Here is a 57,428-nt window from a genome sequence, read left to right as displayed (position 1 = left end):
GGGCAGGGTCGCCTGACGCACCCGATGCGCTACGACCAGGCGAGCGATACGTACCAGCCGGTCTCGTGGGCGGATGCCTTCGGTCAGATCGGCGCCGCCCTCGACGGGTTGGATGACCCCAACGAGGCGGTCTTCTACACGTCAGGTCGCACGAGCAACGAGGCCGCCTTCCTCTATCAACTTCTCGGTCGGCGGCTCGGCACCAACAATTTCCCGGACTGCTCGAACATGTGTCACGAGTCGAGCGGCGTCGGGCTGTCGGAGTCGATTGGCATCGGGAAGGGGACCGTCACACTCGAGGATTTCCAGAAGGCCGATGCGATCTTCGTGATCGGTCAAAACCCCGGCACGAATCATCCGCGTATGCTGACGGAGCTCCAAGCGGCACGCCGTCGCGGCGCTCGCATCGTGAGTCTGAATCCCCTGCGGGAGCGCGCACTGGTCGAGTTCGCCCATCCGAAGGATCCCTGGGAGCTCCTGAGCGGTCGCGGCACGTCGATCAGCACGCACTATTTGCAGGTTCAGATCGGCGGCGATCTCGCAGCGCTCACCGGAATCGGCAAGGCGGTGCTCGCTGCCGAGAAGGCCGCTCCCGGCGCGGTGCTCGATCGCGAGTTCATCGATCGCCACACGAGCGGGCTCGAGGAGTACGTGCAGGCCCTCGGCGCTGTCTCGTGGGAACACATCGAGAAGGAATCCGGCCTGACGCGCGCCGAGCTCGAAGAAGCGGCGACGGTCTACGTCGAGGCCGACGCGGTGATCGCCTGCTGGGCGATGGGCCTCACGCAGCAGCGGCATGCGGTCGCCACCATTCAGCAGGTCACCAATCTTCTGCTTCTACGCGGTAATCTCGGTCGCGAAGGTGCGGGCGCGTGTCCGGTGCGCGGCCACAGCAACGTCCAGGGCGACCGGACCATGGGGATCACCGAGAAGCCGGCCGCGGCGTTCCTCGAGCGGCTCGGTGTGGAGTTCCAGTTCTCGCCGCCGTCCGCTCATGGCTATGATACCGTCGGAGCCATCGAGGCGATGGCTGAGGGCCGGGCCCGGGTGTTCCTCGGCATGGGAGGCAACTTCGTCGCGGCGACGCCGGACACGGCTTACACGTCCGAGGCGCTTGCCCGGTGTGAGCTGACCGTGCACGTGAGTACAAAACTGAATCGCAGCCACACGGTGCTCGGAAAGGACGCGCTGATCTTGCCGTGCCTGGGCCGCACCGAGCGAGACGTCCAGGCTGCCGGTTTGCAGAAGGTCACCGTCGAGGACTCGATGAGCGTGGTGCACGCCTCACACGGGCGCAACGAGCCGGCGTCGCCTCTGCTTCGATCGGAGCCCGCCATCGTCGCTGGGATCGGGCGTGCGAGTCGCAAGACTCGCGGCATCGACTGGGATGATCTCGTCGCCGATTACGGACGGATTCGGGACCGCATCGAGCGCGTCTTGCCGAACCTGTTCGACGACTTCAATCGACGTATCGAACGACCCGGCGGCTTCTATCTCGGCAACTCGGCACGGGACCGGGATTGGAAGACGTCCACCGGGCGGGCGCGCTTCATGCCGTCCATCGTTCCGGACTCGAGCCTCCCCGAGGGGCAGCTTCGTCTCATGACGATGCGCTCCCACGACCAGTTCAACACGACGATCTACGAGCTCGACGATCGCTACCGCGGTGTCTACGGAACCCGGCAGGTGATCTTCCTGTCCGAGGGTGACCTGACGGACCGAGGCTTGTCGGATGGGGATCTCCTCGAGGTCGAGAGCCACTTCGAGGATGGCCGCCGGCGCGTGGTCGTTGGCTTTCGAGCGGTCGCGTACGACATCCCGCGGGGCTGTGCGGCCGGGTACTTCCCGGAGTTGAATCCGCTGGTCGCCGTCACGAGCTTCGCGAAACGGAGCCGGACCCCGACGTCGAAGTTCATCCCGGTGACGATCCGCGTCTCCGGCAACGACGAGAGCCGGTGAGCGCGGTGGCGGACCGGTCGGGAGTCGCCCGGCGCGGGGTAGTTCGGTGGACGGGTGACCGGGCCGACGCGACCGAAGATCGTGTCGCCGTCGAGGAGCCGCTCGAGATCCGGATCGGGGACGCGCCGCTCGCCGTCACGATGCGCACGCCCGGGGAGGACCAGGAGCTCGCCGCGGGGTTCTGTCTGACGGAAGGCATCGTCGGGTCCGCCGACGATCTCGCAAGCCTTCGGCCGTGCGATCTCGCCGAGTACGGCAACGTGGTCGAGGTCACGCTGTCCGACCGGGCCGCGACTGCCAATGCCGACCGGGTCCAGCGCGCACGCCGCGAGTTCTACGTGTCGAGTTCGTGCGGTCTCTGCGGCAAACAGACGATCGATCGCTTGGAACAGTCGGTGGACCGGCTCGCGCCCGGCCCAGAGGTCACCGTCGATTGGCTTTCCGAGCTGCCCGGTCGGATGCGGGCCTCGCAGGATGTCTTCGCGGAGACCGGTGGCTTGCATGCCGCGGCCATCTTCGAAGCGCAGGGGGACCTACGGGTCCTGCGAGAAGACGTCGGCCGTCACAATGCGGTCGACAAGGCGATCGGCCACGAGCTTCTCCTCGGGCGAACGCCGGCCTCGCGTGCGGTGCTTCTGGTCTCGGGCCGCGCGAGCTTCGAGATCGTTCAGAAGGCCGCGATGGCTGGTCTTCCGGTGCTTTGCGCGGTGAGTGCGCCCAGCAGCCTCGCCATCGACCTAGCGGCGCGCCTCGACCTCACGCTCGTTGGCTTCCTGCGATCCGGTCGGATGAACGTCTACCACGACCCCGGCAGGATTCGCGCGGCGGCCGCTTAGGACGACTGCGTCTCGAGGTGGATCACGCGGTGCGGAACAGGGGCGGCGAAGCCGGCCTCTCGCAGTGCGTTATCGACGAGCACGGCGACCTCACTCCGCGTGCCGAACCCGACCTCGAAGTTGACCCAGAAGCGCAGGGAGAACTCGAGCGCATTCTCGCCGAAGGCCATGAAGTAGACCTTGGGGCCAGGGTCTTCGAACGTGTTCTCGTGGATGGCGGCCGTCTCGATCAGGAGCTTCATGATCTTTTCTGCTTCGTTGCCGTACGCGGCACGGACCGGCAGTTCCATGCACCGGTGGTTGTCGGTCAACGTCCAGTTGGTGACCGTTTGCGAGATCAGGTCGGCGTTGGGGACGATGACCTCAGATCCCTGCCAGGTGCGGATCGTGCTCGAGCGGAAGCCGATCCGTTTCACCTCGCCGAATGTCGTCCCGGCTTCGACGAAGTCGCCGTCACGGACGGGGCGTTCGAACAGGAGAATCAGCCCGGACACGAAATTGTTCACGACGTTCTGGAGGCCGAAGCCGATACCGACGCCCAAACCGCCGGCGACGAGAGCGAGGCTCCCAAGGTCGACTCCGGCGACGGCCAGGGAGATCACGAAGCCGAGGGAGAGAGTCACGTACTGCGTCGCTGAGGCAATCGCGCCGGGGACGCCGCGGGGCAGGTTGAGTTTAGGCAGGACGTCGTGGCGCAAGATGAACTGAAGGGAGCGAGCGGATGCGATCGTGATCATGATCGCCACGATGAATACGATGATGTTGCCGGCGGAGATCTCGAGCGACCCGAGCTGCCAACTCGCTGTCATGGTTTCCTGGAAGCCGGCTGCGAACTCGTCGCGGATCTGGAAGAACCGTAGGGTGAACCCGAACCACACGCACCACGTGATCACGCGGACGAGGCCGATGCCGCGGCGGGCGAACATCTGGGCGTTTCGGTGAACGATGTCGATCGAGCCGAGAGCTCCGGTCCGCGGCAGCATGATCATCACGCCGTCGAGGACGCGTGACACCGCATAGAGCATTACGGCGACGAAGCCGGCGTTGAGGAAGCTCGAGGTGAACAAGTCGGCCAACGAGGCGTTGCCGATGATGTTCGCGAACACCGCGACCGTCAGGCCGGCGATGATGAGTCGTCGCCCGATCCTGAGCAGGAGACTCCAGATCGAACTCGCCTGCGCTTTGGGATCCGGCTTGAAGAAGTTGAGCAGGATGAACAGGCCGGCGCAGCTCTCGACCAGGATGAAGATCCGGTTGACGTCGGAGGCTGGGTCGATCTGGCCCGAGAATGCGCTGAGGAGATACAGCAGCACTGCGGACGCAAGGCTGCCGTCGCGTCGTTCGCGGAACTCCTTGGGAAGCAGGCGAAGGACGGCTGGGATGAGAGCGAGCCCGGAGAACTGCTGCAGCCCGCTGGGGGCGACGGGATGGATCCATGGCGTCGCGAGCAACGTGATCAGGACGGCGGCCGAGAACGGGCGGCGCAGGACGCGCGCGGCTGCGGCGAGTTCGGGGTCCTGGAAACTCGTCCGGCGGCTCTGCCGGTCGAGCGAGCCCACGAGGCCAGCGAGGGTCAGCAAAAGTAGGAACTGCCAGCCGAACGGCTCCGGGTGATCGGTTGCGTACGTCTTGACCGCTCTGGCGTCCCCGATCCACGACTCTGCGATCTGGCGCCACACCGGCGTGTTCAGGGAGAAGTTCGCGAGGATCTTCCACAGCGGAGGACGCTCGGATTCCAGGAGCTGCTCTTGCTCCTTCTTTCGCGCCTGGTCGACGAGGTCGAGTACGGAGCCGACGTCTACCAATTCTTCGGACAAGGAGTTTTGTAGTTCGAGGACGCGGGCACGGCGCGTCCGGACCTCGTTTTCGGTTGCGGAAAGCTCGACGAGCGTGGTCTCGACGCGCTGGATGACTGCCGAGGGAAGCTCTGCTTCCTGGGAGCGCTCTCTCACGAGCATCCATTCCTGGGAGAGCTTCCGGAGTTGAGTCCGGATGTCGTCGAGCTTGGCCGCAGATACCGTGAGAGCGTTCGTCCAGCCCGCCAGCTGGGCAGCGGCATCCTTCCACTCGTTCTCGAGATCGTTCAGCGCCTTGCGGCCGGTCGCCGGCTCCAGGAGATCGTCTTGCCGTTCGTCCAACTCCTCCAGCCGCTTGCGCAGCGGCGGGAACGTCTTTTGGACCTCGTCTGCAGTCTTGTCCTCTCCGAGGACCGAGTGGAGCTTTCGCAGCTTCGAAGACGTCTCTTCCAGGCGTTGCGCGAGTTGGGATGCTTCGGGTCGAGGGGGGGCAGCTTCCTCGGGCTCCGCCTCGGCCGATTTTTCGGCGGAGGCATCGGTGCCGGAGGCGTCCGCCGTTGGCAACTCGCCCGTGGCGGCGTCTTGCGGGTACGCCGGAGCGACCGCCATCAGCAGCGGCAGAAGCAACGCGAGGCATGCCGACCAGGTTCGAAGGGACCTCATCTCACCACGGTCCGTCGCACATTTTTGGGCCAGTTCCCACACTCGGAGCCGTCGAATTGCCACACTTGGGCGCGACCGTCTTCGAACAGGAGCGTCATCTTGGGATCTCGGCGCACCCAGTCCTCGGGGAGGAGAGGCGTACCGTCGCCCCCGATCGAGCCGCGCTTCTCGCCGAGATAGAGATGACTGACGCGCTCGAAGCAGTAGTTCTGGTGGTAGATCCGAGGCGTGTGGGCGGAGCGCTTGATCCACGTGGGAAGCGCCCAGACGTCGTGCCGGTGCCGCTCGTTCATCCGCTCGATCGTGTAGAGCAGCGGCGGCAGCGTTGCGGTTCTACCGGTGAAGAGGGGGAGCCACCAACCCGCGTCGGTGCCCACCGCCGTCTGGCCACCGTACGCGAGGGCGACGTTCACTTGGAACCGAGCGTCTTGCGGAGTGTTGGCTCGGATCCACTCGAAGGCCCGCAGGTCGGACGCGGAGAGGAGCTGGAACTCGTCGTCGACCGGGGTCGCGCGCGCCGTGAATCCGATGATCGCTGCGAGTGCGAGGCCACTGCCCAGAACGGCGCGGCCACCAGATCGTGCCTCGAACCAGGGAACGCACTTCGCGGTCGCCCAGCCGAACAGAATAGCCTCAGGGATGTACGCGGCGATGCCCACGGCGAAGTTGGTGACAAAGCCCATGCCGGGCAGGCCGAGAAGGAAGGGGTTCGTCGCGAGCACGGCGAGTCCGCTCCAGGCCAGCACGAGCAGGACGGGCCGGTCACGGACCACGGCTCCTGCGACCGCTGCCACGAGAATCGCGATCAGGGTGAGCAGGGGGGCCTGCGCCGGGATCGCCGACCACGCGCGCAGCGCGTCGGTGAACGAGAAGACGCCCGGATCGATGGCGCCGATGGTGCCATGGACGGCGAGGAGCAGGCTCTCGGTCAGCTCCGCGAGCCAGGGCGCAATGAGTCCGAGCGCACCCAGTCCGGCGAGGAGTATCCCGGCGGCGCGGGAGAGCCACTCTGCGGGGTCGGTGCGCCACCGCCACGCGGCTGCGGCCGACCAGGTGACGATCGCGGTCCCGCCGAGCAGCGCCACGCGGTAGTGAGTCAAGCACAATCCCGCGAGCACGAGGCCGAATACGACGACGACGCCGCGCGACCTCGTCCTGCGATTGAACCACACGACGTCGAGCAGACACACCAGGAGCGGCAGCAGAGCTTGGCCGGCAAGCTGCGTGTAACGGCCCCAGCTCACGTAGAACGCGGGCGTCGGCGAGAGGAGCGCCGCGAAGAGCAGGGCGCCGGTTGCCGCTGCGCGCCGGCCGCCGGTGAGCTGCAGAGTGACGGTGTAGAGGGCCAGAACGGCGACTACGCCCGTGACCTGGCCGACGTATAGGACGGCGTCGGTGGCGCTCGCTCCCGTGATCGTCGCCCAAGCCGCGGCCATTGCGTGGAAGCCGAAGTGGTAAGTGAGGCTCTCCATGGGCGCGTACGGGGCCCAGCTGTCGAAGAGTCCCTCGTTGTCCAGGAACAGCTGGGTGATGAAACTGTGTTGGACCGAGTCGCCCCACGCCGGAACGAGTAGGCCGTCGATCGCGATCCATCGCGACGCGATCGTGAGGCCGACCACGAGGGCGAGGACGGCGTCGACCCAGCCGAAGCCGGCACCCTCGCGCGCGTGGGGCTCGGGAACCCGGCGCCGACGCCAGGCACCACCGGCGAGAACGCAGGCGGCGAGCACGGCGGGCGTCCAAGCGAGCCAGGTGCCGGCCGGAACGTCGACGACCCGGCACCAAAGGACGAGCACCGGGCGGATCGCCATGCTGACGGCGGCTGAAACTGCGAGCCGCGACAGGCGGTCGTGGCGCGGGTCGGACCGGAGGGCCGGCCACAGCAGTTCGATCAGGCCGGCTCCGGGAAGCCAGTAGAGAACCGTCAGCGCCACGGCGGCCGCGGCCAGCTCGGTCACGCCGTGGTCTCCCCGCGGCGGCGCCGGTCTAGTTGGTTCGCGACTCGTCCACGACCGTGAAGTTCCAGATCTTCTTCACAGCGATCCGCGGACCCAGCACTTCGTCGACGAAGCGTCGATGGTCCGGGTCTGCACGATAAGTCTCGACGTCTTCGAGGCTCGAGAAACGCACGGTGACGGTGAGATCCCAGCCGGCTGCGGCGTGGTCGTCGGCCGGCGTCGCAACCGTCACTCCGAGAACACCCGGGAGCGGTGCAAGCGCGGTCATCGTACGCTCTGCGATATCGGCTCGTCCCTCGGGGGTCCCGTGGGGTTCCTTCAGGCGGAAGTAGTGGTGCCGTTCGATCATGGCACTCACCAGCCGGCGAGGTCGGCTGCACGCCTGCGGTGGTAGCTCGACTCGCCGAGAAACGCACGGTCGAACATCGCCCGGCGGAACCAGAGGTGGAGGTCGTACTCCCAGGTGAAGCCGATTCCGCCGTGGAGCTCGATCGCATACCGGACCGTCGTATCGTAAAGATCGGTGAGGTGCGCCTTGGAGAGCGCCGCGTGTCGTTCGGACTTGTCGTTGATGTGATCGAAGGCGTGGGCGGCGTACCACCACAGGGACACGGCGGGCTCGAGGTCGCAGGCGAGGTTCGCGAGCTGGTGCTTCACGCCCTGGAAGGCACCGATGATCTGACCGAACTGCTCGCGGGTGAGCGCATAGTCGGTGGTCATCTCGAGGCACCGGTGCGCCCCACCCGAAGCGTCGGCGGCGAGGAGGACGAGCCCCACGTCGCGCGCGCGGTCGGCTGCCGTCCGGCCCGCTGCGATCTTCGTCGCGGGCGTCCCGTCGAAGTGCACCCGGGAAACGCGACGAGTCTGGTCGTTGCCGGTGAGCGCCGAGATCTGCATCCCGCTGGCCCCGCGCTCGACGGCCCACAGGCCCGGGCCGTCGCCGTCCATGGCGGAGACGATCAGTGCGTCCGACACACCTGCGTAGGGGACGAGCGACTTCACGCCGGAGAGCTTGCCGCCCGTGGCTTTCGTCTCGACGGCGCCGGCGTCCCATTCGCCGATGCCTTCGCCGAAGGCGACGGTTAGAAGGGTCTCGCCGGTGGCCACGCCGGGCAGCCACTGGTTCTGTGCGTCCGAATCGCTGGCGCAGAGTGCTGTCGTCGCCATCGCGTTGCCGAGAAACGGGCCGGGTGTCGCGGCCCAGCCGAGAACGTCGGCGATCAGCGCGAGGTCCAGCAGTTCGAGTCCGGCGCCACCATGCTCGGTGGGGACGGTCATCCCGGCCACACCGAGTTCGGCGAGGCCTTGCCACAACGCGGGGTCGTGTCCGTCGTCGCTTTCCATCACCTGGCGAACGCGTGTCGACGGACATTCCGCCTGGGCAAACCTCTTGACCGTGTCCTGTAGGAGGGTCTGCTCCTCGCTGAGACCGAAGTCCATGATCGGCTCCTAGCGCCGAGGGTCGCGCGGGAGACCGAGTCCCCGCTCGCCGATGACGTTGCGCTGAATGTTGGGGGCGCCGCCGCCGATCGCGAGGGCGTAGTACATGATGTACGACTGCACGAGCATGCCCGCGAACGGCGCGTGCTCTTCGCCTGGGGCGAGCATCGCAGCGTCGCTGGAGATGTTCATCGCGAGCTTGGATACGTCGTGCGCGAGCGTCGACGTGTGGAGCTTCGTGACGAGCCCCGCAAGGCCGCCGTCGTGGCCCTTGGCACTCTCGGTGAGCAGCCGGAAGCCGTTGTACTCGGCGGCGAGCACGCGGGATTCGAGGTCGGTCAGACGATCCCGGATGACGGGGTCTTCGATCGCGGGACGGCCGCGGACCTGGGTCATCTGTGCGAGGGCAACGGCGCCATCGAACGTGCGTCGCGCCATGGAAGCGTTTCCGATCAACGCACGCTCGGCCTTGAGCGTGGAGCGGCTGACGTACCAGCCCTGGCCCCGCTCGCCCACTACGCTGTCGCGCGGGACCCTCACGTTGTCGAGGAACACCTCGTTGAAGTGCGCGTCGCCATCCATCTGCCGCAGCGGACGGACGTCGATGCCCTGCGTCTTCATGTCGATCAGCAGGTAGCTGATGCCGTCGTGCTTCGGTTCGTCCGGCTCGGTGCGGATGAGAGCGAACATCATGTCCGCCTCGCGTGCGTTCGAGGTCCAGATCTTCTGGCCGTTCACGACCCAGTGGTCGCCCTCGAGGACGCCGCTCGTTCGGAGCGACGCCAGGTCACTGCCGGCGCCGGGTTCGCTGTAGCCCTGACACCAGCGGACGTGCCCGAGAAGCGTGCTTTCGACGTACTGCTTCTTTTGTTCCTCAGTGCCGTGCGCTAGCAGGGTGGGGACCAGCATGGCCGGGCCCTGGCTCATCAGCTCGACCGGTGCCTTGGCGGCCTTGAGTTCCTCGACGAGGATCGTGGCCTTCAGCGGATCCGGAGCCTGCTCGCCGCCGCCATAGGCCCGAGGCACGTGGCGGTACATGTAGCCGCGCTCCGCCGCTGCGCGACGGAAGGCCGTTGCCCGTTCGTCGGTTCGCGGTGACGACCCGAGGCCCTGAGCCATCTCGCTCAGTTGCGGGTTCGCCGCGACGTCTTCCTCGGTCCAGTGGTCCTTGATGAACTGCCGCACTTCCTCGCGGAAGCGTTGATAATCTTTGCTATACTTGAGGTTCACGTGGGCTCCTGTGGCGCTGCCGTTTGGATAGCAAGTGTCGCTCCGGCCTCAACAACAGGCCGCTCGCGATGGCGGGCGTCGTGTGCCACGGGCGAGGGCGCCGCCGGTTCGTGTGACCGCCGGCGTTGCCGGGCGCCTCGTGAGGAAGTAGGCTTCCTCTCGCCTGCGGTGGTGAGCGGAGGCGAGAGGAGGCAGACGAATGCAGGGTAAAACGGTCTTGGAGGGGCGCCCGCGCCGGGTGCAATCGGTCCGAAAATGGCTCGCGACTTTGCTCGCGGTCCCAGCCGTTGCGCTGGGTGGCGACACCGCGGGGGCCAAAGAGCTGCGGGTCGGAATCTCCGAGAGCTATGCCCCGCTGGCCTTCTCGAAGGACGGCAAGCCGACCGGGGCCGAGGCGGACCTCGCCCTCGCCGTCGGGAAGATCCTCGATTCAAAGATCGTGTTCGTGCCCATGAAGTTCCCCGACCTGGTGCCGGCTCTCGAGGCCGGGAAGGTCGAGGTCGTCATGTCCGGGCTGTCGATCACCGAAGAGCGTTCCAAGAAGGTGCTCTTCACCGACCCCTACCTCCGCGTCGGGCAGATGGCTCTGATCCGCGCGGACGATCTCGGTCGCTCCGTCGACCCCGACGAGATTGGTGCCAAAGAGTCCCGCGTGGGCGTCAAGAAGGGCACAACCGGAGAAGGCTGGGCGAAGAAGAACGTCCCGGACGCGACGGTCGTGGGATACGACACCGTGGAGGCGGGTACGGCCGCTCTCAAGGCCGGCGACATCGACTACTTCGTCCACGACGCGCCCACGGTGTGGCGGCTCACGGGCCGCCCGAACACGCGTGACGATGCGCTTGCGGGCATCTACCGTCCGCTCACCAAGGAGTATCTCGCGTGGGCCGTTCGGGCAGGCGACGAGAAGCTGGCGGGCGAGCTGAACGGTGCGCTGAAGACGCTTCGAGCCGACGGCCAGCTCCGCGCGATCCTCGACGTATGGATTCCGGTGACGAAGGTCGCCGTCACCGAGGGCAGCAATACGGGGGCACCTCAGCCCACGGCCGCACCGGCGGTCGCGGAGTAGGGCGCCGGGCTCAGCGGCCCTTGTAGTTCGGCGGACGCTTTTCGAGGAACGCCTTGGGGCCTTCGCGCGCGTCTGCGCTCGACATGACTTCCATGCCGAGCTCTTGCTCGCGCTTGTAGGCCTCCGCCTCGGAGAGGAACTCACTCTCGATCACCGACAGCTTGATGTTCTTCACCGCGAGGGGTCCGTTGGCTGCGATTTTGCCGGCGATTTCCTTCGCCTTGGCAAGGGCCTGGCCGTCCGGCACCACCTGCCCGATGAGACCGATCCGCGCAGCCTCGGCGGCTGTGAGCGGGTCGCCGACCAGGAGGATCTCCATCGCGTGGGTGAACGCGATCTGCCGACGGAGACGGACCGTGGAGCCCGCCATCGGGAAGAGGCCGCGCTTCACCTCGGAGATCGCGATCTTGGCGCTCTCGCCCGCGACCCGGATGTCGATTCCCTGCAGGATCTCGGTGCCGCCGGCGTAGCAGGCGCCCTCGATCGCGGCTATCAGAGGTTTGGTCACGTACCGGTCCTTCAGGAAGCCTTTGTAGAGGATCCCGTAGTCGGCGCGGACGCGTTCGTCCCACTCGTCCTCGGGCGGGAGGCCCTTCATCATCTTGGTCACGAGCTGGTCGAGATCGGCGCCGGCGGAGAAGTTACCCTCGGCGCCCGTCAGGATCGCGACCCGGATGTCGTCATCCTCGTCGATCATGTCGAAGGCGTCGCAGAGGCGGCAGAGGACCTCTGGATTGAAGGCGTTCTTCCGGGCGGGACGATTCAGCGTCAGCGTGACGATGTGCCCCTCTCTTTCGACCAGCAGCGCGGGTTCCATGGGCTACGGCTTACCGTTCCCTGCACGATCTTCGCAATCCGGACCCGGCGCCGTCTGGCCATGTGGGGTGGTTCCTCCTATCCTACTGCCGATGGCTGCTTCGCCCAAAGACGATGCTCCGACTGAGGCTCCCGTGAATTTCGTACGCGCGATCGTCAGCGACGACGTGCGCGCCGGGAAGCACGGCGGCAAGGTCGTGACCCGATTCCCGCCCGAGCCCAACGGCTACCTCCACATCGGTCACGCGAAGGCGATTTGTATCAACTACGGGATCGCGACGGAGCACGGCGGCACGTTCCACCTCCGCTTCGACGACACGAACCCAGAGAAGGAGGAGACTCGCTACGTCGAAAGCATCATCCGCGACGTTCAATGGCTCGGAGCTGATTGGGGCGACAATCTCTTCTACGCGTCCGATTACTTCGGTCGCCTGCGTGACTGGGCCGTCGAGTTGATCCGCGCCGGGAAGGCTTACGTCGACAGCCTCTCAGCCGACGAGATCCGAGAGTACCGCGGGAACTTCAAGGAACCGGGAAAGAATAGCCCGCATCGGGACCGTTCCGTCGAGGAGAATCTCGACCTGTTCGCTCGTATGGAAGCAGGCGAGTTCGAGGAAGGAGCGCACGTTCTTCGGGCGAAGATCGACATGACGTCGCCCAACCTCAACATGCGGGATCCCGCTCTCTACCGGATCCGCAAGATCGTTCATCACCGCGCCGGGGATCGTTGGTCGATCTACCCGATGTACGACTTCACGCATCCGCTCTCGGATGCGATCGAAGGCATCACGCACTCCCTGTGCAGCCTCGAGTTCGAGGATCATCGGCCGCTCTACGACTGGTTCCTAGAGAACCTCGATGTGCCGAGTCATCCGCAACAGATCGAGTTCGCACGCCTCAAGCTCACGTACATGATCGACTCGAAGCGGAAGCTTCGCGAGTTGGTGGAAGAGGGGCGTGTCGAGGGATGGGATGATCCGCGCATGCCGACGCTCGCGGGTCTGCGTCGCCGTGGATACACGCCCGAGGCGATACGTGACTTCTGCGAACGCCTGGGTGTCGCGAAGAAGAACAGTCTTGTCGACATCGCGATGCTCGAGCATTCGCTCCGCGAGGACCTGAACCGCCGCGCGCCCCGCGCTCTTGGGGTTCTTCATCCCTTGAAGGTGGTTCTCGTGAACTACCCCGAAGGGCAGGAGGAAGAGCTCGAGGCCGTCAATAATCCCGAGGACGAATCGATGGGGAAGCGAAAGCTCCCCTTCTCGCGCGAGCTGTACATCGAGCGCGACGATTTTCGGGAGGAGGCGCCGAAGAAGTACTTCCGGCTCGCGCCCGGTCGAGAGGTGCGCCTGCGGTGGGGCTACCTGATCACGTGCGTCGATGTCGTGAAGGACGATGCGGGCGAGGTCGTCGAGCTGCACTGCACGTACGACCCCGAGACCCGCGGCGGGAACGCTCCCGACGGCCGGAAGGTGAAAGGGACCATCCACTGGGTGTCCGCCAAGCACGCCGTGCAGGCGACGGTGCGCTTGTACGATCGGCTGTTCTCGAAGGAGAGCCCCGACGGCCCCGAGTGGAAGAGCAATTTGAACCCTGATTCGCTCGAAGTTCTGGCAGATTGCCAGGTTGAGCCGGCTCTGGGCACGGCAGAGCCGGGCAGCCTCTGGCAGTTCGAGCGTCTGGGCTACTTCGCCGTCGATGAGGTCGACTCGTCGGCGGATCGGCCCGTGTTCAATCGCGCGGTCTCGCTCCGGGACAGCTGGGCGCGGCTCGAGAAGGCGGGGAAGGCGGGCTGACACCCCGAGCTTTGAAGGGTTCTCGCCGGGAAGCTATGTCCTAGCCGAGCCGCCCCTCCGGGTGGTGATACACGCCATCTCGGCGGCGACGCCGCCACGGAACACGAAAGGACTTTGGCATGGGAGACATTCGCTTCGACGGTCGCGTTGCGGTCATCACGGGCGCCGGTGGTGGGCTCGGCAAGACGTACGCTCTGGAGTTTGCCAAGCGTGGTGCCAAGGTCGTCGTGAACGATCTCGGCGGCAAGGCAGACGGCACCGGCAAGGGTAGTAACATGGCCGACCAGGTCGTCGACGAGATCAAGGCCGCAGGCGGTGAGGCCGCTGCGAACTACGACTCGGTCGCGACGCCCGAAGGTGGCGAGTCGATCATCAAGACCGCGGTCGAGGCGTTCGGCAAGGTCGACGTCGTCGTGAACAACGCCGGGATCCTGCGCGACCGATCGTTCGTGAAGCTCTCTCCGCAGGAGCTGGAGCTCGTCATCGACGTCCATCTGAAGGGCGCGTTCTACGTCTCGCAGCCGGCCTTCCGGTTGATGAAGGACCAGCGCTACGGTCGGTTCGTCTTCACGTCGTCGGCGGCCGGCCTTCTCGGCAATTTCGGCCAGAGCAACTACGGTGCGGCGAAGATGGGCCTCGTCGGTTTGATGCACGTCTTGGCCGTCGAAGGCGCCAAGTACGACGTGAAGTGCAACGCAATCGCGCCGACGGCGCGTACGCGCATGACCGAGGAGCTCCTCGGTCCCCTCGCGGATTATCTGGATCCTGAGACGGTCACGCCGTTGGTGACGTACCTCTGCTCGGAAGGGTGCGAGTACACTCATGAAGTCTACTCGGTCGGCGGCGGCCGGTTCGCACGGATGTTCATCGGGCTCGCGCAGGGCTGGATTGCGGGCAAGGGTGAGGTTGTGAGTGCCGAGGCGGTTCGCGACCAGATCGGGAAGATCCGCGACCCCGAAGGCTACACCATTCCGACCGGAATCGGCGATGAGATGAAGGCGATCGCGAACGCCTTGAAATGATCTGCAGAACGGGGGAGGGGATCGCGTCCAACTCATGTCCGAGCCCATGACGCCATCCCCCTCCCGCGCTCTCGCGCGACGCTCGTTCGCGCTGGCGGCGCTCGCGTACCTCGGCGTCGCCCTCTGGGTCCTGGCGGCTCCGCTCGCGGACCCGACACGGCTCCTCCCCGCAAACGGGAGTATCGATTCGGCCGTACGGGGCCTCGGACGACTGGACCAGCAGATGGTCGTTTCCGTGATCGTTCGAAACGCGGCCGTTCTGACGGGCGAGCCGTGGAATTTCTTCGGAGACGGGCAGTGCTACCCCCTGCCGAGGTCGTACACGCTCGGTGAACACATGTTCGGCGAAGGCGTGCTCGCGGCGGTCCCGTGGCTTGTCACCGGAGATCCGGTGCTCACGTACAACCTGCTTGTGGTGCTCACGTTCTGGCTGCCGGGGCTTGCGATGTACGCGCTGTCGTACCACTTCACGCGGAGTGCTCCAGCGGCGTTTCTCGCCGGCCTGATCTTCTTGCTCGTGCCGCCGCGGATTATCGACGGTGGGCACCCGTATCTGTACGCGGACTACTTCGTTCCGCTGGCACTTCTGTTCCTGCATCGCCTGTTCGCGCGCGGCGGGTGGGGGAACGCGCTCGGTGTCGCATTCTTCCTCACACTTCAGTCGCTAGAGACGATCTACGTGCTCCTCGCAACGGCGCTCGTCGTGGGCGTCTACGGTTCGTTCGGCCTGGTCGCCTACCGTCATCGACTGCGTGGCGTGGTCGCTCCGCTGATCGGTGCCGCCGTCGTCTCGGTGAGCTTTGCGTGGTTCTTTCTCTCGCCGTATCTCGAGACGGCCGAGATGTGGGGTGTCCTCTCCGGGAGAGAGACGATCCTCATGGCGTTGTCGGACTACTTGCCGGGCCATGTGTACTTCCCCGGGCTGATCAGTCTGGGGCTCGTCGGCGTCGCCTTGGCGGACCGCTTGCGCGGCCCGCGACGCACCGACGGCGAGGATCCCCGTGTCGCGTATCTCACGGCCGGTTTGGTCGTGGTGTGGGCGTCGTCCAATGGCTTTGAGATCCCAGGCACCTCCGTGCGGTTCCCCGGGTTGTTCCCGCTCCTGCGCGATGTCGTCCCGGGTCTCGGCGCCGTCCGGGGCCTCTTCGCGGTGGCCGTCGGCATCTGGGTGCCGATTGCTTTCCTGGCGGGGTACGGCGTGGTGGCGGTCCTGGAGCGACGGCCCCGGGCGGTGGTGGTCGTGGCCGTCGCGGCCGTGTCGCTTGCCGTGGTCGCAGAGCGGTTCGTGGCTCCGGTGGGCACGTGGAGCTTCGGCCGTCCTCTCGCCCTCATCGGCTGGGACGTCGACGTGAGTGCCGACGATGTGGCTCTCCTGCGACGGGTCGGGCACGGGGCGGCGCTGCACGTGCCGATGGCCAAGGTGTCCAATGGGGTGGGCCGGTTGGCCATGGCGCGCTACCTCCTACTGCAGAGCTATGACCCGCGGCCGTCCTCGGCGTGCTACAACTCGTTCGCTTCTCCGCTGAACGATCAGGTGCACCACCTCGCGGTGGGTCTTCCAAGCGTCGCCTCGGCGGAGGCGCTGGGTGCCCTTGGCTTCGGTTCCGTCTTGAGCCACGAGAAGGACTGGTATCGCGCTGAGAGGGTTCGTTTTCAGAAAAAGCTCGATCGACAGCCGGAAGGACGGCGCGCGTTGACAGACCTCGGTGGAACCGATGCTCTTCGCGGCTTTCGGCTCGAGACGCGCACTGAGGTTTTCGAGGCTCCCGACCGGCTCACGATCGGACTCGGTTCGTCGTCTGGAAAGCTGGCACCCGGTCGCGCAGATCTCGCGCTGGAGTTTCAAAACCCGACGGGTGCCACGTATCGCCACGCGCCGCCGATCCGGCCCACCGAAGTGACGGTTCAGTGGTACCGGCGGGGCGAGCGCGTGGGGCCGGCGCAGACTCAGCGAGTCGTTCTGCCCATCGCGATCGGCCCGGGCGGATCGCTGACGGTACCGGTGCCGGTCGAGGTGCCGGTGAGCCCGGGGCGCTACGAGATCGAGGTTTCCGCGGGCGTTCCGAGCCGCGCCCTAGTCCTAGGTCCGATCGACGTCGCGTCGCCGGCCGGAGCGAAGCCTAGCGCATGAGCGGTACGACCTACGTGTTGCTCGCCGGCGAGTGGTGACACTATAAAGCGAGGTTCGATGCCGACACAAGGCCCAGCGCACGAAGCGGCCCCCAAGGTCTCGCCCGCATCGTTCTTGTTCAGCGTGGATCTGGAGGACGTCCGTAGCCTCCTGCCCGACGGGTCGAAGTACGCGGAGCGAGTGCCCGCGAATGCGGACGGATACCTCCGCTTTCTCGAGAAACATGGGGTCCGTGCGACCTTCTTCACCGTGGGGGACGTGGCTCGGCGCTATCCGGACCTGATCGCGCGCCTCGTGGATGCGGGACACGAGCTGGCCTGTCATACGAGCGACCACACGCCGCTCGAACGACTCGGCCCCGACGGCTTCCGCGCGGATCTCGAGCGAAACGTGGCCGATCTGCACAAGGCGGGTGCCGGAGAGATCCGCGGCTTCCGCGCGCCGATCTTCTCGCTCACGGACAAGACGGCCTGGGCCTACGAGGCTCTGCGGGAACTCGGTTTCACGTATTCGAGCTCCGTTCTGCCGCACGCCAATCCCCTCTACGGTTGGGAAGGCTTCGGGACGGCTTGTGTCCGGATGGAGTCGGGAGTGTGGGAAGTTCCGCTCACCGTGTGGCGGAAGCTAGCGTTCGCAGGCGGCGTGTACTTCCGGGTCCTGCCGGCGGCATTCGTGCGGTACCTGATCCGGCGGCGGCTGTCGGCCGGCGGACCGGTGGTCGGGTACTTTCATCCCTATGACCTCGACACCGAGCAAGAACGGTTCATGCACCCGGAGTTGGGGGGGAACCCGGCCCTGAACGCCTTGATGTACGTGAACCGATCGAGGGTGTTGTCGCGCCTCGATGCGGTCGTCGATCTCGGGGCCGGTATCGTGCGGTTCGACACCTACGTCGACGAGATTTTGGATCGGAAGGCACGCGATGCTTGAAGACCGGCCCCTCGAGTTTGGAGGCCGTGAACTCGCCGAGGTTTCTCGTGTGCTGTCGTCGGTCTTTGCCGGCTTCACGCATTTGACTCCGGGCTACCTGGCCTGGTCGTACTGCGAGAATCCGGTCGGCTCCGCCGTCGGCCGAAACGCCTGGGATGGGGAGCGGTTGGCGGCGCACTACGTCACACTGCCTTTGAGGGCGCGGCTGTTCGGCGCCGAGGCGCGCGGGGTTCTGTCGCTGCACACGGCAACGGATCCGGCCTATCAGGGGCAGGGCCTGTTTACGCGGCTCGCGGAGGCGACGTACGCAGATGCCGCGGCGGCCGGATACGACTTCGTGGTTGGTGTCGCCAATGCGTCGAGCACGCCGGGCTTCGTGCGGAAGCTCGGCTTCCAGCTGGTGAGCCCTCTCGATGTCCGGATCGGGCTCGGTTCGCCGCCGCCGCCATCCGCCGCGGCCCAGGGCCCGTGCTTCGAACGTCTATGGGACGAGAACGAGCTCGAATGGCGCTTCGGCTGTCCAGCGCGCTCGTACCGGCGAACCGCAGGTGCGGGCGGTTTCACGGTCTACGCACCGACGGGCCGGTTCGGCATCTGGGTGGAACTCGTGAGCCTCCCGGCTGAGGAGTGCATCGCGCAGAGTGCGCTCGGCAAGCTCCCAAGGCTCGGTGTGCAGAACCCGGTGCGGTTGTGGATGGGGCTCGACGGCTCGAGGGAGTGGTTCGGGCGGCCGTGGCTCCCGCTCCCGGAGTTCGCTCGGCCATCGCCGCTGAATCTGATCTACCGCGACCTGCGCGAGCCCGGCCGCACGCTGGATCCGGCGCACGTCCGGTTCTCGGCGATCGACTTCGACGCGTATTGACGCGAAGCCGATCGCCGTGACTCGGCTTAGATCCGTTCGATCAGCGTGGCGTTGGCGAGGCCGCCGCCTTCGCACATCGTCTGCAGACCCAGCGAACCGTCGGTCCGCTCGAGTTCGTGCAGGAGGGTCGTCATCAACTTAGCGCCGGTACAGCCCAGAGGGTGACCAAGTGCCATGGCGCCGCCGTTCACGTTGAGCTTGCCCTCATCCGCGCCGACGCCCTTCGCCCAGGCGAGCGGAACCGAGGCGAACGCTTCGTTGACTTCGTACAGGTCGACGTCACCGATCGCGGTGCCGCTCTTCGACAGAAGCTTCTCCGTCGCCGGGATCGGCGCGCCGAGCATGACGATCGGGTCGGCGCCGACGACGCTCATCGCCTTGATGCGGGCCCGCGCGGTGAGGCCGAGCTTCGCGAGACCCTCCTCGTTGCAGATCAAGAGTGCGGCCGCACCATCCGAGATCTGACTCGAGGTCCCCGCGGTGAGGAGTCCGGCATCGGAGAGGGACTTGAGGCCGGCCATCGTTTCGATGTTGGCGTCGTAGCGGATGCCCTCGTCCTTCTGGAACATCTCTTTGCCGCCGTCTTCGTTCTCGATCTCGATCGGCATGATCTCGCGCTGGAAGCGTCCTTCTTCGGTCGCACGGGCCGCCTTCTGGTGGGAGGCAACGCCGAAGGCGTCGAGGGCCGCGCGGTTGATGCCGTGCTGCTGGGCGAGCATCTCGGCTCCGTCGAACTGATTGAACTTCACGCCCGGGTAGCGCTTCTTCATTCCGGCGCCGTAGGGTGACCCGTACCCGACCTTGTGGCCGGCGATCGCGTTGCCGCCGATCGGGACGAGGCTCATGACCTCGACGCCGCCTGCGATGACCACGTCGTGAACGCCGGATAGCACGGCCTGTGCCGCGAAGTGGACGGCCTGCTGTGAAGAGCCGCATTGTCGGTCGACCGTCGTCGCGGGCACTGCTTCCGGCAAGCTCGAGGACAGCACGGCGTTGCGGGCGATGTTCGTCCCCTGCGAACCGACCTGGTTCACACACCCGAAGACCACGTCCTCGACGAGGTTCGCGTCCGCGCCGGTCCGGGCGATCAGTTCGTCGAGGATCTTTGCTCCGAGGTCGATGGGGTGCTGCTTTGCGAGTTTGCCGCGCTTGCGCCCGGCGGCGGTGCGGACGGCTCCGACGATGAATGCTTCAGCCATGATGGATTCTCCTGCCGTGAGGCTCAGGCGCCCGGGCGGGCGCGAAGGTGATCGATGAAGATGGGGGAGGACCAGGCGCGTTCTTCGCTCTCGGCCAGGCAGTCGTCCTCGTAGTCGGTGCGGAAGTCACCGTAGCAGGGGGCGACGTCGAGGCAGCTACCGTCGGCGTCGCGCTCACAACGAAGCGAGTCGGCGTTGACGGCGGGCGAGGGCTCCTGGATCGCCCGAACGTAATACAGCGCGTTGCGTCCCGAGGAGGCAAACTGCGGATCGTCGAACTCCACGAAGCAGCCGGTGGGGTCCGGCTCGCAGGTGAACACGCGCCACGGGTCTTCGATCAGATCGGCGAGCGGCTCGTCTTTGTGGGCCTGCGGACGGATACGGATGACTTCGATGCGGGTGATGCGCTTGCGGTCGTCCGACGGATTGTAGCACTCGCCGCGGCAGAGGTGGTGCAGCCTCGCCGTATCGAGGGCCTCGCCCGCGTCCGCCGGGCAGCCCGGCTTCTGCTTGAACGCGCCGACGGCGCGAACCCGGAACCGTGGCGTCTGGAACATCTCGAGCTCGCCGCCCATCGGCACGATCGCGTGGCCTCCGTCGTCGAGCAGATCAAACCATAGTAGGATGCGATCGCCGCTGGTTCCGTAGACCTCACGTCGGTCGAAGGCGTTCCAGATGGCGTCGCGGTCACGGCCGCTCGCATGCGTCGCAACGAGTCCGCCGGTGAGGAAGAACGAGGACTGCCGCTCCATCTCCATGAGCTGGAACGCCTGCATGGTGTCCACGAGACCCGCAGCGGATTGCGACTTCGCGACGGGCTCGCTCGCGGGCGCCCGCAGCATGGCGTTCCCAGATTCGTCCATCACACCGGCCGCCTCCGTGTTCTCTCGTCGATCGATCTCTTTATAGCCCGTGCCCGGGCGCGCGGTGTGGTTGTCGCTGGAGGCCATGAAGCCGAAGCGAAAGCGCCCGGGGCCCTCGGGCTCATCGAAGTTGCGCAGAGCCATCATGTATTGGACGGAGCCGCCCGGACGGTAGTTGAACGAGGGAAGAAAGCAGTCCTGACACTGGCCCGCGTCCAGCCAATCGTTGGCCGTGACGCCGGGGATGGCGTGATGGCCGCTGTTCCCGCCGCCGAGGTAGTGCGCTCGCGCCTGCGCCGCGCGTTGGTCGCACTCGTCCGCGTCGTGGCCTTCCTTCGCGCAACGGTCGCGAATGATCTCACCGGCGCGCCAGCACGAGGGGAGGTAGTCCCGGCTCGGCTCAGGGCAGTACGGGTTGCCGTCCTCGTCGTACCGGACCGCGCGGAAGTCACGATATTCCTCGGAGTTTCCATGGCCCGAGTAGATCTCGACGAGAGTCTGCCGCTTCGGATCGTGCTCCTCGGCTGTCAGCTGCTTTTTCCAGGTGGAGCCGGCGGGCGTGTAGAAGCCCCAAGTCGTCCCGTGCGGAATGACGATCGAGTCGACGCCCCAATCGTCGAGCTTGTCGAACAGAACGCCCGGCGTCTGCGCGCTCTCCATGCAGTCGACGGGCAGTTCGCGCTCCGGAACGCCGTCGGGGCAGACGTCCGCTTCCGCTCGCTCGTTCAGGTAATACAGGAGGTCGTTGTAGCGCCGATCGCCACCGCCGATGCCAATTGCCGCCGCGGCGAGCGTCGGCAACCCCTGCGTCATCGCTTGCTGGGCGAGGCCACGTGAACCGATCGGCCGTGCGGGGATCTCGTCGTCCTCGATCCCGTGCAGGATCACGTTCTTGTGTCCGTAGTGCGTGTCCGGCGTCTGGCCGACTTGGGTCCACTCCCAACCCAGGAACGCGACCACGTCGGGATTCTCTGCGTCCCCCGAAACTTCGTTGCACTGGCGGATGCTCTCGACGGTTTCCGCCCAGTGCTGCGGCGTGATGCCTTCCGCGTGGTCGTTGATCGACCAGAAATCGAGAGCCGAACAGTAGCGTGCGTAGTCGCAGGCGTCGGCGGGCGGATGCGCGCCTTCGCCCTGCAGGATCGGGAGGCTGGCGAAGAAGGCGTCGGGCGAGAATGTCGTGTGAACGTGCAGGTCCCCGAAGAGGATCTGTTTGTCGGTGCCCGCGCCTACCCCCTCGGCGGCGGCCGTCTGGGTGTCCTCGCGGTCCGCGATGATCTTCGCGGGCACGCGTCGCTGTGTGATTTCGCCCGGCGCTTCGTGCGTGCCCAACCAGCCGCCCGCCATGCCGCGTACGACGATGGTGCCGCCGGTGAGGAGGAGGGCTAGGGCAAGCAGGAGCTTCTTCATTGCGGGTCTCCGGTTGCGATCAACGTTGGGCGCGGTGCTGCGAGTGGCGGTAGAGGTGTTCCAGCGCGGTTACGGCACGGTACGACGAGGCATAGGCGAGACTGCCGGCGTCGCGCAGAGTTTTTGGGCCAGCGTTTTCGGACTGACAGTCGACCAACTCCGTTGCGACGAGAACGGGCTTGTCGAAGCGCTTCTCGAGGTCCATCGAGAGCTGCGCGTAACGGGTGTCCTGCCGCTCGTGGAATTCGACGATCCGCTCGAGGCCGTGACCGGGGTAGAAGCGGCCCGCGCGTTCCATGGCGCCGAGGTTCGATTGGATTCCGACGCCGAGGAGGAGCACCGAGTCGACTTCGGAATGGCCGGCAACGAGTTCGAGGCACTCCGCGACAGTGTCGCGCGTCTCGGAACCGGCGAGGTCGGCCGGGTTGTTGCGGCTCCAACGTGGAGGCAGTCGCTTGTCGAACTCCGCCTTGAGGTCATCCGGAATCGGCATGAGATCGAGGTTGCGCGAGCTGGTGATGCGGTCCGCGGTCACGACGCCCCATCCGCCGGCGGTGGTGAGGACGAAGACGTTCCCGCCGCGCGGGAGAGGGTGGGTCGCGAAGCTCGCCGCCAGCTCGAAGGCTTCCTCGACCGAGGTCGCGCGGGTGAGCCCGGCTTGCCGACACATTCCGTCGAACACGTTGTCGTCGGTCGCGAGCGCGCCCGTGTGCGACGCGGCCGCGCGTTGCCCGCCGGACGTGGCGCCGCCCTTCAGGACGACGAGAGGTTTCTCCGCCGCGGCGCGCTTTACGGTGTCGTAGAACCGTCGTCCGTCTTCGATGCCTTCGATGTAGATGAGGCTGACGGCGGTCTCGGGATCGGCCGCGAAGTATTCGAGGTAGTCTTCGACGTTCGTTGCGGCGCAGTTGCCGGCGGAAACGGCGCGGCTGATGCCGACGCCCGTCTTGACCGCGTAGTTCTGGAACGCCTGCACGAATCCGCCGGATTGGCTCGCGATTGCGATGTTGCCCCGTGGCGGGAACGGAGCCACGATCTGCGCGCAGAGCTTCGCGGGGGTCGAGATGACTCCCTGGCCGTTCGGGCCGAGGAGGAGGATGTCGAGCTCGGCGCAGAGATCGACGAGGTCCTTCTCGGCTTGCTTGCCTTCTTCGCCGAGCTCGCCATAGCCGGCCGTTGTGACGAACGCTGCCTTCACGCCTTTGGCCGCACAGCTGCGGAGCAGGTCGGGGAGGGTCTTCTGTGGTGTGCAGACGAACACGAGGTCGGCCGCGCCCTCGGGTACGTCGTCGATCGACGTGAGCGTCTGGCGTCCTAGAATCTCGGCGCCGTCGCGGTTCGTGAGGAAGACCTCACCGGGGAATCCTTCGCTCAGGATGTTGTGCGCGGCGACGAAGCCGAACTTCCCCGGATGGCTCGAGGCCCCGGCGATGATGATGCCGCGGGGTTCGAACAGGGGACGGAAGCGCTCCAGGATCTCGGTGCTCATTCTCCGCGAACCTCGATGAGGGCATCGACCGCGACGGGTCGGCCTTCTGAAACGATGAGTGGGTTCAGGTCGACCGACACGATCTGCGGATCGGATTCGACGAGCCGGCTGAGGCCGAGGAGGACCTGTGTGAGCGCCTCGCGATCCACGGCGGGCTCGCCGCGGAAGTCGTCGAGCATCTTCTGGTTGTGGAGGTCGTCGATCATGGAGGCGGCGTCGGCGGGGGAGAGGGGCACCAGGCGGAACACGACGTCGGCGAGAGCTTCGGCGAAGATTCCGCCGATGCCCAGCATCACGCAGTTGCCGAAGGTCGGATCCTGGACGCAGCCGGCGATGAGCTCGCGGCGCCCGGAGACCATCTGAGCGACCAGGACGCCGACATCGCCGTCTTCGGGCCGAGCGGCTGCCAGGAGCTCGGCTGCCGCGGCGCGCGTCGCCTCGCCAGGGGCGACGCCCAAACGGACGAGATTCCGTTCCGTCTTGTGCGCGATCTTGTCGCCGCAGAGCTTCACGGCGACCGGACCGCCGATTTCCTCGGCGGCGCGCGCGGCGTCATCCGCGGTGGCCGCGAGCTTCTCGACCGCTACCGGAACGCCGAGAGACGCCAAGCGCTGCTTGGATTCGTACTCGGAAAGGGTGTGGGAAGGGCCGGCGCTCGATTCGGGCATGGAACGCAAGCCTAGCGGTCGGCCGTGCCGCCCGCATCAGCCCCGGGGCACGGCAAATGCTCAGAAAGTGAACAGGCGAATCGTGAGGAGGACCCAGACGACGGCACCGACCAGGGTCTTCCCCATGGACCCGAGAAGCCGACCCACCGTCGCGCCGGCTGCCGCGCGCAGGGACTCGCCGCCGTCCTGGGCTGCTTCGCCGGTCAACTCTCCCGCGAGCGCCCCCGCGAACGTCCCGATCATCGCGCCGACCAGCGTGCCGACCAGCGGGATTGGGATGATCGGCGTAAAGGCGATGCCTCCGACGATCCCGCCTAGGACGGCCCCGATCATTCCGCGGCTGGTTCCGCCGCCTGCGTGGCTTCCGGCGGCTCCGGCTGCGGTTTCGATCACCTCGCCGACACCGGCGAGTGCTGCACAAATGCCGATCGTCCACCAAACCGACGCCCCATCGGCACCGCCACCGACCGAGCCGCGCAGCACCTCGAACGCGGCGGCCAGGCCGATCATCAGCCAGGTGCCCGGAAGCCCGACCGCTGTGAGGAGCAGGCAGCCCAGGCCGAGTAGGGTGAACAGCAAGGCGAGCCCGATGGAGAGCCATTCCATTGCCCCCATCATGCCTTTACCGAGACCCAAGTCCAGAAGACCGAGAATCGCTTGAGCGCCTCGCGGGAGAGTGTCAGACTTTTCGCACAATCAGGCCGCACTGCGACCTCCAGACGAAGGAGGCTTCAATGAAGACCGTTCAGGAACTCTTGCAGTCGAAAGGAAACGACATCTGGTCGGTTTCCCCGGAGGATAGCGTCTTCGCGGCGCTGGAGCTGATGGCTGAGAAGGGCATCGGTGCCGTGCTGGTTCTCGAAGGCTCGGATGTCGCTGGCATCCTCTCGGAGCGCGACTATGCCCGCCAGGTGGTCCTGAAAGGGAAGGCCTCGCGGGACACCCCCGTTCGCGAAATCATGACGACCGAGCTGTTCGTCGTGACGCCGCAGAAGACGGTGGAGGAGTGCATGGCCCTCATGACCCAGAGGCGGGTTCGCCACCTGCCTGTCTTGGTGGGAGACCGGCTCGACGGCTTGCTCTCGATCGGCGACATCGTGAAAGCGGTGATCTCGGAGAAGCAGGACCAGATCGAGCAGCTCGAGACCTACATCAACCAGGGCTGAGCTCGGTTTTCTCCCGGGCGCGACGGCTCCGGAACGGACTCGCCGAACGGCAGCCGGTACCGCCTTTTACAAGGAGCAGTGCCTGGCTGAGGAACAGAATCAGAATCTGATTCTTGATCGGCCCCGAGCCTGTCCCCGGATCACCCGACGGAGCCGAACCCGAATGACACGCGCACAGATCGTCCCGCTTCTCCGGCCCGAAGCAGGCTCGTAGCGAGCGGACCCTGTACCGGCTCCTCGATGCGGCGCAGGCGTTGATCAACGAGAAGGGCCTCCGCGAGTTGTCGATGCCGAGCGTTGGGCGGGTGTTCCGACCCGCGTGATCATCTAGGCGGCTGTCACCGAGTTCGGGCATCGCGATCCGGTGCTCGCCATCGATCTCGGAATCCGAGCGTCCTTTGCGTTCATACAGCAGCACATCCTACTCGGAGAAACGCGCGTCGCCGACCGCACGCTGACCGACGAAGAACTTCAGACCGAGTTGACCGAGCTGTTGGTCGCCTACCTGGGGGTCCGGAGCGACGCCCGCGCCGAGACGTCGCAACAAGACTAGAATGTCGGACGCATGTCCGGCTGGAGGGACTGCTGTGGACTACCTGCAAGTGAATGCGATTCCGATGCCCGAGAAGTGGCGCCTTCTCCTCCGTCAAGGGAACGCTCGAGACCGTTTTCGACTGGCAGTACGAGCTTCGTCAGAAGAACCTTCTCGCGCTCTATGAGAAGGGCAAGGCCCTGACGTGGAATGCGTCGGATGAGGATTGGTCCACGGAAGTCAATCTCGAGAAGCTCATGCAGGGGCGCCTGAACGGCGGGCTCGCCAAGATGACCAACGAGCTGATGAAGCCGCCGGTCGAGCTCGAAGACGACAAGCTCCTCGAGATGCAGCTCCACATCAACGCGTTCCTGTTGTCCCAGTTCCTCCACGGGGAGCGCGAGGACTTCATCATCGAGGCGACCGAGCTCTTGCGTGAACGCCTGCTCGTCACACCGGTCTTCGAGCGGCTCGGATGGGACGCTGACGTGTGGTCGAAGAGCCCGAGGCGCCGCCCCCGCACGAGCTGGTCGAGCTCCTCATGCAGTTTATGCAGGCCGAGGCCGCGCCGAAAGAAGCACTATCCGCATAGGCGCGATCAGCGCTCGTACAGACCTTCGATCTCGGCTTCGTAGCGCTGGTGGATGCCCCTCCGCTTGAGCTTCGAGGTCGGGGTGAGGCACTCCGAATCCGGGAGCCACTCTTCTCCGAGGATCTTCACCTTCTTCACCCGCTCGGCGTTGTTGAAGTCGGCCATTGCGGCTTCGAGCCCGTTTTGGACGGCTTCCACCACCTGGGGGTGTGCCGCGAGGTCGGCGAGGGAGCCGTGTTCGATGTTCTCAGCCGCGGCGAAGGTCTTGGCCGTATCCGGGTCGAGGACCAGGAGCGCCGACACGAACGGTCGGCGGTCGCCGATAGCGCACGCCTGGCCGATCAGCGGGATCATCTTGAGCGCGGACTCGAGGTTCGCCGGGCTGATGTTCTTGCCGCCGGCGGTGATGATGAGTTCTTTCTTGCGGTCGACGATCTTGAAGTATCCCTCGTCGTCGACCTCGCCGATGTCGCCGGAGTGGAGCCAGCCGTCGGCATCCAGGGCCTCGGCGGTCTTGTCGGGGCTCTTCAGGTAGCCGCTGAAGACGTTGCCGCCCCGACAGATGACTTCGCCGTCCTCCGCGAGTCGGACGTCACAGCCGGGGATCGCGCGACCGACGCTGCCGGGCTTCACCTTCTTCGCTGAGCACGTCATCGGCCCGCTCGACTCGGACATGCCGTAGAGCTCCGCCAACGGAACGCCGATGGTGCGGAACCACTGGAGCATCTCCGCAGGAATCGGAGCCGCTCCGGTCAACGCGAGCTCGAGTTCATCGAGACCGACCAGCTGGCGCACCGGACGGAAGGCGACCTTGTCGAAGAACTCGTAGGTCTCCTTCTCGACGTCGGTGGCGCGTTCCCAACTGATGGCCTCCGCGAGGGGCTTCGCCGCCTCGAGTGCTTCGCCGAAGCTCTTCTGCTTGTCGGCGTCGACCGCGAGGGCGGCGTTGATGCCCGCGTAGATCTTCTCCCACACGCGCGGGACGCCGAACATGATATTTGGCCGCACGGCGCGGGCGTACTCACCGATCGCCGATGCGTCGGGGCAGGAGGTGACCTCGAACGCGTAGAAGATCTGCTGGTAGTGGCTCACCATCCGCTCGGCGATGTGAGCCATCGGGAGATAGGAGATTAGCTTCTTTCCGGGGAGGTTCTCGATCTCGAGGGCGCCTTTGAAGGACTCGCACGTCCACGCGATGTTCGCCTGTGAGAGCATGACGCCCTTCGGCGGCCCGGTGGTCCCCGACGTGTAGATCATCGTCGCGAGATCCTCGGGCTGGGCGATCTTCGCCGCTTCGTCGAGGTCGAGCGGCGCGGTCGCGAGCAGCGACTCGACGCGGAACACATCGCTCGCGGCGGCCCCGTCGGGATCGTTCAGGATGCCGAGCTTGCCGAGCTTCGGCAGACGGTCCTTCACCTCGAGAAAGCGGGCCAGGAATCCCATGTCCTCGACGATGCCGAGCTTCGCCTCGGAATGGTCGACGAGATAGTGGACCTGTTCGGCGGAGGACGAGTTGTAGATCGAAATGGAGGTGGCGCCGAGGAAGTTCACGGCGAGATCCAGGAAGTGGAACTCGGGGATGTTGCGGAGCATGAGCACGACGCGGTCACCGCGCTCGATTCCGAGAGCCGCGAGTCCGGCGGCGGCTCGAGCGACCTTTTCTCCGTAGTCCCCGAACGTCCACTCGCCGAAGGAGCCGTCGTCCTGTTTCCACCGCAGGGCGACGCGGTCCCGGTGAGCCTTCATGGTTTCGAGGAACACGCTCGGGACGGTCTTGCCTTCGACCTGGCGTGCGATCTCTTCGCTGGTGATCTTGTTGTTGGACATGTGGGCTCCTTCTCGGGGTTCGCGGGCGATTCTCTGTAGCGCAGCCTCCGGCGGCGATTCAACGGGAACCGTCGGTTTGCCTGCCCGGAGCCCGATTCATACCCTTGCGGGATGAGCCAGCCACGCCACTCGTCGCTCGATCCCTCCGACACCTTTGCCGAGCGCCACATCGGCCCGAGCGACGCCGACGTGGCGGAGATGCTCGAGGTCATCCAGTGTCCCTCCCTCGAGCAGCTGGCCGCGGAGACGGTCCCGGGGGCGATTCGGCTGGCAGAGCCGCTGAAGCTGCCCGGTCTGGGCGAGCGGGCTCCGGGGGAGAGTGAGCTGCTGGCGCGGCTGCGGACGATGGCGGAGCGCAACGTCGTTCAGCGCTCCTGCATCGGGATGGGCTATTCGGACACGATCGTCCCGCCGGTCATCCAGCGGAACATTCTCGAGAATCCCGGTTGGTACACTCAGTACACCCCGTATCAAGCCGAGATCTCGCAGGGACGGCTCGAGGCACTGATCAACTTCCAGACGATGGTCGCCGATCTGACCGGCCTCCCGCTCGCCAACGCCTCGCTTCTGGACGAAGCCACGGCCGCCGCCGAGGCGATGGGGATGTGTCGCGCTATCGCGCGCAAGGCCGACCGGTTCATCGTCGCGGCGGATTGCCATCCGCAGACGATCGGCGTGGTGCGGACGCGCGGGTCCTCGATGGGGATGGACGTTCAAGTCGTGGCGACGTCCGACATGAGCTTTACCAAGGGTGAAGACTGCGGGGTGCTCCTGCAGTATCCGACGACCGACGGCCGCGTGGAAGACTACCGCGATCTCGCCTCGCGCGCGCACGACGCCGGCGCGACGGTCGTGATGGCGGCCGATCTCCTGGCGCTCACCTTGTTGGCGCCTCCGGGCGAGCTGGGCGCGGACATCGCCGTCGGATCTACCCAGCGGTTCGGGGTTCCTCTCGGGTACGGCGGTCCGCACGCGGCGTACCTCTCGACGCACGAGAAGCACGCCCGTCGTCTGCCGGGTCGACTGATCGGCGTGTCGAAGGACGCGGACGGTGCGAACGCGTACCGTCTCGCAATTCAGACGCGGGAGCAGCACATCCGGCGCGATCGCGCGACGAGCAACATCTGCACGGCGCAGGTGCTGCTCGCGATCATGGCCGGCATGTACGCGGTTTACCATGGCCCCGACGGCCTCGCGCGGATCGCCGGGCGGGTTCGTCGTCTGTGTGGTGCTCTGGCGAGGGGTCTGCAGGAGGCCGGGCACGAGACGCCGTCGGGAATCTACTTCGACACGATCCGGGTCACCCCGGCCGGACGAAGTGGCGCCGACGTGATGGCCGCGGCGGATGCGGCTGGCATCAACCTTCGTGATTTTGGGGACGGGTCCGTCGGCATCGCGCTCGACGAGACCACCAACCGTGACGATGTCATCAGTATCCTAGGCGCCTTCGGCGTTGCTGCGCCGGATCTGGACGCGTTGGCCGACAAGGCGGATCTCGATCTGCCGGCGGCGTTCGAGCGGAAGAGTGCCTATCTCGAACACCCGGTGTTCCACTCCTACCGCGGCGAGCACGAGATGCTGCGGTATCTCCACCGGCTCGAGTCGCGCGACCTCTCGCTGAACGTGTCGATGATCCCGCTCGGCTCGTGCACAATGAAGCTCAATGCAACGAGCGAGATGCTCCCTGTGACGTGGCCTGAGTTCGGTGGGATTCATCCTTACGCCCCGAAGGAGCAAACGCTCGGGTACACGGAGATGTTGGGGCAACTCGAAGCGTGGCTCGGTGCGATCACGGGACTGCCCGCGGTCTCGCTCCAGCCCAACGCGGGGTCGCAGGGGGAGTATGCTGGCCTGCTCGCCATCGCGCGCTATCACCGCTCGCGCGGGGACACTGGGCGCGACGTCTGCCTCATTCCGGTTTCCGCACACGGCACGAATGCCGCTACTGCCGTGACGGCCGGCTTCCGGGTGGCGGCGGTCGCGTGTGACTCGAACGGCAACGTGGACGTGGAGGATCTCCGACGTCGCGCCGAGGAGTTCGCCGACGCGCTCGGTGCGTTGATGATTACGTACCCGTCGACCCACGGTGTCTTCGAAGCCGAGATCCAGGAGATCTGTCGAATCATCCACGACGCGGGCGGCCAGGTGTACATGGACGGCGCGAATCTGAACGCACAGGTCGGCCTGACGTCGCCGGCGCAGATTGGCGCCGACGTGTGTCACCTGAACCTGCACAAGACGTTCTGCATTCCGCATGGCGGGGGCGGTCCAGGCATGGGGCCGATCGCGGCCCGCGCTCATCTGGAGCCGTTTCTGCCGGGTGACCCGGTGAGCGGGGAGGGTGGCGTCTCGGCCGCGCCCTACGGGAGCCCCAGCATTCTGCCGATCAGTTGGGTCTACATCGCGCTCATGGGTGCCGCGGGGCTTCGCCGGGCGACGGAGATCGCGATCCTGAACGCGAACTACATGGCTCGACGCCTCTCCAAGGGATTCGACGTTCTCTACTCGGGCCCGGGCGGCCGGGTCGCGCACGAGTTCATCATCGATTGTCGGCCCTTCGAGAAGAGCGCGGGCGTGAACGTCGAGGACATTGCCAAGCGTCTCATGGACTACGGCTTCCACGCGCCGACAATGAGCTTCCCCGTCGCCGGGACGCTGATGATCGAGCCGACCGAGAGCGAGCCCCGGGCGGAGCTCGACCGGCTCTGTGACGCCCTCCTCACGATCCGACAAGAGATTCGCGAGGTGGAGAGCGGCGCGCTCGACAAGGACGACAACCCGCTGAAGAATGCCCCGCACACCGCGGGGGCGGTCAGCGACGACGTGTGGTCCCACCCGTACTCGCGCCGACGCGCCGCCTACCCGGCGCCGTGGCTGGCCGACTTCAAGTACTGGCCGCCCGTCGGTCGGATCGACAACGCGTACGGCGATCGCAACCTGTTCTGCACGTGCCCGCCACTAGAAGCGCTGGCGGAGGAGTCGGCCTAGGCCGGCGGTGCACTAGTCGAGATCTGCGATCACCGGCGCGTGATCGGAGGCGGACAGCCCGTCCTGTTTTTTGCGGTAGTCGCGGTCGATCTCGACGGACGTGACGCGATCGAGTGCGGGCCTTGTCGCGAGCAGGAAATCGATGCGCAGGCCCTGCTTCTTGTGGAACGCGCCACCGCGGTAATCCCACCAGGAGAACGCCTGGGTGTCCGGATGCCGGTCGCGGTAGATGTCGGTGAATCCCCAATCGGCCAGTCGGCGCAGGCGAGCGCGCTCCTCGTCCGTGTGGAAGATCTCGCCGGCATGGGCGTCCTCGTTCCAGCTGTCGAGCGGGGTGGGGCAGATGTTGAAGTCGCCTCCGAGGATGGCGGGCTTGGTCGGATCGAGCGTCGCGGCGAGGTGATCGGCCAGCGTGTCGTACCAGGCTAGCTTGCGCGGATAGTCGTCGTGCCCGAGGTGCTTTCCATTCGGGCAGTACACGGTGAGGAAGTCCAGATCGCCGGAGCGGATGTGCAGGAACCGTGCGCCGAAGTCTTCCTGGCCCGGGAGGCCGCGGGCGACGACTTCGACGTCCTCCCGCGCGAGCACGGCGACACCGTTCCAGCTCTTCTGGCCGTGCGTGACCGCCTTGTAGCCGGCGGCTTCGAACGCGAGGTGAGGGAACTTCTCGTCCATCATCTTCAGCTCTTGCAGGCCGACCAGGTCGGGTTGGCGCGCTGCGAGCCAATGCTCGATGTAGGCTTGGCGGGCGTTCAGCCCGTTGATGTTCCAGGTGACGACGCGCATGGCTCAGAGCTTGTTCAACCCGTCGAACGCCGCGACCTTGTAGCCCTCGGCGAGAGTTGGGTAGTTGAAGACGGCGTCGCGGAGGAACTCGATGGTGCCGCCGAAGTACATCACGGTCTGGCCGATGTGGACGAGTTCGGCGGCGCCGTCGCCGATGATGTGAACGCCGAGCAGCTTCAGGCTATCGGGATCGAATAGAATCTTGAGACGGCCGGTGCGGTCGCCGATCATCTGTCCCCGGGCGAGCTCGCTGAAGCGGGCCATGCCGACCTCGTACGGGATCTTGGCGTCCGTGAGCTGCTCTTCGGTCTTGCCGACCATCGAGATCTCCGGGAGAGTATAGATCCCATAGGGGAAGAGCTCCGGCGTGTGCTTGAACGGCACGCCGAACATGTGGCAGCTCGCGATTCGTCCCTGTTCCATCGAGGTGGACGCCAAGGCGGGAAAGCCGATCACGTCGCCCGCGGCGTAGATGTGCGAGGCGGTCGTCTGGAAGTTTTCGTCGACCTGGATTCGTCCGCGCTTGTCGACCTCGACCCCGGCGGCCTCTAGCCCGAGGCGATCTCCGTTTGCTTGTCGCCCGACGGTGAAGAGAAGCGTGTCGGCGGCGACCTTCTTCCCGCTCTCGAGCTGCGCGGACACGCGGTCGCGATCGTCGATGCCCACCGACACGACCTTCTCGCCGAAACGCAGCGTCGCGTTGTTCTCTCGGAGGTTGTAGAACAGCGCCTCCAGAATTTCGCGATCTACGAACTCGAGGACGTCGCGGCGACCATCGATGATCGTCACGTCCGCGCCGAGCGCCGTGGCCATCGCCGCGTACTCGAGGCCGATCACGCCGGCGCCCACGACGATGAGGGAGCGCACGACCTCCTGGTCCCCGCGGGACTCGCTCACGAACTGATCGGAGTCGAAGATGCGGCGGCCGTCGACCGGCACGGTAGGCGAGTGGGCGGGCCGCGCACCGCAGGCGATCAGGATCCCGTCGGCGGAGGCACGGATCGAAATCCCGTTGTCGCGTTTGATCTCGACTGTGTTTGGATCGACGAAGGTAGCGTGTCCGTCGAGGATCTCGACGCGGTTGCGGGCGAGCTGATCGCGAACCACGTCGAGTTCGCGATCGACGACTTCGGACACGCGGAGCGAGAGATCGCGGAACGTGACCCGGCGCTGGACGGCGTAACTTTTCCCGTAGAACGCCTTCTGCCGGTACCCGGAGAGGTACAGGACGGCCTCTCGGAGGGACTTGCTCGGGATCGTGCCGGTGTGGAGGCAGGTACCGCCCAGGACGAGCGCGCCGTCGGCGATCGCGACCCGCTTGCCGAGCTTGGCTGCGTTGATCGCGCCCTTCTGGCCCGCGGGTCCGCTCCCAATGACGAGTAGATCGAAATGCTCTTGTGACATCGACGCTCCCTTCGAATTCCGAACCATAGCCGATCCGGTTCGTGATGTCGCGGGTTTGCGGGGTGCCGGCGCAAAGACCCGCTCGGCACCCCGTCATACCTAGAGGAAACCCATGTCGAAGTTCTCGGTGGCCCACCGCTCATTCGGATCACCGGTGTCGAGCGGGAGAAGATTGGAGAGCACGGTGGCGTGCGGCACGTTCACCCAGTGCTTCATGATGGTCCCGTACACGTCCCGAAAGTCCGTCGAGCGGTACGGGTTCGCGACGTCCTGGGTGTAGATGGTATTCCCGCTTTCGAGGGAGCCGTCGGCGATGTCGGGGTGGTTCCCGTAGACGCCGCCGTTGACCGTGCCGCCGAGCACGAACATCGGCCCTTGCGTGCCATGGTCCGTCCCCGTGTCGTTCTGTAGGATCCGGCGGGAGAATTCGCTCCAGACGAAGACGATGAGCTTGTCCGCCACGCCCATGTCGTCGCAATCAGCGTAGAAGGTCTCGAGCGCCTGCCCGACCTCCTCGTGGTTGTTGTAGTGTCGTCCGCCCGGGCTCCCGCCGCCCTGGTCGGAGTGGTTGTCGTACCCGCCGTTGCGTAGCTCGAAGTAGCGAGCGTTCACGTTGGGGACTGCGTTCTCGACGCCGTAGATGATTTTCGAGATCTCACGAAGGTCTCGAGCCGCGCTGGTCCCGAGGTCGTCGTACATCTGATCGAACGACGGTCGGTCGTCCTCGTAGGCGTCGTGCAGGCCCGGGTAGCTATCGGCCGCGAGGAGCGTCGATTTGTCAGCCGCGCCGACTTGCGATTGGACCGGCTGGCCGGAGAGCAGAGACTCGTCGGCTAGTGCCATCAAGGCGTTTCGCCGGAAGGTCGAGTCGGAGCCATTGCTGCTGTCGTATGGGAAGTTGAACTGCTCCACGCGCGAGACCGTCAGCACGCTCGTAGTGGTCTGATCGAACTCGCCGGGGATCGACCCTCGAACCGCGACTGCCGGAATGTCCGAGGGGCCGAAGTGCGCCGCGAGATGTCGGCCGACCCAGCCCGTGCTGATCCCGGAACGATTTGGATCCGCGCGCTCCCAGACCTTGGCGGAGGTGTCGTGCGACAGGCTTGCGTTCGGGTACCCGCAGCCCTGGATCACGGCGACCTTGCCCTGGCCGTAGAGGTTCGAGAGTCCGTAGAGGCCCGGATGGAAGCCGAGCTGCGACCCGGTGTTGGGGTCGAGGAGGGAAGGGCCGCCCGGAACGAGCAGCTCGCCCGAGGAGAGACGGATTCCCCCGCTGCCGGTGTTGCGCGCCGCTTCATAGTCGGCGCGAAGGGCGCCGGAGCCGCCGTTGTCTACCGGCGTGATCGTGTTGAGGCCGTCGTTGCCTCCATCGAGGTAGAGCGAGACGACGTATCGATCGCCGAGCGTCATCGCCATCGCGTCACGCGTGAATGGATTGCCGAAGAGACTGGCGCCGACGACGCCGCCGGCAACCGCTCCGCTGCGGCCGAGAAACTGCCTGCGAGAAATAGCCATTTGGTTCTCCCCCTTCTAGTGGAGCTGGTAGGCCGGCGATTGCATCACGACGGCGAAAAGGCCGGCGAGCTTGCGCTCGACGACGTCCTCGTTTTCGAGGTCGATGGAGGACTGGACGCCCTCGTCGGTCAGGTAGTCGATCAAGATCGCGCGCTCCGTAGGAGAGATCCGATCGGAAACGCCGAGAACGTCCGTTACCGCGTCGACGATCGCCGGCGGGTCGGTGAGTTCGGTGTCCATCAACTTGTGTGGTCGAAAGCCGGTCGCACTGTTTCCGCGGGCGACCGTGAGATCGCGCGCGAAGATCGCCCGCGACAGCACCGTGCGGCTCGTGATCCACGAGTTCTCCCAATCCCAGCCGAATACGCTCGGAGGGTCGAAGAGTTCCTGGCCCATGTCGGAAAGGTGGTCGACGATGCGGCGCCGCGCGCCGCCGTCGAGTCGGGCATCCTTGCCCTTCAGCTTCATTCCGAGGAGCCGCATCGAGGTGACCGCGTAGTCGATCGGCCACTTCACGGAGCGCGGTGTCGCCGGGCCCGAACCGGCGGTCTCGTAGAACGCATCGCTCACGAGGATCGCGCGGATCAATGCGCCAAGGTCCCAGTTCGAATCGAAGCCGGATTCCGCGATGACCGCGTCCGCAGCGGCAGCCGTAGGCGGGTCCGACGTCGCGTACGCCCCGTGGGCAAAGTACTCGAGGAGGCGTCGGGCAATCCGGCGAGCGACGGTGTTCTCGCCGTCCGAGTCGGTGTGCTCGAAGAGGATGTCGATCACCTCCTCGATCTCCGTCGCCCCTTCACCGAGCGTCGTGAACGAGCGCCCACCCGGCCCGAAGCTGCCGGTGGTCTGGAAGATCACCTTCGGCCCCCGCTTGGGGAAGTCCTCCATGAAGTCGTGCCGGCTTTCTTGCAGGAAGGGGTCGTCTTTCTCGTTGAGACGCCATCCACTGAACGCACGCGCGATCTGGACGATGTCTTCCTGTTCGTAGTTGTTGTTTCCCTGGAAGTCCGTCACTCCGACGGTGAAGAGCTCCAGGAGTTCGCGCGGGTAGTTCTCGTTCGGTTGTTCTTTGCGATTCCGGACCGTGTCCAGGAAGTCCATCATCGCCGGGTCGAGATTGATGTCCTTCACCAGCTGCTTGAAGTCCCCGATGCAGCCTTGGCGCAGAAGGCGGTTCTGATTCGCCATCTGCAGGTCATCGCCGAGGGTGTCGTTGTTCGTCGCGAAATGATCGTGCAGGAACAGCACCATCTTTTCCTGCAGTGCTCGCTTCCCCTTCAGCATGTACTTGAACCAACTGACCTGCCGGGCGCGTATGTCTTTGCCGCCCGGACGAAAGTTCGCTGGTTTGAACTTCAAGAGCTTGTCAGCGGCCGCCCCACGCGTGGGGTACTTCGCCGACATCTTCTCCACCTCTTTCGGCTTCGCTCCGAATCCGGTGCGGCGCAAAAGGTGGCGCACGTCTCCCGCCGACAAGGCGGTATTCTCGTCTCCCATGGTCCCCCTCCGGTTGCTTGGTAGTGAGCAGTGAACGCTGCAACGTCAAGCATAAGTGAAAGTCATGCTGACGGCTCAATCACTTCGCACCAGGGTAGAGCGACGCAAAGTTGGAACAAGAGAGAGAGCGCCCCATCTCGCGGCACCGCGTGTGCAGAGTGAGCCGAGTACGCAGACGACGGGGACAGCGCAACGGCGCACGAATGGTGGGGGCGGTGTGGGGCCAGGCCGGGTGGGGCGACGGTGCTTCTCGCGCCGTGCCCGCGGTCCACGGCGGAGCAGTATTGTTAGACTGAGTGAGGATCGAGCGGGCGGGCTGTACGGAGGCCTCGGGGCCAAGCACGAGGAGGCACTCGTTCGAGCCGTACGCGGCGCCTCGTGAGTGGCCTGTTCGTTCTTGGATGCCTTGGTTCTGGCCGGTGCGTGCAAGCTCGGGCCCAGATCAGCGGGGCCGATCCATGACTCTCGCAGGCTACCCTCTCCGGCTGGAGGACTCGGCGGGAGGCTAGAGCCCCCCCCCCCCGACGTGATCGAGCGGAGTGGGCCGCGACTCGAATCAGCCAGGCACGTATGCCGGGTCGAGCATCCCGCGGCGTCGCATCCGACTGCTGACCACCGTGTACCCGTGAAGCAGGCTTCACACGACGAGTGCTGCCACCGCCCGGTCAACGAGCGCGACTCCTCGGATGCGCGGAGTACCAGCAGAGGAACCTCCAACAATCCTGGTACGCTGCGGCGCGGCTACTTCTTCTCGTCGTCCTTCGGAACGAAGTCCAGGCTCGCGGAGTTGATGCAGTATCGAAGTCCGGTCGGCGTCGGGCCGTCGTCGAAGACGTGGCCGAGGTGCGACTCGCAGGCGGCGCAGTGGACTTCCGTTCGGCGCATGCCGTGGCTCGCGTCGACTTCTTCGGCGACGCTGCCGTCTGCGGAGGGCGTGTGGAAGCTGGGCCAGCCGGTTCCCGAGTCGAATTTCGTGTCGGAGGCGAAGAGCTCCGCGCCGCAGCCAGCACAGGCATACTTGCCGGCCTCATGATGGTCCCAGTAGGCACCGGAGAAGGCGCGCTCGGTGGCCTTCTCGCGGCAGACGGCGAACTGCTCGGGAGAGAGCTCAGCCTTCCATTCCTCGTGGGATTTCTCGACCTTCTTCGTCATCGTAGCTCCTACCGTGTGGGACGTCGCGGGCGACGCGACATCATTGACGGTAACCGGTCGGGGGACAGAGGAAAAGCCCGGCGGATGGCGAAGTGTCTGCCTCGTCGCAGGGGGAGGGGCTGGGGCCACCGCCGGTGCCGCTAGCGGCGGCCGCGGGCGCCCGCGTGGCTTTCGGCCTCGCGCGCAGCGTTCTAGAGGTCGTCACCGCGGCCGGGTAGGACGATCGTACCCGAATAGTCGCGGCGGATGCTGGTGAGGCCCTCCCATTGGCCTTCGAGAGTCGCCATCGCGGCCTCGCGCCGCTTCTCGCGGTCGAGCGAGGCTTCGGAAGCGTGGCGGAGGTCCCACTCGGTGAGAGCTTCGCGGATGGCGGACCCGAGCTCCGAGGCCCGCACCGGTTTCAGGAGGAATCGGGAGGCCTGGCCCTCGTTGATGGCCCGCATGGCGCCGTCGACGGCGCTCTGGCCGGTGACCATCATGCGCACGACATCGGGGTACTCCAGCTGGATCCGCGACAGGAAATCCGTCCCGGTCATGCCAAGCATCCGCTCGTCGGAGACCACCACCGAGAATCGTTGCTCCGCCATCATTTCCAGAGCAGTTTCGGCCCCGGCTGCGACCTCGATCTCGTAGGGCTCCCGACGCAGCAGCTTGCGGAACATCTCCAGAATCTCGACGTCGTCGTCGACCAGCAGGACGCCGTGCGTCATGGAAAGTTCCCCTTTGAAAGTCAATTCTTCGTCGCCTGCGTCACGATTTCGTCACAGATGCCGCGCTGGGGCCGCATGGAACGGCCCTGCGTCACATCAGAGCAGTGAAGTAAGCAACGCTCATGCCGACCGGCGGGGAGACCGGGGGGGAGACCGGCGGGGAGACCGGCGGCAGAGACGGGAGTCAGTCGAAGCTGCGTTCGAAGAGGTCGGCGATGGCCTGTTTGCCGCCCTCGGCGAGGAACCGGGTGCCGGTGCCCGTAAACTGGGCATGCGAGATCACGGGCGGCTCGGTGCCGTCCCAGGAGTCGCCGTTCCATCGTGACCAGCGGCCCTCGTCCTGGTCGAAGACGAAGAGGGGCTTGTTGCAGAGCTTGGCGAACTCCGCGCCCCAGCCGGTCCCGCCCTTGACGGTACCGTCCTGCAGGATGCGGCCGATCACGTAGACTTCCTGGCCGGTGTTCACCTGATGCCAGATGCTCTGGAGGACCTTCTTGAACAGGGGAGTGTTCGGGTACTTTCGGTGCATGAGGCGGCTCACGTAGGTGAGACTGACGTCGCCCCTTTCAAGCTCCGCGTGCGTCAGCACCCGGATCCCGCGGGAGCGGGCGTCGTTGTGACCCTCGAAGGTGAAGTTCACTTCTTCGATGCCGTAGCGCTCGGCGGCGGCCCCGAACTCGGACTCCGCACCGCTTGCGGCTCCACTGAACAGGATGCACTCGTCGCGTTTCACCATGGTCCTCCGGATCCAGCGAATTTGTCCCCGATCGGGCGGCGCCGGTCAACCGGGGCTGCCTCGGTGGAGTCGGACGCGCCGGATTCGCTAAGACGTTTGTCATGCCGGATTCTCGCGACCCCGCCGTGAAGCGCTCGACCGTTCCCCCGAAGAACCCGTCGCGCCGCGAGGTCCTTCGGGCTGTTGCCGGTATAGGGGCGGTTGCCGTCGCCGCGCCGCTGTCCGCACCCCAGGACGCCGAAGCGTTCGGGAAATCGACGACGGCGTCGGGACCGCTTGCGCCGGTGCGGTACCGACTGGCGCTTTCGAAGGAAGACATGGCACCGGTGGGTCGTCCGCAGGGCGCGCTCGTCGTGAACGGCGTTCTACCTGCGCCCGAGATTCGATTCCGCGAAGGGTTTCTCTTGCGGACCGAGGTGATCAACGGCCTCGAACAACCGACGGCCTTTCACTTCCATGGCCTGCCCGTGCCCAACCCGATGGACGGAGAGATCGGCATCACACAGCTCCCTATTCGCCCGGGCAACGTGTCGATCTACGAGTTTCCCGCAGCCGAGCCGGGGACGTACTGGTACCACTCGACCGTCGGGTTCCAGCGGCAACTCGGTCTCGCCGGAGCGTTCGTGGTCGAGGAACGGGAGAATCCGTACGGCACGAAGCGCGACCAGGTCGTGTTCTTGTCGGATTGGGAAACCGGCGATCCCGCCGCAGTGTTGTCGGGGCTCCGCAAGCGCGGAGGCAAGCCGAAGGCGTCGACGCACGAACGCTTCGTGAACCCCGGTCCCGACGGCAAGCCGTTCCCGAGCGAGGTCAACTTCTCCGCGTTCCTGATGAACGGTCACGGCCACGGGAACGCCTGGACGTGTAAGGCGGCCGAGGGCGATCGCGTCCGCCTTCGCGTGATCAATGGATCGTCTCAGACGTTCTTCCGTTTCATGGTGACCGGTCATCGTCTAGAGGTCGTGGCTGCGGACGGGCGCGCCGTCGAGCCCGTCGTCGTGGACGATCTCGTGATCGGAATCGGTGAGCGGTACGACGTGATCGTCACCGTCGGCGAACAGGGGGCCTACGCGATTCGGGCGGCGGCTCTGGGGCAGTCGGGGGGAGCCGTCGGAGTGTTGCACACGCCCGACGCGAAGCCGGTTGTGAGCACTGTTCCGCCCCGGTGGGAGGGTGAGCGCCTTCGGTACGACATGCTTCGCGCGAAGGAGCCGCGGACGCTTCCAGAGGGACCTCGTCGAAACCTCCGGATCTCCCTCGCCGAGGTTCCGGGGGAGTATCGCTACACCATAAACGGAAAGTCCTTCCCGGAGGATCCGACGGCCGGCACGGCCCCGGGGCCGCTCCGGATCCAGCCGGGCGAGCGGGTCCGCATGGAGATCGACAACAAGACGTCCCAGTTCCAGTCGATGCACCTGCACGGCCACGTCTTCCGGCTCCTGCTCGACGGGGTGGATCCCGCCGTGGCCCCGCGGAAGGACACGCTGATCGTCGCGCCGGGCGAGCGCACACACCTCGAGTTCGCAGCCGACAATCCGGGTCGCTGGTTGTTGGACAGTGTCGCGTTGTACCGCCGTCGCGCCGGGCTCGCTCGAGTGGTCGCGTACCTGGCCGGGACGGCGACGATCTAGTGCCCGCCAGGGGAGATGGGGCTGTCGGTGGCTGCGCCTCGCGTACGTTGAACTAGGGTTTGTCACCCTCGGCATGGTCGGCGGAGCCTCGCACGCGTAGCGGCTGTGGATGTCTTCCTTCCCGGGCGTCTTGTTGGTCGCGCTGTTTTCGACTTCGGCTACGACCCAGAGCTTCGTGACCGAAGCGATCAGCGGTACACGCGGCGTTCTGGTGTGCCGCATCACAAGCGACGCCCGCGAAGAACGCGTGGTCCGCGTCGAGGCCCTCGATCACGTGGGCATGGCGACGACCGATTCGGGGAGGTTCCGCCTGGCCGCCGGGGCGACGTATCTGGCGACGGGCGGTGTCGAAGCTCGTCGCTGCCGGTTCACGGTCGTCGGACCGGTTGCGGGAGTGCGCGCGCACGGTCTCGTGCTCGCGACAGGGAGCCGTCCCGTGTCGGTGTCGCCGGCGCCGCTGCTGCGTTGAGCCTTCCGGCTAACCTTTCGTTTCGACGAGGATCTCGCGGTATCGCCCGCGGCCGGCGCTGCGCGAGCCCGATGCGTTCCCCGCCGGCGACCTCGGCCTGCGGAAGATTCTCGGCAACGGCGCGCCGCTGCGCGAAAAGGAACTCGCAGAGCAGGCAGAGAGCTGGCGCCCGTGGCGTTCCTACGCAGCGATGGCGATCTGGGGGACCGACGCGGCGTGACCGCCCCGCTTACTTCGATGGAGACCTGGACGCTCTTCGTCGCATCGAGGTCGATCCGGGCGGCACGGCATTTCAGTCCGCGCTCTGGCGCCGACTTCGGCGAGTGGAGGTGGGTTCGACGAAGACATACGGGGAAATGGCGACTTCGCTCGGCTCCCCGAAAGCCAGTCGCGCCGTCGGTGCCGCGAACGGCGCGAATCCCATCTCGGTCATCATCCCGTGTCACCGTCTGGTGAGTTCCACGGGCTCCCTCACGGGATACGCCTTTGGCATTCATCGCAAAGCGCTGGCTTCTGGACCACGAGGCCCAGAGCTCCTGCGTACGGCTGTGCTGGTTCTCAGGCTCCTTCGCGCGTGCGAGCGATCGCGAGATTCGGCGACGGCGGGAGATTCAGGACGCCGCGCGGGAACAGATCGACGAGGTACTCGACGATGTGCCGCATCGCGATCACGCCGGCGGGTCGGCCGTGGCGGTCGACGAGCGGGATGTGGCGGAAGCCGCCGATCGTCATCTTGTTCAGCGCGTACGCGACGCTGTCATCGAGTCTCAGGCACTCGGGATCTCGGGTCATGAGATCCTCGACGGCGGTGCGGTCGACGTCGATGTCGGTCCCGACGAGCTTGGTGAGAACGTCCCGCTCGGTGAACACGCCGGCGAGGAGACCGTCTTCGACGATCAGCACGCACCCGACGCGCTCTTGGTTCAAGCGCTGGATGACCGCGCGAAGGGTTGTACGCCGGTCGAGCTGAATCGGGTCGCGGAGGCTGGGAAGCGACCCGATGGGCTTCTCGAGAATCTCGGCTTCAATCGAGCTCCCTGCGTCGGCTCGCTCTGAGGCGATCGCCGCTTCTTCCTCGAGGATGCTGTCTCGAATCATGGAAACCTCCGCTTTCTGGGATTGTGTTCCGGCGTGAGCACGCCCGAAGCTGGTCGCGAGTATTCACCCCTCCGTGCTGCGAGGCAAGACGCAACGTGTCTCTTCCTCCGGCCCGTTTGCTGTGTCAAAACGGGGTTCCGATGACGCCGACCACCCGTTCGGAGAGCCCAATGTTTCGGGCCTGGCGCTTTCTTCGGATGCTTGCGCTCCGGTTTTACGACGATAGGTGCCTGATCCAAGCGTCCGCGTTGGCCTACACGACCCTACTTTCGCTCGTGCCGCTGCTGGCTCTGATGTTCGCGGCCCTAAGGGGCCTGGGTTCCGCCGAGCGACTGGAGCACTGGCTCCTGACCCAGCTGGGGCTCAGCTCGCAGGTGACCGAGCGCATCATCGGCTTCGTCGGCGAGATGAACGCGGGGACGCTTACGAGCCTGGGCGTCATCGCGCTACTCTTCACCGCGATCTCGGTTCTCGGAAACGTCGAGGCGAGTCTCAACCACATCTGGCGCATCCATACGGGCCGCGTGTGGTGGCGCAAGCTGAGCGACTACATGAGCGTCGTCTTGCTGACGCCGTTCTTGTTGCTCGCGGGCTTTGGTGCGACCTCGTTTCTCGCGGAGCAGGAGACGCTAAAAGGCCTCCTCGCCAACGAGATCATCGGGGACGTCTGGGCGCAGGGGCTTCGCCTCGTCCCGTACGGTTTCAACGTGCTCGCTCTGGCGATCGTGTACACCGTCATGCCCAATCGCAGGCCCCACTTCCGTGCGATCCTCATCGCCGCGATTCTCGCGGGCATCTCCTGGCAGATCGTGCAGATCGCGTACGTCCAGCTGCAGATAGGTGTGGTCCGGGCGAACGTCGTGTACGGCGCGCTGGCGCAGGTGCCGGTGACGCTGGTGTGGGTCTACGTCAGCTGGACGATCGTGCTCGCCGGCGCGGAGGTCGCGGCGATGGTCGAGTTCGGTGTTGACGCCGTCGAGCTCGAGGGCGCACCTCCGCCGCAGTGGGCGGTCGCGACGCAGGCGCTTCTTCGGGCCGCGGAGCGCTTCGAGGGGGAAGGCGGCGGGATTGAACCGCGGGCGCTGGCTCGTGAGATCCAGGTCGAGACGGGCGTCGTTGAACGAGTCGCTGAGCGACTGCGCGTGAGCGGGTTCCTCGTTGCGTTGGCGGGGTCCCGGGGCTTGTACGCACTCGGCCGGGATCCGGCGGCGATCGATCTCGGAGACGTCGCCGCTTCTCTCGTGGAGAGCGCTGGGGCCCGGCAGTGGGATCCGCGACTGGGTGGTCTGTTAGGGCGAGCGGGGCGCGGGCAGCAGCAGGTCTTTGCGAATCTGTCGCTGGCAGATCTCCTGGCCGAGAAGCACGCGCCGGAGGCGACGGTAAGCTCCGTCGCGGCAGCCCCCGCCGAAGGGCGGTCCTGAGATCCGTTCGTGCGCGCGCCTCCGTGGAAGACGCTCGTCCGCGAACTCGCGGACTCCGGGTTCGAGAGTCCCTACCTGGACCGGCTGAAGCGAAAGATCGACATCGAACTTGGGGCGGAAGAACTCGAGAAGGAGATCGTGCAGGAGATGGCCTCTGCGCTTGGCCGCTCCGGGGACAAGGTCGACCTCGCGCTCTTGCGACTCGACGTCGTCGCGCGAGCGATCGACAACGCGCAGGCGCCGGCGGAGAGACGGAAGCGCGTCTCTGATTGGAACGCGGCTCGCGAGGAAGCGATCGAGGCGCGGTATGAGCTGCGGATCCATCGCGAGGCGGTCGGTATCCGGAGCAATCGGGTGTTGGAATCGATTTACCCGATCCCTCCGCGGCGGAGCTTCGTACCGGACTAGCGCCGGCCGGGGCGGACCGCGTCGACTTGCGCGAGCCCGTAGCCTTCACGCCGAAAGCAGAGCTTGGCGCGCGCCGCATGCGGCTGCGCGACGACGAGGACCGTCGGCCCGAGCGGCCAGTCCGTCGGGCACGACGATCACGGGCAGATCGAGATCGCGCAGTAAGCCAGGATTTCCTCGACCTCGGGCTTGGGCATCCAACCCGCCTGGCCCTCGGCGGTGCGGACGAGGGCGAAGTCCTCGTGGAACCGATCGATGTCGACGATGCTGCCGGCCGCGAGCTCGGTGGACACCGTGGCGGACTCGAAGGGCGCGACCCGAAGGGCGGGACCGGGGCCGACGACGACGGCACGGTCGAGGTCGGCGAGGCGCGTCGTTGCGAAGCTTCCGCCCACGGCCACCAATACGACCAATGCCGTGAGCGCGGTGATGAGGATCCGTGACGGCCGTTGCTCACCGTCCGAGCGCAGTGCGTGGACGCCGAGAAGCAGGCAGGCAGCCCACAGGGCTGCCGCCGCGAGCCAGGACCACTCGTCGACGGTCAGCGTGGCGCTCATCTCCTGCCAGCGCGTTCGCTCTGGTTCGGGTAGGTTCGCCGCCGTTCGTGTCTGACGAAGGTTCGCTAGCACGTCGGGGTCGCGAGGTGACAGGGCGAGCGCGCGCTCGTAGCTGAGTACGGCTTCGCCCGGCCGGCCCGCTTTCGATTCGGCGTTGCCGAGATCGTACAAGAGCGCGCTCGAGACCAGGCCCGCTTCGGCGAGCGCGCGGAACGCGGCCGCGGCGGCCTCGTACTCCCCGGCGGCGTAGGCGGCGTTGGCCTGCGCGAACGGATCCGCCAGTGTCGTCTGCGCCGGACCGTCGTGCGGCGAGCACACGATCGTGAGCGTGACTGCAAGGAGAGCGGGGACGAGTCGAAGTCGCTTCACGATGTCTTCTCCCGGTCGAGTTCCTGCAGCAGTGCGACGACGTCGTTCCGGTGCCCGGCGAGCGCGCGCGCCTCGTCGTCGGAGCCGCCGTAGGCGAGTGCGTCTGCGGCGCAGAAGACCCCCCGGACGCGTTCGCAGAGTTCGGGGCGGTCCCGGAGGGTTCGTTCGATCTCCGCCAGGGTCAGACTCTGGGCAGCGACCGCGCCGTCGATTCCCGCCACGCGCTCCTGGATCGCGCGGCGCGCGGCTTCGAAGAAGGCGACCGAGTCTCCGGAGGCGACGCCGGCATCCATCCGTTGGATCAGGACCTTCAACTCGCCGCGGATCCTCTTGCTGCGCAGGTGGGCCGGGTCCAGGGCGAGCCGCCGTCGTCGCCCTCCCCACCAGAAAGCCGCGCAGACGGCCACGAGTGGAAGCAATTGTACAAGCAGGAAGGTCGGCCGAGTCGCCGCCGGCCGAAGGTTCGCATGGAGCGCCCCGAGGTCGATTTTGTTGGGGGCGAGCTCGTAGGCATCCAGTCCGGAGACGGCCCCGCTTCCTATGGGCAGGGGGCGATGCCCGGCGGGGGCGGCGCGCACTTCGATCGGGATCGCGTCGATCGACAATCCGACGTATTCCCTGCGTTCCGGATCGAAGTAGGTGAGCTTGCGCGCCGGGACCTCGCTGAGGTCGGCCCGCAGCGGAAGTAGTGCTTGTTCGAACGTCTTCTTGCCTGTGAGGCCGAGATCGTCCTCCGCCGCGAACTGGGATGTGGGGTCGTACGTCTTCCACTCCTCGGTTTCGACAATCCCCGGAAGCTGGAGGCGGTCGAAGTTCCCCGTTCCGGAAAGAACGACCTTCAGCGTGATGGGGTCCCCCACCGCGACGGTCGTGGGCTCGGCGCTTGCGCTCATGGAGAACTGGCCGACGCCGCCGGTGAAGATCTCGGGTCGGTCATTCGCGGGCAGGGGGGCGACGCGCACCGTCGTCGGCTTCGAAGCGACCGGGACCTTTTGGTCGACGGCGCTGTACGCGAAGGAGTCGAAGAAAGAATCGAAGAACGGATCGTCGAACCGTCGGCGCTGTCGCGGTACGCGTTTCGGGATCCGGGCGGTGATGTCGAGCGTCGCCTGGAGCGGAAGCTCTCCGGCCGTGATCGGCGACAATGCCGCTGGGAACGTGAGGCGGGTATAGCCGTTGCCGGACAGGCGTACGCGCTGTTGCCGGGGCTCGTCTCCCGCGGGACGACTGAGGGTGAAGCCGCTTCCGACGAGGCTGGGAGGCGTTGCCTCCGTGACCCGAGTTCCTTCCCGAATGTAGAGGCGGATCTCGACCGGAACGACCTCGCCGACGAAGAGCTTACGGTCGGGGAGGCCCGCGACCTCGAGCAGAGCGACGCTCGGTTGGCCGTCTTCGCCGGTCGTGGGGTCCGGTGCGCGCTCTGCGGAAGGTTTCGTCGCCTGGGGCCGGGTCCTCTTCACCTGGGGCACGCGCGACGTGTCGACGACGCGGAGGACCAGCGGGCGTGTGGAGAGCGTGTTGCTCCCGACGGTGATCGAGATGGCCGGGATCTGGAAGTCGCCGGTGCGGTTCGGGCGAACGAGGAACGTGTGGGTCACCTCGGTCGTCATCGAGCCGTTTACGAATTGCATGCTCATCGTCTGGCCGAGGCTCTGCATCTGAAGCCCGTCGACGGCGACCGGGCGGGGTGTCGCCGCATTCGACGCCCCGGAGATCGTGACCACGAGACGGGCGTCCTGGCCCAGCGTGAGGACCGAGGGTTGAATCCGCGCGGACATGGTCGGCGCCCCCAGCGCGGCCGCCGGGGCAAGCGCTGGTACCACGAGGGCGATTGCGAGGAGCAGTATGCGCGCGGCGTGGCGTGCTCTGTGGGCGGGGGTGGGCAAGGTCTTCACCAGTCTCGGGGATCTTCCGAGGAGTCGGCCGGCGCCGCGGGCACCATCGGCATGAACTCCTCCTCCCCTTGTAAGGAATCGAGGAGGTCGCGCGCTTCCTCGGGGCTCAGCTGGCCCGGAAGGCGCTCTTCCTCGCCCGGCTCCGGAGAACGCTCCTCCGGCGGGCCGTCCTGTGGCTCGTCGCCGTCCGTGGGGGGGGCCTCTTCGGGCTCGTCCTCCTTCGGGTCCTGCTCGCCGTCCTGCTCGTCCGGCTCTTCGTCCGGGGGCGGTTGTTCTTCCTGCTGGTCCTGCTGCTGGTCGCCCGACGAGTCGTCTTGCTGCTGATCTTGTTGGTCCTGCTCGTCCTGCTCCTCGTTCTCCTGATCCTCGTCTTGCTGGTCGTCCTTCTCTTGCTCGTCGTCCTTCTGCTCTTGTTCCTGCTCCTGCTTGAGCTCTTCGAGCTTTCGCGTGACGAAGTCGCGGTTGAAGCGAGCGTCTTCGTCGGCCTCGTTCAGGGTGAGGGCCTCTTCGTATGCCGCGATGGCTTGCTCCCACGCCTGCATCGTTTCCTGCGGGTTCTCTTCGACGGTGTCTTGTCCAACCCGGTATTGGGCGTTGCCGAGGTCGTAGAAGGCGCGTTCGCGCAGCGCGTCGTCTTCGCTTCGCAGGGCTCGTGCGAACGCTCCCGAGGCGTTGGGGAAGTCTCCGGCGCGGTAGGCGGCAGAGCCGAGGTTCACATCGAGGCGCGGGTCGTCCTCCTCTTCGGCCAGCTCCCGGAACTGCGCGGCAGCTTCTTCGTAGCTCTCGTCGCCGTAGAGCTGCGCGGCGTCGTCCACCGAGGCCGCGTGCGCCTGCGCGGCTGCGGTCGCGAGCACGAACAAGACGATTGCAGCGGCACCGGGCGCGGCGCTGGCGGGCTTCCGTTTGCGTTCTCCAAGGAAGGGCTCGATCGCCAGGAGGAGCAGGGCCACTGCGAGCGGCCATTGGAATCGGTTGCGGGGAATCCGGCGGAGTCGGGACGCGAGCTCTTCGCGGGGAATCGGGGCGAGCGCACGCTCCACGAGTTCGTCGATGCCCTCGGCGCGCGCGCCGAGGGGGACGTAGAAGCCGTCGGTGGTCTCGGCAACCTTCTTCAGGGTGGCTTCGTCGAGGCGCGACTTCACGATACGGCCCGACTCGTCCTTGACGAACGCGCCGTTCGCGTCGTCCGGAATCGGGATCAACTCGCCGGCCGGGGTTCCGACACCGACGGTGAAGACGTGGATGCCGTCCTCTGCGGCGCGTTCCGCGGCTGCGAGAGCGCCCCCGCGCAGATCCTCGCCATCGCTAAAGAGGATCAGGAGCTTCACGTTCTTGCCTTCGCTCTCGAGGGCCTTGCGCGCCACGTCGAGCGCGCTCGCGATATTGCTGCCGGGCGCCGAGATGATCCCAGGATCGAGCGCAGCGAGAGACCGATCGAAGGCGGCGTGGTCGAGCGTGAGTGGACACTGCAAGAAGGCGGTACCCGCGAAGGCGATCAATCCGAGCCGGTCGCCGCCGAGCCGCGCGACCAGATCGTCCACGGCGAGCTTGGCGCGCCGGAGTCGATCTGGCTGGATGTCGCGCGCGAGCATGCTGCGGGAGACGTCGACGGCGATCAGGACGTCGATCCCGCGGCGCTGGGTCTCTTCCCAGTCAAAACCCACCTCCGGTCCGGACAGCGCGACGAAACCGAAAGTGGCCGCACCGAGGACGAGCCAACGCTTCGCGCGCCGCCGCGTCGGCGACAGGCTCTCGGTGAGTGCTGGGAGGATGTTGCGAGTGGCGAACTGTTCGAGATCCCGCTGGCGCCGTCGGTCGGCACCACGGAGGGCCACGGCTCCGAGCGCGACGAGAATCGCGCCGGCGAACAGCCAAAGGGGCGCGGCGAAGCTCATGGGAGCCTCCGGAGCCGGGTCTCGGCGAGGAGCCGCTCCAGGGCGAGAAGCAAAAGGGCGGCGAAGACCAGCCACGGGTAGAGCTCACGGTACTGCTCGAACCGCTCGAGCGTCGCGGTGGTCTTCTCCATCGCGTCGATTTCTTCGTAGATCTCGGCGAGAGAGTCGGTGTCGGTCGCGCGGAAGAAGCGACCGCCGGTGAGTTCCGCCACTTTGATCAGGGTGTCTTCGTCGACGTCGACCCGAGCGGTGACGACCCGCTGTCGGCCGAAGCGGTCGGTGACAGGAACGGGCACCTCGCCGCCGGCTCCGGCGAGAATGGTGTACGCCTTGAGACCCAACGCGCGCGCGGCCTCCGCGGCCATCAGGGGTGAGATCTTCCCGGCGTTGTTCACGCCGTCGGTCAGGAGGATGAGGATCCGCGACTTCGCTTCGCGATCGCGCAGGCGGTTCGTGCCGGCGGCGAGCGCCGACCCGATGGCCGTGCCGTCCTCGACGAGGCCGATCTGGAGGCGTTCGAGATTCTGGAGCAACCAGTCGTGATCGAGCGTGAGTGGGCTCACCAGATAGGGCCGGCCGGCGAAGGCGACGAGGCCGATACGATCTCCCTGCCGCGTCTCGACGAAGTCCATGACGACCGAGCGCACGGCCTCGAGGCGGCTCACGCGATCCCCGTCCAGTTCGAAGTCGAGCGCGCGCATCGAGCCGGAGACGTCGATCGCGAGGATGATGTCGATGCCGCTCGTTTCGACTTCGGCGGCACCGAGGCCCTGTTGGGGACGCGCGAGCGCGATCACGAGCAGCGCGAGGACCGCGGTGCGCAGCAGCAGGAGGGCGAACCCGGGACGTGCCGCGCGACGCCGGCCGAGGTCACGGACGAGATCGGCCGATGGGTAGAGTAGCGCGGCGGCGTGTCCCACGCGGCCGCTCGCGAGCCACAGGACTGGCAGCAGAGCGAGCAGCCATAGGAGATCGGGGGAGAGGAACCTCACGGTTGCTTTTCCGTTCCGGGGTCTCGGCGGGTATGGCTTACGAAGTCGCGCGCGGTCTCGAGAAGGCCTTCCATCTGCGTCTCGTCGAGGGGCTGCCGGGCGAACTTCACGAGGTCCATCTGGCGCAGGAACTCTTCGAGGCTCGGCACGAAGGCGGAGAGCTCGGCTGCCGGTTCTTTGGTCAGGCTCCGAAGGAACTCTTCGGTGGTGCGGCGGCGCGCGCTCACGTCGAAGCGGGCCTCGACATACTGCCGCACGGCCGACGAGACGGCGGTGCCAAACCTCTCGGCCTGCTCGGGGGTCATCCAGGCGCGGGCGCGCTCGAGCGCCGCAAACGCCACGCTGTCGGCGGACGGGGCCAGGGGCGCCGCGGCGGGTCGGCGGAGCCAACGAACCAGCAGCGCCACAGCGGCGAGCACGGCCAGCGCGAGCGCGACCCAGATCAGGAACTCCCACGGCGACGGGATGTTGACCAGGCCGCGAATGTCGCGGATATCCTCGGCCTCGCTGACGAGATCGGCGAGGGTGGGGCTAGCGGCCGGTGCCTTCATCCGCGTCGCGCCGCGCGGGTCCGGAAGAAGCGCCGCAGCGGCGCGAGGTATGGGCGGTCGGTATCGATTTCGAGCGTATCGATGCCGGTGCCACGCAGGGTCTGCAGCAAGCGGTCTCGGCGCTTCTCGGTCTGATGCCGGAACGTATCGCGGACGTTCTCGTCCGATGTGTCGATCTCAAGCTGCTCGCCGGTCTCGGCGTCTTCGAGGGTCACCCGCCCGATCCGCGGAAGTTCGCCCTCGCGGTGGTCGGAGACGATCATCGCGACGAGATCGTGGCGACGATGGACGAGTTCGAGGGATTTCTTGAGCTCCCCCCGCGATCCGTCTTCGGACGTTGGTGTGAGAAAGTCGGACAGGAGGAACGCAACGGCCTGCCGGCGCACGACCTGGTGCGCGAACCGCAGGACGCGAGGCAGATTGGTCCCCCGGTGGCGAGGTTCGAAGAACAGGATCTCGCGTACGACCCGCAGAACATGGCTCCGTCCCTTCCGGGGCGGGAGGTAGCACTCGATCTCGTCGGTGAAGAGAATCAGTCCGACCTTGTCGTTGTTGCGGATCGCCGAGAAGGCGAGAACGCTCGCGAGCTCGGCCGCACGCTCGCGTTTGGTGGAGAGCCGCGAGCCGAAGTGTCCGGAGGCGCTGAGGTCGACGAGCAGCAGGATGGTGAGCTCGCGTTCCTCGGTGTATTTCTTCACGAAGGGGCGCCCCGTGCGCGCCGTCACGTTCCAATCGATACTGCGGATCTCGTCGCCGGGGACGTACTCGCGGACCTCGTCGAAGTCCATGCCGCGCCCCTTGAAGACGGAGTGGTACTGCCCCGCGAACGTGTCGCGGGCGAGGCGGCTCGTGCGGATCTCGATCTGGCGGACCTTCTCGAAGATCTCCCGCGTTTGATCGGGCGTCATTGCGTCAGGGAACCGGGATCGTGTCGAAGATCTTGCCGACGAGATCCTCGCTCGTCAGGCTCTCGGCTTCCGCTTCGTAGCTTGGCACGACGCGGTGGCGCAGGACGTCCAAGCCGATGGTCTTTACGTCCTGTGGAGTGACATACCCGCGACCTTCGAGGAACGCGTGCGCTCGGGCGGCCATCGTGAGGAAGATCGTCGCGCGGGGCGAAGCGCCCATCTGTACGAGGCCCTCGATCTGGACGCCGAACTCGCCCGGAGTACGCGTCGCTCGAACGAGGTCGACGATGTAGTCCTTTACCTTGTCGTCTACGTAGATCGTGTCGACGACGCGCCGGGCAGCGATGAGGTGGTCCGGGTCTAGGACCGCCTGCACCTGCGGTAGGTCCCCCGAGTGCGCCATTCGGTCGAGAATGGCTCGCTCCTCATCGCGGGTCGGGTATTCGACCACGACCTTGAGCATGAACCGGTCGACCTGCGCCTCGGGGAGAGGGTAGGTGCCCTCCTGCTCGATTGGATTCTGGGTGGCGAGGACCAGGAACGGTTCGGGCAGCGGGAAGGTTTCCTCGCCGATGGTCACCTGGCGCTCCTGCATCGCCTCGAGCAGGGCGCTCTGGACTTTGGCAGGGGCTCGGTTGATCTCGTCCGCCAGGACGAGGTTCGCGAAGATCGGTCCGTGCTTCGTCACGAAGCCGCCCTCTTGCGGGTTGTAGATCAGCGTCCCGACGATGTCCGCGGGCAGCATGTCCGGAGTGAACTGCAGGCGGTGGAATTGAGCCTGGGTCGCCGCGGCCAGGGTTTTCAGCGAAAGGGTCTTCGCGAGACCGGGGACGCCCTCGAGGAGGACATGGCCGTTGCCCAGTAGGGCGACGAGCAGTCTGTCGACTAGGCCGGCTTGGCCGACGATGGTGTGTGCGATTTCGTCCCGCAGCGGGCGCAGCCATGCCCCCGTCGAGCGAACCGAGTCGGTGATTTCCTGGATGCTGGGTTGCATTTCACTCCAAAGCGATGGCGACGCGAGAGGCGAATGTCAAATGCGTGGCCAGTTGAAATCGATTTTCAGTTTCATTGGAAATTTTGCTTTACGTAGTGTCTTCAACGGATCCCTCCCGCGTGTTAGCATTGGAGTCGTGGGTAGGGAGAGGCGCCCAAGCGCCTCGCGGAAAGAGGAGTTGGACATGAAGGGTAACAAGAAGATCATCGACGCGTTGAACGACGTCCTCACGAGCGAGCTCACGGGCATCAATCAGTATTTCATTCATTACCGGATGTGTAAGAACTGGGGCTACGAGCGGCTCGCCAAGAAGAGCCATGAGGAGTCGATCGGGGAGATGAAGCACGCCGACCAGGTGATCGAGCGCATTCTCTTCCTCGATGGGATCCCGAACATGCAACGCCTGGCCAAGGTCTGCGTCGGCGAGGCCGTTCCCGAGCAGCTGAAGCTCGACCTGAAGCTCGAAATGGACGCAGTGAAGCGCCTGAATGCCTCCATCGAGCTTGCCCGTGACCTCGGCGACAACGGCACCCGCGAGCTCCTGGAGGAGATCCTGACCTCGGAAGAGGATCACATCGACTGGCTGGAAGCCCAGATCGAGCTGATCAAGCAAGTGGGCGACAAGATGTACCTCGCCCAGCAGATCCACGAAGAGGAGTAGCTCGGGGGCCCCCCCACCCATTTGCAAGTATCGGGCGGGGACCGGAGCTTCTGTTGATCTCGGCCGGGGGCGAGAGTCGCTGTCGGGTCGGCGCGATCCTCGGCGAAGGAGTCGGGGTTTGTCGCGGAGTGAGGTATGCCGCCTGCGGGACTCGCCCCGCCCCGACAGCGACTCCCGCGCCCTCTGGTTGCTTCGGGGACGCGGTGCCCCGATCGTGCGCATCGGCTCAGGTCTCGGAGTCAGGCCGGACAAGTTGTCGGCGGGGGCGGTCAGGTTCCGCGTCGCTTCATGCCGGCGCGCTCGTAGATCGCGTCGATGACGCGCATGTTCGCGATGGCGTCGGCCGCGTTCGTCGGAACCTCGGTCCCGTTTTGGACGAAGTCGACGAACGCACGAAGCTGGTGGGTGTATGACGCGTCGCCGTAGACCCGCTCGCGTCTCGTTCCCGCGGCCGTCTTCACGCGGAGTCGGTGGAAGAGGTGCGGCAGGATCGGGTTGAGGACGCTGAGCTCTCCCTTGTCGCCGCGCACGATCGCGCGCACGGCGACGATGCGTGACGAGAAGAGGGAACAGCGGATGAGGCCGCTCCGGCCATCGGGGAAGCGAACCTCCGCCTCCATCGCGCGATCGATGTCCGGGGTATGGAGCGTCGGTCGGGCCGCCGTGACTTCGGGCTGATCTCCGGCCAGGAAGCGGAGCATGTGCACCGCGTAGCAGCCCGCGTCCATCAGAGCCCCGCCGCCGAGTGCGTAGTCGTATCGGATGTCCTTGAAGAACGGCAGCGGGAAGCAGACGTGAGTTTCGATGTGTCGGATTTCGCCCAACTCGCCGCTGTTGGTGATCTCCCGCATGCGGGCGGCGAGGGGATGGTAGCGATAGTGGAAGGCTTCCATGAGCCGTCGGTCGGCGGCGGTCGCGGCCGCCGCCATTCGCTCCGCCTCGTCCGCGTTCGAGGCGAACGGTTTCTCGCACAGGACGTGCTTTCCCGCTTCGAGCGCGCGGATGGTCCACTCGCAGTGGAGTCCGTTGGGAAGCGGGTTGTAGACAGCGTCGATCTCATCGGAGGAGAGCATCGCGTCGTAGCTCGGAAAGGCGCGGGGCAGGCCGTGCTTGACTTGGAACTCGCCGGCGCGTGCCGGGGTCCGCGCGGCGACTCCGCACGCTTCGGCTCCTGCGACCTCGCGGGCCGGACGGACGAGCGAGACCGGCGCTATGCGGGCGGCGCCGAGGATCCCGATCCGAAGTGCAGCTTTCGTGCTCTGTTCGTCCATCGGCAGTTGCTACCCATTGGCTGGGCGAGTTGCACGCAGTCGGGGGTGCGTCAGACGCTCAGAATCTTGTCGTAGCGCAGCAGCCGGCTCGCGTCTCCGCTCTTGATCCGTTTGGCATGCATCTCGAGCTCGAGCGTCGTGCGGTTGATGTACGCCGACGCCAACTCGATTCGGGTCGGCTCGTCCTTGCACTGTTGCAGGAGCTCGCCTCCGACGACGACCGAGATTACCATGTCGGAAACGCGCTTTGCATTGAGGAGGGCGTAGTTCACGTCCTCCATCAAGCTGGGAAGCGTGTCGGTGAGGAGGTCGATGGCGTTCCGGAGCTGTTCTGCCGGCTCCGGGAAGTCCGCTGCCAGTGTGTCGAGGCCGACGCGCAGCTGATCCAGCGCCGTGAATAGAGCTCCCTTGGCCATCTCGCGCAGGGCGAAGCTCGCCTGGATCTCGGATGTGCCCTCGTAGATCGTCGTGATGATCGAGTCGGAATGGCAGTGGCCGACGACCGACTCGGCCATGTAGCCGATCCCACCGTGGACCTGGATCGCCGAGCGGGTGACTTGGTTGGCGACTTCGGTCGCGTAGTACTTGCACAGCGGCGTGAAGAAGCGGACGAGTTGGTGGTTTCGCTCGAGCTCCGCCTGGAGCTCGATGCGGTCGAACTCGGGCTCGTCGCGGTCACTCGCGAGATAGGTCTCGAGGGCCTCGGTCTGATCGACCAAGGTGGCCGTGTGGTAGAGGAGCGTGCGGGCGGCTTGGATCTCGAGTGCCATGAGGGTGAGCATCGATTTCACCAACGGTTGCTCGATGATCGGTGCGCCGAACTGGATTCGCTCTCCGGCGTAAGTGCGCGCCTCGCGGTAGGCGGCTTCGGCGATCCCGATGCCTTGCGCCGAGACACCGATCCGCGCGGCGTTCATCAGGTCGAGCATGGCGCGGAAGCCGTTGCCCCGCTCGCCGAGGAGATACCCTTCGGCGTGGTCGAAGTCGACGGCGCAAGTTGGAGAGCCGTGTAGTCCCATCTTGGATTCGATGCGGGAAACCGACACGCCGTTCCTCGAGCCGTCGGGCAGCGTGCGGGGACACAGCATCAGGTTGAGGCCGTTGGTCGTCCCTTTGGACTCGTCGTACGACGCACTATCTCGTGCGAGAACGAGGTGGATCTCGGCGCCGCCGTTGGTGATGAAGATCTTCCCGCCGTCGATGAAGAACTTGCCGTCCTCTTCTGTGACGCGCGTGCTGATTCCGCCGAGATCGGAGCCGGCGCCGGGTTCGGTGAGGTCCATGCAGCCCTGGACTTCGCCGGAGGTGAAGCGTGGGAGGTATTGCTCTTTGAGCTCGTCGCTGCCGTACTTCTGGATATCGTTTGCCGCACCGGCCTGCAGTCCGAGGATGGTCATCAGGCTCGTGTCGGCACGAGACAGCATCTCGAGGTAGGCGACGTTGAGCAGCGTGGGGAGTCCGAAGCCGCCGTACTTCGGATCGAGCATGACGCATACGAGGCCGGCCTCGCGGAGCTTTTGGTAACCGCTTTCGATGTGCGCGGGGACGATGACGTCACCGTCCTCGAGGCGGACTTCTTCGTGCCAGTGGTCGCGAGATTCGGCCTCGATGTCTTCGCAGATCTGCCCGGTGCTGCCGAGGATGGAGCGATACGTGTCGAGCTCTTCCTCGAGGTTCACCGGGCCGGGCCGGCGCAGCTGGTGGTAGCGTTTCCAGTCGACGCGGCGTTCGAGAAAAAGGCGAATGTCATTGTGGAAGAACTGGCGGTCCATCGCGGTGCCTCCGGGCAAAAGGGTGAGTCGAGGCGGCCCTGCCTCACGGTGGGGGCGCCCCAAGTAGAGGGATACGAGCATTTCGCGGGCAAGGGAAGCTTGGAGTCGGGCGCCTGCCGCGTCGCCCAAACAGGGTTGACGCCGCTCGGACCAACCGGCAGCTTGGTCGGATCCCCTCGAGTAAGCCCACAGGAGGTTCTTTCATGCAGATTCGACGATTCGCCTTGGCCGTGAGTGCCCTCGCAGTGCTCGGGCTCTTCGGTGCCGGCGCTGCCCTCGCGCAGGGCGCCGACTCCGACGCTTTGATCAAGTACTACCGGAAGAAGGCGCAGCTCTCCCCGTCGATCCCGGTGTCCGTGGGCGGGGTGACGGACTCGCCGATCGCCGGCGCGAAGCAGGGAACGCTCTTTGTGGGCAAGGCTCCTCGCGACAAGAAGGTGAGGTTCACGAGCTCCGCCGACGGCCGTTACGTGGTGTTCGCGGATGCGGAGGACATCACGATCGATCCGGCGAAGGCCGTGATGGACAAGATCAGCCAGACAGACGTCGATTGGAAGGGGCCGGCCGACGCGCCCGTCACGATCGTAGAGTACTCGGACTTCCAGTGTCCCTTCTGCGCGAAGGGCTACAAGATCATCGAGGAGGAGGTCCTTCCGGCCTACGAGGGCAAGATCCGCTTCGCGTACAAGCACCTCCCGCTTCCCTTCCATAACTGGGCCGAGCCCGGTGCGGTTGCCATGGAGTGCATTCGCCAACAGAGCCCTGAGGGCGCCTGGCTCGTCTACGAGCAGATGTTCAAGCAGCAGAAGGCCGTCAACCTCCAGAACGTGAAGGCGAAGGCGATGGAGTTCGCCGGAGCCGGCGTCGACAAGGCCAAGTACGACACTTGCTACGACAACAAAGAGACGGTCGCGGCCGTCCGCGCCCAGAAGGCCGAGGCGGCGAGCCTCGGGATCACCGGGACGCCCTCGTTCGTCGTGAACGGCCGGCTTGTGAAGGGCGCGCAGCCCGCCGCGAAGTTCAAAGCGATCATCGACGACGAGCTCGCGTCGGCGAAGTGATCCGATTCTTCCGGATCCGCCGTAGACGAAACGGGGCCCTCCAGGGGGCCCCGTTTTTCGTTTCGCCGGGGGGTTTCGGGGCTGCGTCGGGCGTTCTCGGTGCTAAGCTCCTTTCGCGACGAGGCGTCGACGAAAGAGATGGCAAGCGACGAGGAACAGGTTTTGGAAGCGCACGCGGCGTTCTGTGAGGCCTTCGCGGATCGCGACATGGACGCCATGGACGACGTGTGGGCCCGAGACGAGGCCGTCAGTTGCATTCATCCCGGCTGGACTCTCCTGGTTGGCCGCGATGCGGTGCTGGAGAGCTGGCGTTCGATTCTCCAGGGCCCCGCTGCGCCGGACGTCGTGAGTTCGCGCGAAGTCGTTCACCTGCTCGGCGAGACCGCACTGGTGATGTGCATCGAGACCCTTGCCGACGGACAGCTCATGGCAA

48 protein-coding genes (2 of these 48 only partly in view) are annotated in these 57,428 nt (G+C 66.0%); 19 read left to right on the top strand and 29 right to left on the bottom strand.

Annotation, left to right across the window (positions count from 1 at the left end):
- On the top strand, positions 1-1,959 hold the 3' portion of the coding sequence (locus P8R42_00805; GenBank protein ID MDG2303186.1) for an FdhF/YdeP family oxidoreductase. 315 nt of this gene lie to the left of the window's left edge; only the last 1,959 of its 2,274 coding nucleotides appear in the window; the start codon falls outside the window, past its left edge; the stop codon is at positions 1,957-1,959.
- Positions 1,956-2,795: a formate dehydrogenase accessory sulfurtransferase FdhD gene (gene fdhD, locus P8R42_00800; protein ID MDG2303185.1), complete on the top strand. Its 840-nt coding sequence runs from the start codon at positions 1,956-1,958 to the stop codon at positions 2,793-2,795. Before P8R42_00805 ends, fdhD begins: the two co-directional genes overlap by 4 nt.
- On the opposite strand, the gene P8R42_00795 is transcribed toward fdhD, so the two are convergent.
- Genes P8R42_00795 through P8R42_00775 form a run of 5 tightly spaced genes read right to left on the bottom strand, consistent with a single transcriptional unit; the run spans position 2,792 to position 9,882 of the window.
- Entirely contained in the window at positions 2,792-5,254 is a 2,463-nt protein-coding gene (locus P8R42_00795; GenBank protein MDG2303184.1) for a mechanosensitive ion channel, read from the bottom strand. The genes fdhD and P8R42_00795 overlap by 4 nt on opposite strands.
- On the bottom strand, positions 5,251-7,212 hold the full coding sequence (locus P8R42_00790) for a hypothetical protein (GenBank protein MDG2303183.1): 1,962 nt from the start codon (positions 7,210-7,212) through the stop codon (positions 5,251-5,253). Before P8R42_00790 ends, P8R42_00795 begins: the two co-directional genes overlap by 4 nt.
- A 28-nt stretch (positions 7,213-7,240) precedes the next feature.
- Positions 7,241-7,561 carry a Dabb family protein gene (locus P8R42_00785; GenBank protein MDG2303182.1) on the bottom strand — a complete coding sequence of 107 codons (321 nt, stop codon included), beginning with the start codon at positions 7,559-7,561 and terminating at the stop codon, positions 7,241-7,243.
- 5 nt (positions 7,562-7,566) lie between these two features.
- Entirely contained in the window at positions 7,567-8,652 is a 1,086-nt protein-coding gene (locus tag P8R42_00780; protein MDG2303181.1) for an acyl-CoA/acyl-ACP dehydrogenase, read from the bottom strand.
- Between the two features lie 9 nt (positions 8,653-8,661).
- Entirely contained in the window at positions 8,662-9,882 is a 1,221-nt protein-coding gene (locus P8R42_00775; protein ID MDG2303180.1) for an acyl-CoA dehydrogenase family protein, read from the bottom strand.
- 199 nt (positions 9,883-10,081) lie between these two features.
- On the opposite strand from P8R42_00775, the gene P8R42_00770 reads away from it, so the two are divergent.
- Entirely contained in the window at positions 10,082-10,951 is an 870-nt protein-coding gene (locus tag P8R42_00770) for a transporter substrate-binding domain-containing protein (protein MDG2303179.1), read from the top strand.
- 10 nt (positions 10,952-10,961) lie between these two features.
- Here P8R42_00770 and P8R42_00765 read toward each other — a convergent pair whose 3' ends face one another.
- Entirely contained in the window at positions 10,962-11,768 is an 807-nt protein-coding gene (locus P8R42_00765) for a crotonase/enoyl-CoA hydratase family protein (protein MDG2303178.1), read from the bottom strand.
- Positions 11,769-11,859: 91 nt separating this feature from the next.
- Here P8R42_00765 and P8R42_00760 point away from each other — a divergent pair, with 91 nt between their 5' ends.
- The 5 genes from P8R42_00760 to P8R42_00740 all read left to right on the top strand — a co-directional run bounded on the left by P8R42_00760 (position 11,860) and on the right by P8R42_00740 (position 18,508).
- Complete coding sequence (locus P8R42_00760; protein ID MDG2303177.1) at positions 11,860-13,563, top strand: glutamine--tRNA ligase/YqeY domain fusion protein; 1,704 nt, start codon at positions 11,860-11,862, stop codon at positions 13,561-13,563.
- A 119-nt stretch (positions 13,564-13,682) separates the two neighbouring features.
- Positions 13,683-14,585, top strand: a complete 903-nt coding sequence (locus P8R42_00755; protein MDG2303176.1) for an SDR family oxidoreductase — start codon at positions 13,683-13,685, stop codon at positions 14,583-14,585.
- 46 nt (positions 14,586-14,631) lie between these two features.
- Positions 14,632-16,716 carry a hypothetical protein gene (locus tag P8R42_00750; GenBank protein MDG2303175.1) on the top strand — a complete coding sequence of 695 codons (2,085 nt, stop codon included), beginning with the start codon at positions 14,632-14,634 and terminating at the stop codon, positions 16,714-16,716.
- Between the two features lie 57 nt (positions 16,717-16,773).
- Positions 16,774-17,646 carry a polysaccharide deacetylase family protein gene (locus P8R42_00745; GenBank protein MDG2303174.1) on the top strand — a complete coding sequence of 291 codons (873 nt, stop codon included), beginning with the start codon at positions 16,774-16,776 and terminating at the stop codon, positions 17,644-17,646.
- Entirely contained in the window at positions 17,639-18,508 is an 870-nt protein-coding gene (locus P8R42_00740) for a GNAT family N-acetyltransferase (protein ID MDG2303173.1), read from the top strand. Before P8R42_00745 ends, P8R42_00740 begins: the two co-directional genes overlap by 8 nt.
- Before the next feature lie 26 nt (positions 18,509-18,534).
- Here the strand turns inward: P8R42_00740 and P8R42_00735 are convergent, their stop codons facing one another.
- Genes P8R42_00735 through P8R42_00715 form a run of 5 tightly spaced genes read right to left on the bottom strand, consistent with a single transcriptional unit; the run spans position 18,535 to position 24,755 of the window.
- A complete protein-coding gene (locus P8R42_00735; protein ID MDG2303172.1) occupies positions 18,535-19,707 on the bottom strand; it encodes an acetyl-CoA C-acyltransferase in 1,173 nt (390 codons plus the stop codon).
- A gap of 23 nt (positions 19,708-19,730) precedes the next feature.
- Entirely contained in the window at positions 19,731-21,980 is a 2,250-nt protein-coding gene (locus tag P8R42_00730) for a DUF3604 domain-containing protein (protein ID MDG2303171.1), read from the bottom strand.
- A 19-nt stretch (positions 21,981-21,999) separates the two neighbouring features.
- Positions 22,000-23,469, bottom strand: coding sequence for a CoA-binding protein (locus P8R42_00725; protein ID MDG2303170.1), 1,470 nt, complete (start codon positions 23,467-23,469; stop codon positions 22,000-22,002).
- Complete coding sequence (locus P8R42_00720) at positions 23,466-24,137, bottom strand: acetate--CoA ligase family protein (protein MDG2303169.1); 672 nt, start codon at positions 24,135-24,137, stop codon at positions 23,466-23,468. The genes P8R42_00725 and P8R42_00720 overlap by 4 nt, the downstream gene beginning before the upstream one ends.
- A 60-nt stretch (positions 24,138-24,197) precedes the next feature.
- The gene (locus P8R42_00715; GenBank protein MDG2303168.1) at positions 24,198-24,755 is read right to left on the bottom strand and encodes a DUF456 family protein; all 558 of its coding nucleotides are present in this window, start codon (positions 24,753-24,755) and stop codon (positions 24,198-24,200) included.
- Positions 24,756-24,871: 116 nt separating this feature from the next.
- On the opposite strand from P8R42_00715, the gene P8R42_00710 reads away from it, so the two are divergent.
- The 3 genes from P8R42_00710 (at position 24,872) to P8R42_00700 (ending at position 26,470) form a co-directional block, all read left to right on the top strand.
- A complete protein-coding gene (locus P8R42_00710) occupies positions 24,872-25,303 on the top strand; it encodes a CBS domain-containing protein (GenBank protein MDG2303167.1) in 432 nt (143 codons plus the stop codon).
- 364 nt (positions 25,304-25,667) lie between these two features.
- Entirely contained in the window at positions 25,668-25,856 is a 189-nt protein-coding gene (locus tag P8R42_00705; protein MDG2303166.1) for a hypothetical protein, read from the top strand.
- 53 nt (positions 25,857-25,909) lie between these two features.
- Entirely contained in the window at positions 25,910-26,470 is a 561-nt protein-coding gene (locus P8R42_00700) for a hypothetical protein (protein ID MDG2303165.1), read from the top strand.
- Here P8R42_00700 and P8R42_00695 read toward each other — a convergent pair.
- Entirely contained in the window at positions 26,434-28,254 is a 1,821-nt protein-coding gene (locus P8R42_00695) for a long-chain fatty acid--CoA ligase (protein MDG2303164.1), read from the bottom strand. The genes P8R42_00700 and P8R42_00695 overlap by 37 nt on opposite strands.
- A 111-nt stretch (positions 28,255-28,365) precedes the next feature.
- Between P8R42_00695 and gcvP the strand changes: the two genes are divergently transcribed.
- On the top strand, positions 28,366-31,242 hold the full coding sequence (gene gcvP / locus P8R42_00690) for an aminomethyl-transferring glycine dehydrogenase (GenBank protein ID MDG2303163.1): 2,877 nt from the start codon (positions 28,366-28,368) through the stop codon (positions 31,240-31,242).
- Positions 31,243-31,254: 12 nt separating this feature from the next.
- Here gcvP and P8R42_00685 read toward each other — a convergent pair whose 3' ends face one another.
- The 7 genes from P8R42_00685 to P8R42_00655 form a co-directional block, all read right to left on the bottom strand.
- Positions 31,255-32,028 (bottom strand): exodeoxyribonuclease III, encoded by a 774-nt coding sequence (locus tag P8R42_00685; GenBank protein ID MDG2303162.1) that lies wholly within the window; start codon positions 32,026-32,028, stop codon positions 31,255-31,257.
- Between the two features lie 3 nt (positions 32,029-32,031).
- A complete protein-coding gene (gene sthA, locus P8R42_00680) occupies positions 32,032-33,432 on the bottom strand; it encodes a Si-specific NAD(P)(+) transhydrogenase (GenBank protein MDG2303161.1) in 1,401 nt (466 codons plus the stop codon).
- Between the two features lie 99 nt (positions 33,433-33,531).
- On the bottom strand, positions 33,532-34,947 hold the full coding sequence (locus tag P8R42_00675; GenBank protein MDG2303160.1) for a DUF1501 domain-containing protein: 1,416 nt from the start codon (positions 34,945-34,947) through the stop codon (positions 33,532-33,534).
- A 15-nt stretch (positions 34,948-34,962) separates the two neighbouring features.
- The gene (locus tag P8R42_00670; protein MDG2303159.1) at positions 34,963-36,444 is read right to left on the bottom strand and encodes a DUF1800 family protein; all 1,482 of its coding nucleotides are present in this window, start codon (positions 36,442-36,444) and stop codon (positions 34,963-34,965) included.
- Between the two features lie 741 nt (positions 36,445-37,185).
- Complete coding sequence (gene msrB / locus P8R42_00665; protein ID MDG2303158.1) at positions 37,186-37,596, bottom strand: peptide-methionine (R)-S-oxide reductase MsrB; 411 nt, start codon at positions 37,594-37,596, stop codon at positions 37,186-37,188.
- Between the two features lie 191 nt (positions 37,597-37,787).
- Entirely contained in the window at positions 37,788-38,306 is a 519-nt protein-coding gene (locus tag P8R42_00660; protein MDG2303157.1) for a response regulator, read from the bottom strand.
- A gap of 184 nt (positions 38,307-38,490) precedes the next feature.
- On the bottom strand, positions 38,491-39,042 hold the full coding sequence (locus P8R42_00655; GenBank protein MDG2303156.1) for a hypothetical protein: 552 nt from the start codon (positions 39,040-39,042) through the stop codon (positions 38,491-38,493).
- A 101-nt stretch (positions 39,043-39,143) separates the two neighbouring features.
- Between P8R42_00655 and P8R42_00650 the strand changes: the two genes are divergently transcribed.
- Complete coding sequence (locus tag P8R42_00650) at positions 39,144-40,673, top strand: multicopper oxidase family protein (GenBank protein ID MDG2303155.1); 1,530 nt, start codon at positions 39,144-39,146, stop codon at positions 40,671-40,673.
- A gap of 109 nt (positions 40,674-40,782) precedes the next feature.
- Positions 40,783-41,142, top strand: a complete 360-nt coding sequence (locus tag P8R42_00645) for a hypothetical protein (protein ID MDG2303154.1) — start codon at positions 40,783-40,785, stop codon at positions 41,140-41,142.
- A gap of 558 nt (positions 41,143-41,700) precedes the next feature.
- Here P8R42_00645 and P8R42_00640 read toward each other — a convergent pair.
- Positions 41,701-42,240, bottom strand: a complete 540-nt coding sequence (locus tag P8R42_00640; protein MDG2303153.1) for a CBS domain-containing protein — start codon at positions 42,238-42,240, stop codon at positions 41,701-41,703.
- Positions 42,241-42,410: 170 nt separating this feature from the next.
- Here P8R42_00640 and P8R42_00635 point away from each other — a divergent pair, with 170 nt between their 5' ends.
- Positions 42,411-43,661: a YhjD/YihY/BrkB family envelope integrity protein gene (locus P8R42_00635; GenBank protein ID MDG2303152.1), complete on the top strand. Its 1,251-nt coding sequence runs from the start codon at positions 42,411-42,413 to the stop codon at positions 43,659-43,661.
- 9 nt (positions 43,662-43,670) lie between these two features.
- Positions 43,671-44,069, top strand: coding sequence for a hypothetical protein (locus tag P8R42_00630; protein ID MDG2303151.1), 399 nt, complete (start codon positions 43,671-43,673; stop codon positions 44,067-44,069).
- 137 nt (positions 44,070-44,206) lie between these two features.
- Here P8R42_00630 and P8R42_00625 read toward each other — a convergent pair whose 3' ends face one another.
- From P8R42_00625 to P8R42_00595, 7 genes are read right to left on the bottom strand one after another with little or no spacing between them, the layout of a single operon-like run.
- Positions 44,207-44,995 (bottom strand): tetratricopeptide repeat protein, encoded by a 789-nt coding sequence (locus tag P8R42_00625; GenBank protein MDG2303150.1) that lies wholly within the window; start codon positions 44,993-44,995, stop codon positions 44,207-44,209.
- Complete coding sequence (locus P8R42_00620) at positions 44,992-46,890, bottom strand: BatD family protein (GenBank protein ID MDG2303149.1); 1,899 nt, start codon at positions 46,888-46,890, stop codon at positions 44,992-44,994. The genes P8R42_00625 and P8R42_00620 overlap by 4 nt, the downstream gene beginning before the upstream one ends.
- Positions 46,887-48,785: a VWA domain-containing protein gene (locus P8R42_00615; protein MDG2303148.1), complete on the bottom strand. Its 1,899-nt coding sequence runs from the start codon at positions 48,783-48,785 to the stop codon at positions 46,887-46,889. Before P8R42_00615 ends, P8R42_00620 begins: the two co-directional genes overlap by 4 nt.
- On the bottom strand, positions 48,782-49,777 hold the full coding sequence (locus tag P8R42_00610) for a VWA domain-containing protein (GenBank protein MDG2303147.1): 996 nt from the start codon (positions 49,775-49,777) through the stop codon (positions 48,782-48,784). Before P8R42_00610 ends, P8R42_00615 begins: the two co-directional genes overlap by 4 nt.
- Positions 49,774-50,328 carry a hypothetical protein gene (locus P8R42_00605; GenBank protein MDG2303146.1) on the bottom strand — a complete coding sequence of 185 codons (555 nt, stop codon included), beginning with the start codon at positions 50,326-50,328 and terminating at the stop codon, positions 49,774-49,776. Before P8R42_00605 ends, P8R42_00610 begins: the two co-directional genes overlap by 4 nt.
- A complete protein-coding gene (locus P8R42_00600) occupies positions 50,325-51,236 on the bottom strand; it encodes a DUF58 domain-containing protein (GenBank protein ID MDG2303145.1) in 912 nt (303 codons plus the stop codon). Before P8R42_00600 ends, P8R42_00605 begins: the two co-directional genes overlap by 4 nt.
- 4 nt (positions 51,237-51,240) lie before the next feature.
- Positions 51,241-52,230, bottom strand: coding sequence for a MoxR family ATPase (locus P8R42_00595; GenBank protein ID MDG2303144.1), 990 nt, complete (start codon positions 52,228-52,230; stop codon positions 51,241-51,243).
- 184 nt (positions 52,231-52,414) lie between these two features.
- On the opposite strand from P8R42_00595, the gene bfr reads away from it, so the two are divergent.
- Entirely contained in the window at positions 52,415-52,891 is a 477-nt protein-coding gene (bfr, locus tag P8R42_00590) for a bacterioferritin (protein ID MDG2303143.1), read from the top strand.
- Positions 52,892-53,160: 269 nt separating this feature from the next.
- Here bfr and P8R42_00585 read toward each other — a convergent pair whose 3' ends face one another.
- Entirely contained in the window at positions 53,161-54,162 is a 1,002-nt protein-coding gene (locus tag P8R42_00585) for a Gfo/Idh/MocA family oxidoreductase (GenBank protein ID MDG2303142.1), read from the bottom strand.
- Between the two features lie 50 nt (positions 54,163-54,212).
- On the bottom strand, positions 54,213-55,934 hold the full coding sequence (locus P8R42_00580; protein MDG2303141.1) for an acyl-CoA dehydrogenase family protein: 1,722 nt from the start codon (positions 55,932-55,934) through the stop codon (positions 54,213-54,215).
- Between the two features lie 203 nt (positions 55,935-56,137).
- Here P8R42_00580 and P8R42_00575 point away from each other — a divergent pair, with 203 nt between their 5' ends.
- Both P8R42_00575 and P8R42_00570 read left to right on the top strand, forming a co-directional pair.
- Positions 56,138-56,995, top strand: a complete 858-nt coding sequence (locus P8R42_00575) for a thioredoxin domain-containing protein (GenBank protein MDG2303140.1) — start codon at positions 56,138-56,140, stop codon at positions 56,993-56,995.
- Positions 56,996-57,133: 138 nt separating this feature from the next.
- On the top strand, positions 57,134-57,428 hold the 5' portion of the coding sequence (locus tag P8R42_00570; GenBank protein ID MDG2303139.1) for a nuclear transport factor 2 family protein. 143 nt of this gene lie beyond the right edge of the window; 295 of the gene's 438 nt are visible here — the first part of the coding sequence; its start codon is at positions 57,134-57,136; its stop codon lies off the right edge, out of view.

It is taken from the genome of Candidatus Binatia bacterium (assembly GCA_029243485.1).
Classification (GTDB): Bacteria; Desulfobacterota; Binatia; order UBA12015; family UBA12015; genus VGTG01.
The sequence above is the reverse complement of the archived record's forward strand: the minus strand, read 5'-3'. Positions and strand labels throughout refer to the sequence as shown.

What these genes read in the sequence shown, in the direction of transcription:
- P8R42_00795 (MDG2303184.1), bottom strand. Translation starts at nt 5,254, where the DNA reads ATGAGGTCCCTTCGAACCTGGTCGGCATGCCTCGCGTTGCTTCTGCCG.
- P8R42_00785 (MDG2303182.1), bottom strand. Translation starts at nt 7,561, where the DNA reads ATGATCGAACGGCACCACTACTTCCGCCTGAAGGAACCCCACGGGACC.
- P8R42_00780 (MDG2303181.1), bottom strand. Translation starts at nt 8,652, where the DNA reads ATGGACTTCGGTCTCAGCGAGGAGCAGACCCTCCTACAGGACACGGTC.
- P8R42_00770 (MDG2303179.1), top strand. Translation starts at nt 10,082, where the DNA reads ATGCAGGGTAAAACGGTCTTGGAGGGGCGCCCGCGCCGGGTGCAATCG.
- P8R42_00765 (MDG2303178.1), bottom strand. Translation starts at nt 11,768, where the DNA reads ATGGAACCCGCGCTGCTGGTCGAAAGAGAGGGGCACATCGTCACGCTG.
- P8R42_00760 (MDG2303177.1), top strand. Translation starts at nt 11,860, where the DNA reads ATGGCTGCTTCGCCCAAAGACGATGCTCCGACTGAGGCTCCCGTGAAT.
- P8R42_00755 (MDG2303176.1), top strand. Translation starts at nt 13,683, where the DNA reads ATGGGAGACATTCGCTTCGACGGTCGCGTTGCGGTCATCACGGGCGCC.
- P8R42_00750 (MDG2303175.1), top strand. Translation starts at nt 14,632, where the DNA reads ATGACGCCATCCCCCTCCCGCGCTCTCGCGCGACGCTCGTTCGCGCTG.
- P8R42_00745 (MDG2303174.1), top strand. Translation starts at nt 16,774, where the DNA reads ATGCCGACACAAGGCCCAGCGCACGAAGCGGCCCCCAAGGTCTCGCCC.
- P8R42_00740 (MDG2303173.1), top strand. Translation starts at nt 17,639, where the DNA reads ATGCTTGAAGACCGGCCCCTCGAGTTTGGAGGCCGTGAACTCGCCGAG.
- P8R42_00735 (MDG2303172.1), bottom strand. Translation starts at nt 19,707, where the DNA reads ATGGCTGAAGCATTCATCGTCGGAGCCGTCCGCACCGCCGCCGGGCGC.
- P8R42_00730 (MDG2303171.1), bottom strand. Translation starts at nt 21,980, where the DNA reads ATGAAGAAGCTCCTGCTTGCCCTAGCCCTCCTCCTCACCGGCGGCACC.
- P8R42_00725 (MDG2303170.1), bottom strand. Translation starts at nt 23,469, where the DNA reads ATGAGCACCGAGATCCTGGAGCGCTTCCGTCCCCTGTTCGAACCCCGC.
- P8R42_00720 (MDG2303169.1), bottom strand. Translation starts at nt 24,137, where the DNA reads ATGCCCGAATCGAGCGCCGGCCCTTCCCACACCCTTTCCGAGTACGAA.
- P8R42_00715 (MDG2303168.1), bottom strand. Translation starts at nt 24,755, where the DNA reads ATGATGGGGGCAATGGAATGGCTCTCCATCGGGCTCGCCTTGCTGTTC.
- P8R42_00710 (MDG2303167.1), top strand. Translation starts at nt 24,872, where the DNA reads ATGAAGACCGTTCAGGAACTCTTGCAGTCGAAAGGAAACGACATCTGG.
- P8R42_00700 (MDG2303165.1), top strand. Translation starts at nt 25,910, where the DNA reads ATGCGATTCCGATGCCCGAGAAGTGGCGCCTTCTCCTCCGTCAAGGGA.
- P8R42_00695 (MDG2303164.1), bottom strand. Translation starts at nt 28,254, where the DNA reads ATGTCCAACAACAAGATCACCAGCGAAGAGATCGCACGCCAGGTCGAA.
- gcvP (MDG2303163.1), top strand. Translation starts at nt 28,366, where the DNA reads ATGAGCCAGCCACGCCACTCGTCGCTCGATCCCTCCGACACCTTTGCC.
- P8R42_00685 (MDG2303162.1), bottom strand. Translation starts at nt 32,028, where the DNA reads ATGCGCGTCGTCACCTGGAACATCAACGGGCTGAACGCCCGCCAAGCC.
- sthA (MDG2303161.1), bottom strand. Translation starts at nt 33,432, where the DNA reads ATGTCACAAGAGCATTTCGATCTACTCGTCATTGGGAGCGGACCCGCG.
- P8R42_00675 (MDG2303160.1), bottom strand. Translation starts at nt 34,947, where the DNA reads ATGGCTATTTCTCGCAGGCAGTTTCTCGGCCGCAGCGGAGCGGTTGCC.
- P8R42_00670 (MDG2303159.1), bottom strand. Translation starts at nt 36,444, where the DNA reads ATGGGAGACGAGAATACCGCCTTGTCGGCGGGAGACGTGCGCCACCTT.
- msrB (MDG2303158.1), bottom strand. Translation starts at nt 37,596, where the DNA reads ATGACGAAGAAGGTCGAGAAATCCCACGAGGAATGGAAGGCTGAGCTC.
- P8R42_00660 (MDG2303157.1), bottom strand. Translation starts at nt 38,306, where the DNA reads ATGACGCACGGCGTCCTGCTGGTCGACGACGACGTCGAGATTCTGGAG.
- P8R42_00655 (MDG2303156.1), bottom strand. Translation starts at nt 39,042, where the DNA reads ATGGTGAAACGCGACGAGTGCATCCTGTTCAGTGGAGCCGCAAGCGGT.
- P8R42_00650 (MDG2303155.1), top strand. Translation starts at nt 39,144, where the DNA reads ATGCCGGATTCTCGCGACCCCGCCGTGAAGCGCTCGACCGTTCCCCCG.
- P8R42_00645 (MDG2303154.1), top strand. Translation starts at nt 40,783, where the DNA reads ATGTCTTCCTTCCCGGGCGTCTTGTTGGTCGCGCTGTTTTCGACTTCG.
- P8R42_00640 (MDG2303153.1), bottom strand. Translation starts at nt 42,240, where the DNA reads ATGATTCGAGACAGCATCCTCGAGGAAGAAGCGGCGATCGCCTCAGAG.
- P8R42_00635 (MDG2303152.1), top strand. Translation starts at nt 42,411, where the DNA reads ATGTTTCGGGCCTGGCGCTTTCTTCGGATGCTTGCGCTCCGGTTTTAC.
- P8R42_00615 (MDG2303148.1), bottom strand. Translation starts at nt 48,785, where the DNA reads ATGAGCTTCGCCGCGCCCCTTTGGCTGTTCGCCGGCGCGATTCTCGTC.
- P8R42_00605 (MDG2303146.1), bottom strand. Translation starts at nt 50,328, where the DNA reads ATGAAGGCACCGGCCGCTAGCCCCACCCTCGCCGATCTCGTCAGCGAG.
- P8R42_00600 (MDG2303145.1), bottom strand. Translation starts at nt 51,236, where the DNA reads ATGACGCCCGATCAAACGCGGGAGATCTTCGAGAAGGTCCGCCAGATC.
- P8R42_00595 (MDG2303144.1), bottom strand. Translation starts at nt 52,230, where the DNA reads ATGCAACCCAGCATCCAGGAAATCACCGACTCGGTTCGCTCGACGGGG.
- bfr (MDG2303143.1), top strand. Translation starts at nt 52,415, where the DNA reads ATGAAGGGTAACAAGAAGATCATCGACGCGTTGAACGACGTCCTCACG.
- P8R42_00585 (MDG2303142.1), bottom strand. Translation starts at nt 54,162, where the DNA reads ATGGACGAACAGAGCACGAAAGCTGCACTTCGGATCGGGATCCTCGGC.
- P8R42_00580 (MDG2303141.1), bottom strand. Translation starts at nt 55,934, where the DNA reads ATGGACCGCCAGTTCTTCCACAATGACATTCGCCTTTTTCTCGAACGC.
- P8R42_00575 (MDG2303140.1), top strand. Translation starts at nt 56,138, where the DNA reads ATGCAGATTCGACGATTCGCCTTGGCCGTGAGTGCCCTCGCAGTGCTC.